The sequence below is a fragment of the Klebsiella sp. 18074 genome (assembly GCF_902705905.1).
In the GTDB taxonomy this organism is placed as follows: Bacteria; Pseudomonadota; Gammaproteobacteria; order Enterobacterales; family Enterobacteriaceae; genus Klebsiella; species Klebsiella terrigena.
Genome location: NZ_CACSIS010000001.1, coordinates 1 through 56,208, shown reverse-complemented (window position 1 = coordinate 56,208; position 56,208 = coordinate 1). Strand labels below are relative to the sequence as shown.

51 protein-coding genes, 1 tRNA gene and 3 pseudogenes (1 of these 55 only partly in view) are annotated in these 56,208 nt (G+C 59.0%); 30 read left to right on the top strand and 25 right to left on the bottom strand.

Annotated elements, in window-relative coordinates; genetic code table 11:
- Together glpX and fpr are read left to right on the top strand one after the other, a co-directional pair.
- Window positions 1-981, top strand: partial view of a class II fructose-bisphosphatase gene (gene glpX, locus GVK32_RS00275; protein ID WP_041143238.1) — the 3' portion only. It extends 30 nt beyond the left edge of the window; only the last 981 of its 1,011 coding nucleotides appear in the window; its start codon lies beyond the left edge, outside the window; its stop codon occupies window positions 979-981.
- Window positions 982-1,120: 139 nt separating this feature from the next.
- Window positions 1,121-1,867, top strand: coding sequence for a ferredoxin--NADP(+) reductase (gene fpr, locus GVK32_RS00270; protein WP_159864017.1), 747 nt, complete (start codon window positions 1,121-1,123; stop codon window positions 1,865-1,867).
- Here fpr and GVK32_RS00265 read toward each other — a convergent pair whose 3' ends face one another.
- Window positions 1,868-2,296 carry a DUF805 domain-containing protein gene (locus tag GVK32_RS00265; protein ID WP_159864014.1) on the bottom strand — a complete coding sequence of 143 codons (429 nt, stop codon included), beginning with the start codon at window positions 2,294-2,296 and terminating at the stop codon, window positions 1,868-1,870.
- Between the two features lie 112 nt (window positions 2,297-2,408).
- On the opposite strand from GVK32_RS00265, the gene GVK32_RS00260 reads away from it, so the two are divergent.
- Both GVK32_RS00260 and tpiA read left to right on the top strand, forming a co-directional pair.
- Window positions 2,409-3,008 (top strand): DUF1454 family protein, encoded by a 600-nt coding sequence (locus GVK32_RS00260; protein WP_159864011.1) that lies wholly within the window; start codon window positions 2,409-2,411, stop codon window positions 3,006-3,008.
- A gap of 107 nt (window positions 3,009-3,115) precedes the next feature.
- Window positions 3,116-3,883: a triose-phosphate isomerase gene (tpiA, locus tag GVK32_RS00255; RefSeq protein WP_041143242.1), complete on the top strand. Its 768-nt coding sequence runs from the start codon at window positions 3,116-3,118 to the stop codon at window positions 3,881-3,883.
- 68 nt (window positions 3,884-3,951) lie between these two features.
- Here the strand turns inward: tpiA and GVK32_RS00250 are convergent, their stop codons facing one another.
- The 8 genes from GVK32_RS00250 to zapB form a co-directional block, all read right to left on the bottom strand.
- Window positions 3,952-5,256 (bottom strand): SLC13 family permease, encoded by a 1,305-nt coding sequence (locus tag GVK32_RS00250; protein ID WP_159864008.1) that lies wholly within the window; start codon window positions 5,254-5,256, stop codon window positions 3,952-3,954.
- A 125-nt stretch (window positions 5,257-5,381) separates the two neighbouring features.
- Window positions 5,382-6,104, bottom strand: a complete 723-nt coding sequence (locus tag GVK32_RS00245; protein ID WP_132512554.1) for a GntR family transcriptional regulator — start codon at window positions 6,102-6,104, stop codon at window positions 5,382-5,384.
- A gap of 62 nt (window positions 6,105-6,166) precedes the next feature.
- Window positions 6,167-7,207, bottom strand: coding sequence for an ADP-ribosylglycohydrolase family protein (locus tag GVK32_RS00240; RefSeq protein WP_041143245.1), 1,041 nt, complete (start codon window positions 7,205-7,207; stop codon window positions 6,167-6,169).
- A gap of 9 nt (window positions 7,208-7,216) precedes the next feature.
- Complete coding sequence (locus GVK32_RS00235; protein WP_159864005.1) at window positions 7,217-8,176, bottom strand: aminoimidazole riboside kinase; 960 nt, start codon at window positions 8,174-8,176, stop codon at window positions 7,217-7,219.
- Between the two features lie 10 nt (window positions 8,177-8,186).
- A complete protein-coding gene (locus tag GVK32_RS00230) occupies window positions 8,187-9,521 on the bottom strand; it encodes an MFS transporter (protein ID WP_159864002.1) in 1,335 nt (444 codons plus the stop codon).
- 259 nt (window positions 9,522-9,780) lie between these two features.
- On the bottom strand, window positions 9,781-10,542 hold the full coding sequence (locus GVK32_RS00225) for a CDP-diacylglycerol diphosphatase (protein ID WP_159863999.1): 762 nt from the start codon (window positions 10,540-10,542) through the stop codon (window positions 9,781-9,783).
- A gap of 96 nt (window positions 10,543-10,638) precedes the next feature.
- Window positions 10,639-11,628: a sulfate ABC transporter substrate-binding protein gene (locus GVK32_RS00220; protein ID WP_159863996.1), complete on the bottom strand. Its 990-nt coding sequence runs from the start codon at window positions 11,626-11,628 to the stop codon at window positions 10,639-10,641.
- 156 nt (window positions 11,629-11,784) lie between these two features.
- Entirely contained in the window at window positions 11,785-12,030 is a 246-nt protein-coding gene (zapB, locus tag GVK32_RS00215) for a septal ring assembly protein ZapB (protein WP_095102595.1), read from the bottom strand.
- 444 nt (window positions 12,031-12,474) lie between these two features.
- On the opposite strand from zapB, the gene GVK32_RS00210 reads away from it, so the two are divergent.
- On the top strand, window positions 12,475-13,326 hold the full coding sequence (locus GVK32_RS00210) for an MIP/aquaporin family protein (protein WP_159863993.1): 852 nt from the start codon (window positions 12,475-12,477) through the stop codon (window positions 13,324-13,326).
- 21 nt (window positions 13,327-13,347) lie between these two features.
- Complete coding sequence (gene glpK, locus GVK32_RS00205; protein WP_041143251.1) at window positions 13,348-14,856, top strand: glycerol kinase GlpK; 1,509 nt, start codon at window positions 13,348-13,350, stop codon at window positions 14,854-14,856.
- Window positions 14,857-15,051: 195 nt separating this feature from the next.
- Here the strand turns inward: glpK and gltS are convergent, their stop codons facing one another.
- Window positions 15,052-16,254, bottom strand: coding sequence for a sodium/glutamate symporter (gene gltS, locus GVK32_RS00200; RefSeq protein ID WP_159863990.1), 1,203 nt, complete (start codon window positions 16,252-16,254; stop codon window positions 15,052-15,054).
- Window positions 16,255-16,540: 286 nt separating this feature from the next.
- Between gltS and GVK32_RS00195 the strand changes: the two genes are divergently transcribed.
- From GVK32_RS00195 to GVK32_RS00180, 4 genes are all read left to right on the top strand, one after another.
- Window positions 16,541-17,932, top strand: a complete 1,392-nt coding sequence (locus GVK32_RS00195; protein ID WP_159863987.1) for an NCS2 family protein — start codon at window positions 16,541-16,543, stop codon at window positions 17,930-17,932.
- A gap of 156 nt (window positions 17,933-18,088) precedes the next feature.
- The gene (locus GVK32_RS00190) at window positions 18,089-19,792 is read left to right on the top strand and encodes an AsmA family protein (protein WP_159863984.1); all 1,704 of its coding nucleotides are present in this window, start codon (window positions 18,089-18,091) and stop codon (window positions 19,790-19,792) included.
- Between the two features lie 202 nt (window positions 19,793-19,994).
- Window positions 19,995-21,554 carry a PTS transporter subunit EIIC gene (locus tag GVK32_RS00185; RefSeq protein ID WP_159863982.1) on the top strand — a complete coding sequence of 520 codons (1,560 nt, stop codon included), beginning with the start codon at window positions 19,995-19,997 and terminating at the stop codon, window positions 21,552-21,554.
- A gap of 13 nt (window positions 21,555-21,567) precedes the next feature.
- Entirely contained in the window at window positions 21,568-22,947 is a 1,380-nt protein-coding gene (locus GVK32_RS00180) for a glycoside hydrolase (protein ID WP_159863979.1), read from the top strand.
- Between the two features lie 79 nt (window positions 22,948-23,026).
- Here the strand turns inward: GVK32_RS00180 and GVK32_RS00175 are convergent, their stop codons facing one another.
- Both GVK32_RS00175 and GVK32_RS00170 read right to left on the bottom strand, forming a co-directional pair.
- Window positions 23,027-23,758, bottom strand: a complete 732-nt coding sequence (locus GVK32_RS00175; protein WP_159863976.1) for a MurR/RpiR family transcriptional regulator — start codon at window positions 23,756-23,758, stop codon at window positions 23,027-23,029.
- A gap of 63 nt (window positions 23,759-23,821) precedes the next feature.
- A complete protein-coding gene (locus tag GVK32_RS00170) occupies window positions 23,822-23,977 on the bottom strand; it encodes a hypothetical protein (RefSeq protein WP_159863973.1) in 156 nt (51 codons plus the stop codon).
- A gap of 231 nt (window positions 23,978-24,208) precedes the next feature.
- Between GVK32_RS00170 and GVK32_RS00165 the strand changes: the two genes are divergently transcribed.
- A tRNA-Sec gene (locus GVK32_RS00165) sits at window positions 24,209-24,303 on the top strand.
- 260 nt (window positions 24,304-24,563) lie between these two features.
- On the opposite strand, the gene GVK32_RS00160 is transcribed toward GVK32_RS00165, so the two are convergent.
- Window positions 24,564-25,760, bottom strand: coding sequence for a hypothetical protein (locus GVK32_RS00160; RefSeq protein ID WP_159863970.1), 1,197 nt, complete (start codon window positions 25,758-25,760; stop codon window positions 24,564-24,566).
- A gap of 438 nt (window positions 25,761-26,198) precedes the next feature.
- On the opposite strand from GVK32_RS00160, the gene GVK32_RS00155 reads away from it, so the two are divergent.
- From GVK32_RS00155 to GVK32_RS00145, 3 genes are all read left to right on the top strand, one after another.
- Entirely contained in the window at window positions 26,199-27,206 is a 1,008-nt protein-coding gene (locus tag GVK32_RS00155; protein WP_159863967.1) for a zinc-binding alcohol dehydrogenase family protein, read from the top strand.
- A 1-nt stretch (window position 27,207) separates the two neighbouring features.
- Window positions 27,208-27,510 carry a putative quinol monooxygenase gene (locus GVK32_RS00150; RefSeq protein WP_159863964.1) on the top strand — a complete coding sequence of 101 codons (303 nt, stop codon included), beginning with the start codon at window positions 27,208-27,210 and terminating at the stop codon, window positions 27,508-27,510.
- Between the two features lie 169 nt (window positions 27,511-27,679).
- Complete coding sequence (locus GVK32_RS00145; protein WP_159863961.1) at window positions 27,680-28,729, top strand: NAD(P)-dependent alcohol dehydrogenase; 1,050 nt, start codon at window positions 27,680-27,682, stop codon at window positions 28,727-28,729.
- On the opposite strand, the gene GVK32_RS00140 is transcribed toward GVK32_RS00145, so the two are convergent.
- Together GVK32_RS00140 and GVK32_RS00135 are read right to left on the bottom strand one after the other, a co-directional pair.
- Window positions 28,726-29,679, bottom strand: coding sequence for a GlxA family transcriptional regulator (locus GVK32_RS00140; protein WP_159863958.1), 954 nt, complete (start codon window positions 29,677-29,679; stop codon window positions 28,726-28,728). The two genes, GVK32_RS00145 and GVK32_RS00140, sit on opposite strands and share 4 nt — an antisense overlap.
- 26 nt (window positions 29,680-29,705) lie before the next feature.
- Entirely contained in the window at window positions 29,706-30,485 is a 780-nt protein-coding gene (locus GVK32_RS00135) for an MBL fold metallo-hydrolase (protein WP_159863955.1), read from the bottom strand.
- A gap of 169 nt (window positions 30,486-30,654) precedes the next feature.
- Here GVK32_RS00135 and GVK32_RS00130 point away from each other — a divergent pair, with 169 nt between their 5' ends.
- Window positions 30,655-31,209: an NUDIX hydrolase gene (locus tag GVK32_RS00130; protein ID WP_159863952.1), complete on the top strand. Its 555-nt coding sequence runs from the start codon at window positions 30,655-30,657 to the stop codon at window positions 31,207-31,209.
- Here the strand turns inward: GVK32_RS00130 and GVK32_RS00125 are convergent.
- The 5 genes from GVK32_RS00125 to GVK32_RS00105 form a co-directional block, all read right to left on the bottom strand.
- Window positions 31,201-32,061 (bottom strand): DMT family transporter, encoded by an 861-nt coding sequence (locus GVK32_RS00125; protein WP_159863949.1) that lies wholly within the window; start codon window positions 32,059-32,061, stop codon window positions 31,201-31,203. The genes GVK32_RS00130 and GVK32_RS00125 overlap by 9 nt on opposite strands.
- A gap of 24 nt (window positions 32,062-32,085) precedes the next feature.
- On the bottom strand, window positions 32,086-32,895 hold the full coding sequence (gene nlpA, locus GVK32_RS00120) for a lipoprotein NlpA (protein ID WP_159863946.1): 810 nt from the start codon (window positions 32,893-32,895) through the stop codon (window positions 32,086-32,088).
- Window positions 32,896-33,002: 107 nt separating this feature from the next.
- Entirely contained in the window at window positions 33,003-34,052 is a 1,050-nt protein-coding gene (locus GVK32_RS00115; RefSeq protein WP_159863943.1) for a bifunctional transcriptional activator/DNA repair enzyme AdaA, read from the bottom strand.
- Window positions 34,039-34,812, bottom strand: coding sequence for an isocitrate lyase/phosphoenolpyruvate mutase family protein (locus GVK32_RS00110; RefSeq protein WP_159863941.1), 774 nt, complete (start codon window positions 34,810-34,812; stop codon window positions 34,039-34,041). The genes GVK32_RS00115 and GVK32_RS00110 overlap by 14 nt, the downstream gene beginning before the upstream one ends.
- A gap of 123 nt (window positions 34,813-34,935) precedes the next feature.
- Window positions 34,936-35,841 (bottom strand): AraC family transcriptional regulator, encoded by a 906-nt coding sequence (locus GVK32_RS00105; protein ID WP_159863938.1) that lies wholly within the window; start codon window positions 35,839-35,841, stop codon window positions 34,936-34,938.
- 117 nt (window positions 35,842-35,958) lie between these two features.
- Between GVK32_RS00105 and GVK32_RS00100 the strand changes: the two genes are divergently transcribed.
- Complete coding sequence (locus GVK32_RS00100) at window positions 35,959-36,495, top strand: carboxymuconolactone decarboxylase family protein (protein ID WP_159863935.1); 537 nt, start codon at window positions 35,959-35,961, stop codon at window positions 36,493-36,495.
- A gap of 20 nt (window positions 36,496-36,515) precedes the next feature.
- Here the strand turns inward: GVK32_RS00100 and GVK32_RS00095 are convergent.
- Together GVK32_RS00095 and GVK32_RS00090 are read right to left on the bottom strand one after the other, a co-directional pair.
- Window positions 36,516-36,986: pseudogene (locus tag GVK32_RS00095) on the bottom strand (DUF1348 family protein).
- The gene (locus GVK32_RS00090; RefSeq protein ID WP_159863932.1) at window positions 36,979-37,611 is read right to left on the bottom strand and encodes a pyridoxamine 5'-phosphate oxidase family protein; all 633 of its coding nucleotides are present in this window, start codon (window positions 37,609-37,611) and stop codon (window positions 36,979-36,981) included. Before GVK32_RS00090 ends, GVK32_RS00095 begins: the two are co-directional and overlap by 8 nt.
- Before the next feature lie 102 nt (window positions 37,612-37,713).
- Between GVK32_RS00090 and GVK32_RS00085 the strand changes: the two genes are divergently transcribed.
- Window positions 37,714-38,628: a LysR substrate-binding domain-containing protein gene (locus GVK32_RS00085; protein ID WP_159863929.1), complete on the top strand. Its 915-nt coding sequence runs from the start codon at window positions 37,714-37,716 to the stop codon at window positions 38,626-38,628.
- On the opposite strand, the gene GVK32_RS00080 is transcribed toward GVK32_RS00085, so the two are convergent.
- On the bottom strand, window positions 38,625-40,118 hold the full coding sequence (locus GVK32_RS00080) for an MDR family MFS transporter (protein ID WP_159863927.1): 1,494 nt from the start codon (window positions 40,116-40,118) through the stop codon (window positions 38,625-38,627). The genes GVK32_RS00085 and GVK32_RS00080 overlap by 4 nt on opposite strands.
- Window positions 40,119-40,198: 80 nt before the next feature.
- Between GVK32_RS00080 and GVK32_RS00075 the strand changes: the two genes are divergently transcribed.
- Window positions 40,199-40,846, top strand: a complete 648-nt coding sequence (locus GVK32_RS00075; RefSeq protein ID WP_123709523.1) for a TetR/AcrR family transcriptional regulator — start codon at window positions 40,199-40,201, stop codon at window positions 40,844-40,846.
- A gap of 20 nt (window positions 40,847-40,866) precedes the next feature.
- On the opposite strand, the pseudogene GVK32_RS00070 reads toward GVK32_RS00075, so the two are convergent.
- Window positions 40,867-41,062: pseudogene (locus tag GVK32_RS00070) on the bottom strand (hypothetical protein).
- 577 nt (window positions 41,063-41,639) lie between these two features.
- On the opposite strand from GVK32_RS00070, the gene GVK32_RS00065 reads away from it, so the two are divergent.
- From GVK32_RS00065 to GVK32_RS00030, 8 genes are all read left to right on the top strand, one after another.
- The gene (locus tag GVK32_RS00065; protein WP_159863924.1) at window positions 41,640-42,764 is read left to right on the top strand and encodes an efflux RND transporter periplasmic adaptor subunit; all 1,125 of its coding nucleotides are present in this window, start codon (window positions 41,640-41,642) and stop codon (window positions 42,762-42,764) included.
- Window positions 42,764-45,871, top strand: coding sequence for an efflux RND transporter permease subunit (locus GVK32_RS00060; protein ID WP_159863921.1), 3,108 nt, complete (start codon window positions 42,764-42,766; stop codon window positions 45,869-45,871). Before GVK32_RS00065 ends, GVK32_RS00060 begins: the two co-directional genes overlap by 1 nt.
- 3 nt (window positions 45,872-45,874) lie before the next feature.
- Entirely contained in the window at window positions 45,875-47,239 is a 1,365-nt protein-coding gene (locus GVK32_RS00055; protein ID WP_159863918.1) for an efflux transporter outer membrane subunit, read from the top strand.
- 48 nt (window positions 47,240-47,287) lie between these two features.
- Complete coding sequence (locus tag GVK32_RS00050) at window positions 47,288-48,451, top strand: multidrug effflux MFS transporter (RefSeq protein WP_159863915.1); 1,164 nt, start codon at window positions 47,288-47,290, stop codon at window positions 48,449-48,451.
- Window positions 48,452-48,614: 163 nt separating this feature from the next.
- The gene (gene murQ / locus GVK32_RS00045) at window positions 48,615-49,517 is read left to right on the top strand and encodes an N-acetylmuramic acid 6-phosphate etherase (RefSeq protein WP_159863912.1); all 903 of its coding nucleotides are present in this window, start codon (window positions 48,615-48,617) and stop codon (window positions 49,515-49,517) included.
- 24 nt (window positions 49,518-49,541) lie between these two features.
- The gene (gene murP, locus GVK32_RS00040; RefSeq protein WP_159863909.1) at window positions 49,542-50,975 is read left to right on the top strand and encodes a PTS N-acetylmuramic acid transporter subunit IIBC; all 1,434 of its coding nucleotides are present in this window, start codon (window positions 49,542-49,544) and stop codon (window positions 50,973-50,975) included.
- 180 nt (window positions 50,976-51,155) lie between these two features.
- Window positions 51,156-52,058 carry an EamA family transporter gene (locus GVK32_RS00035; protein ID WP_041143291.1) on the top strand — a complete coding sequence of 301 codons (903 nt, stop codon included), beginning with the start codon at window positions 51,156-51,158 and terminating at the stop codon, window positions 52,056-52,058.
- Between the two features lie 100 nt (window positions 52,059-52,158).
- A complete protein-coding gene (locus tag GVK32_RS00030) occupies window positions 52,159-52,449 on the top strand; it encodes a YicS family protein (RefSeq protein WP_041143292.1) in 291 nt (96 codons plus the stop codon).
- A gap of 129 nt (window positions 52,450-52,578) precedes the next feature.
- Here the strand turns inward: GVK32_RS00030 and GVK32_RS00025 are convergent, their stop codons facing one another.
- Window positions 52,579-53,520 (bottom strand): LacI family DNA-binding transcriptional regulator, encoded by a 942-nt coding sequence (locus tag GVK32_RS00025; protein WP_159863906.1) that lies wholly within the window; start codon window positions 53,518-53,520, stop codon window positions 52,579-52,581.
- Between the two features lie 294 nt (window positions 53,521-53,814).
- Here GVK32_RS00025 and GVK32_RS00020 point away from each other — a divergent pair, with 294 nt between their 5' ends.
- The 4 genes and pseudogenes from GVK32_RS00020 to GVK32_RS00005 form a co-directional block, all read left to right on the top strand.
- Window positions 53,815-54,129 carry a PTS sugar transporter subunit IIB gene (locus tag GVK32_RS00020; protein WP_041143294.1) on the top strand — a complete coding sequence of 105 codons (315 nt, stop codon included), beginning with the start codon at window positions 53,815-53,817 and terminating at the stop codon, window positions 54,127-54,129.
- An 11-nt stretch (window positions 54,130-54,140) separates the two neighbouring features.
- Window positions 54,141-55,466: a PTS sugar transporter subunit IIC gene (locus GVK32_RS00015; protein ID WP_159863903.1), complete on the top strand. Its 1,326-nt coding sequence runs from the start codon at window positions 54,141-54,143 to the stop codon at window positions 55,464-55,466.
- Between the two features lie 133 nt (window positions 55,467-55,599).
- Window positions 55,600-55,902, top strand: coding sequence for a PTS lactose/cellobiose transporter subunit IIA (locus tag GVK32_RS00010; protein WP_041143296.1), 303 nt, complete (start codon window positions 55,600-55,602; stop codon window positions 55,900-55,902).
- Between the two features lie 92 nt (window positions 55,903-55,994).
- Window positions 55,995-56,208, top strand: a pseudogene (locus tag GVK32_RS00005) (carbohydrate porin); the annotation flags it as partial.

Here is a 56,208-nt window from a genome sequence, read left to right as displayed (position 1 = left end):
CGTGTTACCGAAGCCGCCGCGCTGGCGGGCTATAAGTGGCTGGGCCGCGGTGATAAAAACACCGCCGACGGCGCCGCGGTTAACGCCATGCGTATTATGCTCAACCTGATTAATATCGACGGCACTATCGTCATCGGCGAAGGTGAAATCGATGAAGCGCCGATGCTCTACATCGGCGAGAAGGTTGGCACCGGCAGCGGCGACGCGGTGGATATCGCCGTCGACCCGATCGAGGGCACGCGGATGACGGCGATGGGCCAGGCGAACGCGCTGGCCGTCATGGCGGTTGGCGACAAGGGTTGCTTCCTGAACGCGCCGGACATGTATATGGAAAAGCTGATTGTCGGTCCGGGGGCAAAAGGGGCGATTGACCTCAATCTGCCGCTGGCCGAAAACCTGCATAACGTGGCAAGCGCGCTGAATAAGCCGCTCAGCGAGCTGACGGTGACCGTACTCGCCAAGCCGCGCCATGACGCGGTGATTGCCGAGCTGCAGCAGCTGGGCGTGCGCGTCTTCGCCATCCCAGACGGCGACGTGGCGGCCTCTATTCTGACCTGCATGCCGGATAGCGAAGTTGACGTCCTGTACGGTATCGGCGGCGCCCCGGAAGGCGTGGTTTCCGCCGCGGTTATCCGGGCGCTGGACGGCGATATGCAGGGCCGCCTGCTGGCCCGCCACCATGTCAAGGGCGACAGCGAAGAGAACCGCCGTATCGGCGAGAACGAGCTGGCGCGCTGTAAAGAGATGGGCATTGAGGCCGGTATCGTGCTGCGCCTCGACGAGATGGCGCGCAGCGATAACGTGGTCTTTTCCGCCACCGGGATCACCAAAGGCGACCTGCTGGACGGCATCACCCGCAAGGGCAATATGGCCACCACCGAGACGCTGCTGATCCGCGGCAAATCGCGCACCATTCGCCGCATCCAGTCCATTCACTATCTCGATCGCAAAGATCCGGATATCCAGCTGCACATCCTGTAAGCCGTTCGGCCTGCGGTCGCGCGCGGCAGGCTGAAGCTGGCGCTATTATTTGATCAATAGAGCTTTCCGGCCCCGTTGGGCTGGAAATCTTTGTCGTCTGCAACGAAGATAAGGCAACGCTTCGCAACGGGAGAAGATCATGGCGGACTGGGTTAGCGGCAAAGTAACAAAAGTGGAATTCTGGACCGACGCGCTGTTTAGTTTACACGTGCGGGCCCCTGTTCATCCGTTTACCGCCGGGCAGTTTGCCAAACTGGGCCTCGACGTTGACGGCGAGCGCGTCCAGCGCGCCTACTCCTACGTTAACGCCCCGAGCAATCCCGATCTTGAATTCTACCTGGTGACGGTTCCTGAGGGTAAACTCAGCCCGCGGCTGGCAGCGCTGAAGCCGGGCGATGACGTGCAGATCGTCAGCGAAGCCGCCGGCTTCTTTGTGCTGGAAGAGCTCCCGGATTGCAACACCCTGTGGATGCTGGCCACCGGCACCGCCATTGGCCCCTACCTGTCGATTCTCGAAGAAGGCAGAGACCTCGAGCGCTTTAACAACCTGGTGCTGGTCCACGCCGCGCGCTATGCCGCCGATCTTAGCTATCTGCCGCAAATGCAGGCGCTGGAGGAACGATATAAGGGCAAGCTGCGCATCCAGTCGGTAGTCAGTCGGGAAACCGTACCGGGCATGCTAACGGGGCGTATTCCGTTCCTGATCGAAACCGGTGCTCTGGAAGAGGCGGTTGGCCTGCCGATGAGCGCTGACAATAGCCACGTGATGCTCTGCGGCAACCCGCAGATGGTGCGGGATACCCAGCAGCTGCTGAAGGAGACCCGGCAGATGAGCAAGCATCTGCGCCGCCGGCCGGGCCATATGACAGCCGAACACTACTGGTGATCAGGACTCCGCCTTCCAGCGAACGTCCTGCGTCTCTTTACCAAATTTATTTTCGCCCTGGGTGCCGACGAACGCTCCCAGGTCGATCAGCATCATCACCATAATCAGCGTCGGCACAAACCGGCCGACAACCCACTGCCAGGCCCCCGGCAGCACCGCCCAGTTCCCGGCCAGCAGCATCCACGCCAGAACCATCAGCAGCGCCCAGAGACCCGACCTGCCGCGATCGTGCAGCCGTTTGATGGTGACCGCAGCCGTTGGCCAGAGCAGGCACACCAGCATAAAGGCCGCGGTCTGTAGATTCAGCAAATTTGACCCGGCGAGGGTGAACAGCGCGCTCATGGTCAATATCCAGATAACGATCCAAATCCAGAAATCCCGGCGTCCAATACGCCCTTTAATTGAGAACATCCACTGCTGTAGGGTCATGTTTTATTCCTTATCATCATCATTGGCGTAGTTTACCCTGAAGCGGTGACTTTTTGACAAGCGCGACGGTTCCCGTTTTAATCGTCAGCAGACAAAAAAAGGAAGGACGGGTATGAAGAAGTGGGCAACCGTATGTTTGATTGGGCTGACAGCGTTATCTGTCGGCCATAAAGCGCTGTCCGCCAAGCCAGAAGTCTCCTCCGCAGCACCCTATCTGCTCTCCGGCGCGCCGGTATTTGATATCTCTATCAGCGAGTTTCGCGAGAAATTCAACGCCGATAACCCCAAACTGCAGCTCAACGAATTTCACGCGATTAGCTCCAGCCGCGATCGGGCTAACCTGACCCGGGCGGCAAGCAAGATTAACGAAAACCTGTACGCCTCCACCGCCCTGGAGCGCGGCACGCTCAAAATCAAATCGATGCAGATTACCTGGCTCCCCGTTCAGGGGCCGGAGCAGAAGGCGGCAAAGGCGAAAGCGCAAGAGTATATGAGCGCCGTTCTGCGCGCCTTCGTCCCGATATTAAGCCCGGCGCAAAGCGGGCAAAAGCTGCAAAAACTGCTCGCCGCGGGCAAAGGGAAACGCTACTTCACCGAAACCGAAGGCGCCATCCGCTATGTAGTAGCAGACAACGGAGAAAAGGGGCTTACCTTCGCTATTGAACCGATTAAGCTAGCGCTATCTGAAACGCTGGAGAGCAATAATAAATGACAAAAAGCAAAGCCTTTCCAACGACGAAACTCTATACTGTTTGACAGACCATGCTGCCCCCAGGGGCGGCTATATTCCTTAATTCGCTTATAGCGTGGAGAATTAAAATGCGACATCCTTTAGTGATGGGTAACTGGAAACTGAACGGCAGCCGCCACATGGTAAACGAGCTGGTGGCTAACCTGCGTACCGAGCTGGCTGGCGTGACCGGCTGTGCTGTTGCTATCGCTCCGCCGGAAATGTATATCGACCTGGCTAAGCATGCGGCAGAAGGCAGCCATATTCACCTGGGCGCGCAGAACGTTGACCTGAACCAGTCCGGCGCATTCACCGGTGAAACCTCTGCCCAGATGCTGAAAGATGTCGGCGCTGAATACATCATCATCGGCCACTCTGAGCGTCGTACTTACCACAAAGAGTCTGACGAATTTATCGCGAAGAAATTCGCCGTCCTGAAAGAGCAGGGTCTGATCCCGGTTCTGTGCATCGGTGAAACTGAAGCGGAAAACGAAGCGGGTAAAACGGAAGAAGTTTGCGCACGTCAGATTGATGCCGTGCTGAAAACTCAGGGCGCAGCGGCATTCGAAGGCGTGGTTATCGCTTATGAGCCAGTATGGGCTATCGGTACCGGCAAATCCGCTACTCCGGCTCAGGCTCAGGCCGTGCACAAATTTATCCGTGACCACATTGCTAAAGCGGACGCTAAAGTGGCCGAGCAGGTCATCATTCAGTACGGCGGTTCCGTTAATGCATCTAACGCCGCAGAGCTGTTCACCCAGCCGGATATCGACGGCGCGCTGGTTGGCGGCGCATCGCTGAAAGCTGACGCTTTCGCGGTCATCGTTAAAGCAGCAGAAGCAGCGAAAAAAGCGTAATTCACTACGCCGGTCACCCGGCGAGACGGATCCGCAGCCCGGCTTAGCGTAGCGCTAGCCGGGTTTTTTTATAGTTTCCCCAGCAGCTGATACCACCCGTAGTTCAACGGCAGCAGCAGCAGATAGCTGACCGCCGCCAGCGCAATACACAGCAGCATCCCCGACCGCGCCGGAACTTTGCCCAGCGCCATCGCCACCACGATAGGCGATGCCTGATACGGCAGCAGCGGCGTTGAATAGCCCAGGACCTGAATCATAATCACGCTCAGCAGCGGAAAGCCGGTGGCGTCAGCAAAGCTCTGCGCAAAGGTGGTGTACAGCGCGGGTACGCCGTTGGCGGTCATAATAAAGTTCAGGGCGCTGGTGATCCCGGTGAGGGCGAGGAAGCTGGTAAAAGGGCTCTCTTTATCGAGCGGCATAACGTGCAGCAGGGCGTTGCCAACCACGCCGCCAATCCCGGTCTGCGTGACGGTAATCGCCAGCCCGAGGATCCCGGCGACGTAAATACAGGTGCGAATATTCACCCCGGTGGAGAACTCTTCCCCGTTGATAAACCCCACCCGCGGCAGCAGCGTAATCACCGCCGCCGCCAGCCCCGTCCAGGCGGGACCAATCCCGTGCCAGCTCTCGCTCACCCAGAGGCTCAATACCACCGCCAGCAGCCAGGAGAGGCGCTTCTCATCCTGGCTCATCGGCGGCAGCGGCGTCCGCTCCCGCGGCGGATGTGGCCTGCCGGGGAACAGCCAGCAAATCAGCACAACCAGCGCCGCACCCTTCAGCCAGCCCAGCACCGGCGTGTGCAGCAGCAAATACGGCAGATAGTTGAGGTGAATACCGTACGATCCTTCCGCCGCGCCGCTCATCACTAAATTTGGCACGTTGGCGGGTAGGATCGTCGCCGAAAGCTGGAAGGTGCCGAAGCCGACCGCCAGCGCCAGTCCGTACCAGGCGCGGGTGCCGTCCTCAATCCCGGCACGCTTCGCCATCGCCGCGACGATCGGCATCAGCAGCGCGATGCGCCCCATATTAGAGGGCATAACGAAGGCCAGGGCATAGCTGAACAGCACCACGCTGCCCACCATCAGCGGCCAGGAGTCCGTCAGCCTGGCCGATAGCGCCTGCGCCACCCTGTCCGCCAGGCCGGTTTTACGAATCGCGATACCGAGGACAAAGCCGCTGAACACCAGCCAGAACGCCGATGACGCGAAGCCGCCAAAGATAACCTCCGGCGGCGCTATTTTTGCCATCATCGCCGCGGCAAAAAACAGCAGCGCGGTAATAAATTCCGGCAGCAGGGAGGTCGCCCACAGCAGGATGGTAATGCCGACAATCAGGGAGGGAAGGAACAGAGGGTGAGAAAGCCAGAGCGACATACCTGTCTCCTGTCGTTTTTTTCAGCAAGAATACGACGCCGGGCCAGGCAGGTAAATGCCCGATATGGTGGGGTTATCGGCCGGCTGCCGGCCCTGGAGTTTATCGCGCTGCACCGGGCGCGCGGCTAGTGGTAGTGAATTTCGCCGAAATATTCCGACAGCACGTAATAGCGGCAGTATTCGAAGGGGATATCCCGCCCGGCCTGAAACGTCTGACGCGCCACGGAAAGCAGCGGCTTGTTGGCGGCAACCTGCAGCTTCTCGCACAGCTCCGCAGAGGGCAAAATGGCGTCCACTTTTTCAATCGCCGAGTCGCTGGTGACGTTGAGCAGCGAATACAGCGAGGTGTGTTCCAACGCCTCTGCCGTGAGTTCGAGACCGGGAAAGAAGCTCAGATCGAGATAAATCTTCTCATGGTTAAACGGGCGATTATTCAGGTAACGAATGCGCGAGATAAAAAGATAGTGCTGATGCGCGGGCAGGCTCAGACCATCGGCCTGGGCGTCGCGCGCCCGACGCGGCGCAATGTCGAGGATTCGGTTTTCAACGGCGACGCTGGCATCCTGTAAATCACGGGTAATTCCGCGAAAGGTATGGCCGTAGTTGACCCCTTCCGGCATGGCGCAAACCACCGAACCGCTCCCGCGCTGCGAGGAGATAATCCCCGCGTTGATAAGCTCGCTCCAGGCCTGCTTCACCACGATCAGCGAGACGTGATACTCCCGGGCCAGCTCCTTTTGCGTCGGCAGCTGGCTGCCTAAAGGCAAAGAGCCGTTCTGGATCCGCTGACAGATGATAAAAAATAGTTGCTTATAAAGCGGGGTAAAGCTCGTTTTATCAACCTGCAAACTACGCACCTCACGTCTTCGCCAGCAGGGGACGCGTTACCGTCCCCGGCAGGGTGAATTCGCTACCCTGCGATCTGTCTGGCCAGTTCTGCCAAATCGAAATGATTCATACGATCCACGGTCGTTAAATAATCGGCGGGAAGAGCGTCCACGCCATGGAATGCGCCGGAGATCGCCCCAACCATGGTGGCGACGGTATCAGTATCATTGCCGATATTAACGCCGGAGATAATAGCATCTACGGCAGAATTCGGACAACACGCGAACAGGCCGAAAGCGGCCGGTACGGCTTCGCTGACGTGCAGCCCGCTGCCGATGATGTCGGCAAGCTCTACCACCGCCGTTTCCCAATGGCGATGCCGCTTACCGATCGCTACGGCCAGCTCAATGCGCCGGGCAACGGACGGCCCGGCGACCATCATCGCGCCCCGCTCCTCCGCCAGCAGATAGCCCCTCTGCGCGCCGTAAACCCCTGCCGCGATAATGCTGTCGGCATCGGTCTGCGCCCTTAGCGCCTCGCTGGTGGCCGCGGCCATTGCCGCCGCGCCGGACATCGCCAGCACGTTGTTGTGCGTAAAGCGACAAATCTGCAGCGCGCAGTCAATCGCCGCGTCAAGATTGCCGGGATGCAGCACTGCTGCGGGCCAAATCTTCATTGCCGCACCGTTCGTCGCCTCGGCGTTGCCCTTATTAATAATCTGTACGGACTGCTTTTCGCCCTCCAGCTCGCCCTGCAAAGAGGCGCGGTTATCGTTAAATATCGCCTTCATCGCCGCCCGGGTGGTGGGGCCGGTAAAGTTGGCGTAGTAGGGGTAAGCCAGCCACTGCTGGAACGCCTCGCGCATCGCCTCGTCGCTGACCTCCCGCCGATGGCGCAGCAGCGCGTCCATGATGTACTTCGCCTGGATAAAATCATCGGTACACATCCCGGCCTCGTTGCAGCGGCCAAAGGTGTCGGCGGGCGGCTTTTGAAAGGTGGTGACCCAGCCGCCAAAATAGTCCTTTATTTGCTGCTGAGTGCGCACTTCCGTCGCCGCGCCCATTGCGTCCGCCGCGGCGGCGCCCACCAGGCATCCCAGTATTTTGTTTTGCTCAACGTGCATGATGACTCCTTATTTCACGGTCATGGCTTGTTCCAGCGCGTGGCTGGAGAGAAAAGTGTTTAGCTGGTCGGGGAACGGCAGCGCGGTCATCGCCCCTTTGGCCGTTACCGCCATCGCGCCGCAGGCGTTAGCCTGCCGAATAGCGGTGGCCAGCAGCGCGGCGTCCCAGCGCTCGGCCTGCGAGAGGGTATAGAGCAGGCCGCCGACAAAAGCGTCGCCGGCGCCGGTGGTATCGACAACCTCGACACGGGGAGCGGGAAACCACTGCTCGCCCTCGGGGCTCACCAGCAGCGCGCCCTCGGCGCCTAATGAGATAACGGTGGTTTCGCAGCCCAGATCGCGCAGGTAGTAGCGGGCGTCCTGCCAGCGGCCGGCGCCGCTCAGCTGGCAGAGTTCGTCGGCGGAGATCTTGCAGATTGAGGCGAGCGCGGCGGAGCGGGCGATCAGCGCGGGGATTTCGCCGGCATCGCGCCACATCTTGCTGCGTAAATTGACGTCGAACAGCACGTAGCCGCCGGCCTCACGCGCTCTTTTAGCCCCTTCCAGGCACGCCTCCCGCGCCGGCTGGTCCGTTAGCCCTATCGAGCTGAAGTAAAACCACTCGTGCGGGCGGAACGCCGGCAGATCCGCCGGCGACACGAAGGTATCGGCCCCAGGGTGCACCAGATAGGTGAAGCTGCGCTCCCCGTCGGATGCCAGATTGACAATCAGTACCGCGCTGGTGAGCGCCGCATCGTGCCTCAGGAAGGAGACATCCACAGCGTTATCCTGAAAAACCAGGCGCAGGAAATGCCCCGCATCATCGTCCCCGAGGCAGCCGATAAAGCCGCACCGTCCTCCCAGCCTGGCGACGCAGACGCTAACGTTCGCCGAGGCGCCGCCGGGACACTTCAGGTAGCTGTCCTGCTTTTCGGCAACCAGATCGACGGAAGCATCGCCGATAACCCACACCTTATTCATCGCGTTCATCTGCGCCTCCTTATGCCTGCCGCTGCGCCAGCTGGTGCTGAATGTCGCGGTAGTAGTGGTTATTGATCAGATATTTTTTCATCAGCAGACCCACCGCCAGATGGAACAGCGCCGGGATTAACGTCATCATCAGCGCAATGCCGGTAAGCGAACGGGCGCTCTGCTCAACGTCGGCCTGATAGCCAAAATGGCTCAGCAGGAAGCCCAGCACGCCACCCGCCACCCCCATGCCGAACTTCTGGAAGAAGAGAATGCCGCCAAACGCGAGGCCGGAGACGCGCAGTCCGGTTTTCTTTTCCCCGTAATCCACCGCCTCGGCGATAGATGACCAGAACACCGGCATTTGCATGTCGCAGAAGAAGTTGATGAGGAAATAGAAGGCAAACGCCAGCACGAGGTTTTCACGTCCGACGAAGAAATACATCAGCGCGCTGAGGACAAAGGTGACAAGCTGGGTATAGCGGAACATCTTGATTTTGTCCCAGAAGCGGGTGACCCAGGTGGTGGCGATCATCGCCAGAATCGAGGCGACCACGCCGGTGGTCAGGAAGGGCGAAATCAGGCTATCGCCGCCGTTCAGGAAGTATTTCGCGTAGTAGGCGGCGACCGAGCCGCGGATCACGTAGCCGCACATCAGGAGTAAAATCACCACGCCGAGGATAATCCACTGATCGTTACGCAGCAGATACTTAAACTGCTTGCCGACCGGGAGAGAGGTAATTTCCGGGACGCTGCGTTCACGGGTGGTGAGGAAGCAAAAGATAAACAGTAGCGTGCCCATGGCGCCCATCAGCCCCATCGAAAACTGGTAGCCCAGCGCCTTGTTGCCCTGCCCCAGCCAGACGGCGAGCATCGGCACCACAATGGTCACCAAAAACGCGGCAATCTTGGTCATGACAAAGCGATAGCCGTTGGCGCTCAGGCGTTCAACGGGGTCATCGGTGATCACACCAATCATCGAAATGTAGGGAATGGTGATGGCGGTATAGACCAGCGTCATCAGAATATAGGTACCGTAGGCCCACGCCAGCTTGGCCATATACGCCATATCCGGGGTGATAAACATCAAATAGACGGCAAAGCCAAAAGGAACGGCAAACCACAGCAGCCACGGACGATAGCGTCCCCAGCGGGTATTGAACTTATCGGTCAGGATCCCCATTGCCGGATCGATAATGGCATCGATCAACCGTACGACCACAAACAGGACGCCGACATCCGCGGCGCTCAGGCCATAGATGTCGGTATAGAAATAAGCGAGGAGCAGCTGCATAGCAATAATGACAACGTTTATCGCCATATCCCCTGCACCGAAGCCGATTTTTTCCACGATAGAAAGTTTCATGTTGAAATTCCTTTACGCTCAAAAGCGCAAATCTGTCGAACAATTGATGATGTCACTACGTGAAATAAAAACGTTTTTATGGATAAGCCATCCAATAAGATGACTATGAGAAGAGTGTAACGATCCGCAAAAAGATATAAAGGTATACCTTTATATCTTTTGATCGAATTCACATAAATTTTACGTATCGCTCCGCACCCCGGCGGCAACCGGGATGAGAATCAATAAGATACCGGCAGGGGCGCCGGCGGGGAGAAAACTACCGGGAGGTCAGGATCGCGCAGCTATGGTCCTGAATCTCTTCCGCAGAGGCGCGGTTGAGGGTCAGCAAATTGCGCTCGGTGGCCAGCAGCACCAGCGAGCCGTCGCTCTGTTCAGCCATCGCCAGCGCGAAGCGTCCCATATGTTGACGCGCCTCGGGCACCTCTTCTGCCAGCATCAGGAAGGGGCTGCGCTGGGCAAGTTCCGCTTCGGTCACCCGGCGCGCCAGATATTCATGGCCGAGCAAACCGCCCGGCAGCGGCAGCCAGCGGCTGCTAATCACCGAGGCTTCGCGGTCCAGCTGGGCGCGAACGTCCTGGCGCAGGCAGGAAATATGAATATGGAGATGGTTCTGCGTGCGCCCGCTGCGGGAGTTAATCGTCAGCGCAACCGCGTTATCGGGTATCGGCGAGCCGCGGCGTTCGCTCATAATTTCCCGGCCTTGCCAGGCCTGCCAGAAGAAGTTTGCCGTCTGCGGGTTGAGCAGGAGCGGGCTCTCGGTGCCGTTAATCCGGTACGTCGGCATCAGCAGATACTGCAGCGGCCCGTTGCGGTCTTTAAACAGGACGTAGCCGCCTTTCAGATTGACCTCGGCGCAGGGGGACGGGTTTTGCTGCTGCTGCTGATTGACCACGCACTGTTGCAAAACGATGTGCCGCAGCGCGTCCGGGTTGCCGGAGTGCAGCCAGTACCAGCCGCCTGCCGCAATCGCCGCAAGCACCACCAGCAGCCCCAATAAAAGGTATCGTACTCTTCGCATTATGTTTTCCTGTCTCAGCCAGAAACGGAAGAGTAGCGTAATTTGATGACTAAATGAAAACGCCCGGTTATTTAACCGGGCGTTGAGGGGAAGAGATTAACGCTGACTAATCTGGTCGAAGGTGCCGCCGTTAGAGAAGTGCTCCTTCTGGGCTTTGGTCCAGCCGCCGAACTCCTGGTCGATAGTAAACAGCTTCAGCTTCGGGAACTCGCTGGCATATTTACTGGCGACGGCCGGGTCGCGTGGGCGATAGTAGTTCTTCGCCGCGATCTCCTGACCTTCCGGAGAGTAGAGATACTTCAGGTAGGCTTCTGCCACCTGGCGGGTGCCTTTTTTATCGACCACCTTATCCACTACTGAAACGGTCGGCTCGGCCAGAATCGATTCGCTCGGGGTGACGATTTCAAACTTGTCTTTACCCAGCTCGTTTGCCGCCAGCAGCGCTTCGTTTTCCCAGGCAATCAGCACATCGCCGATCCCACGTTCAACGAAGGTATTCGTTGAGCCACGGGCGCCGGAATCCAGCACTTCAACGTTTTTAAACAGCGCCTTCACGAACTCCTGGGCTTTCACCTGGTCGCCGTGGTTCTGGTGCAGGGCGTAGCCCCAGGCCGCCAGGTAGTTCCAGCGCGCGCCGCCAGAGCTTTTCGGATTCGGCGTAATGACCGACACGCCCGGTTTAATCAGGTCGTTCCAGTCATGAATTTGCTTCGGGTTGCCTTTGCGCACGAGGAACACGATGGTTGAAGTATAAGGAGCGGAGTTATCCGGCAGGCGTTTCAGCCAGTTTTTATCAATGCGGCCACGCTGGGCAATCGCATCGACGTCATAGGCCAGCGCCAGGGTGACGACATCGGCTTCAATGCCGTTAATGACCGACGTTGCCTGCTTACCGGAACCGCCGTGGGACTGACGAATCACCACGTTGTCGCCGGTTTCCTGCTTCCAGTGCGCGCTGAACGCTTTGTTGTACTGTTCGTACAGCTCGCGCGTCGGATCGTAAGATACGTTTAATAGCTGAATGTCTTTTGCCAGAACGCTGGCGGATGCCAGCAACAGAGTTAACCCCACGCCCCACTTATTCATCGCACCGCTCTCTATATGTCGTGTTGTGATGAACTAAGCGTGCCAGAAAGCGAACCAATGATTAAAGAATAAAAAAAGATTGGCTATAACTTGAGAGAATATACGAAGAGGTAAAGCTAACCCCCTCCCGAGCAGGAGAGGGTGAGGACGCGAGGGCTACACTTCTTCCATGCGGCCCAGCAGCGCCTGCAGACGATCCTGCCAGCCCTGCTGCTGCTCTCTCAGCTGGCCGTTTTCACGCTCCAGCTCTTCGCGGCTGTGCTGCGCGCCCTGAACTTCCTGCGCCAGCGTGTTGTTCTTTTCTTTCAGCTCTTCGATTTCCATCTGCAACAGCGTGATGGTATCAATCGCCTGCTGTACTTTTGACTCTAACTTCTCAAACACTTCTAATGACATCGTCATACCTCTCCTGAACTTGCAAGGCGTTGATAGAAACCGTCCGTTTCGTATACGCGTTGACGCCTTAACGAAAATAAGCGCACTACAGTGGTCATGCTGTCGATTGTATGAATCCCCGCCTTCCCTGTCCAGCGACAACCCGCGCAGATTGCGGTTTGCAACACTTTTCAGTCTTTACCTGGCGTATTCGGCGCTAATCCCCGGCACTTCTGCGGAAATTGTTAATCATTGGGTTAACGCTGCGCGTCCGTAAACGCTCTTTAATGTGCTACAACACGCGTTTATGGCGCGAAAACGCTCATTTTTTTGACCTGGAACACACATTTAGAGTTCGATATTTCTCGTTTGTGTTCGTTAACGATAAATTAACACTATGCCTACATGGCAGCGTGGTCGACGACGACCTTCATACTTACAATTATCACTACTTTGTTTCAGGATTCGATTATGAGCCAAACATCAACACTAAAAGGCCAGTGCATCGCAGAGTTCCTCGGTACCGGGTTGTTGATCTTTTTCGGCGTTGGGTGCGTCGCTGCGCTCAAGGTCGCGGGAGCCAGCTTCGGTCAATGGGAAATCAGCATCATCTGGGGTCTGGGCGTCGCGATGGCGATTTACCTGACCGCGGGCGTGTCCGGTGCTCACCTTAACCCGGCGGTTACCATCGCGCTGTGGCTGTTCGCCTGCTTTGACGGACGTAAAGTTGTACCTTTTATCGTTGCGCAATTCGCTGGCGCCTTTTGCGCTGCGGCATTAGTTTACGGGCTTTATTACAATCTTTTCCTCGATTTCGAACACTCGCATAATATGGTGCGCGGTAGCGTCGAAAGTCTTGACCTCGCAGGAATTTTCTCCACTTATCCGAACCCGCATATCAATTTCGTGCAGGCCTTCGCGGTAGAGATGGTGATTACCGCTATCCTGATGGGCGTGATTCTGGCGCTGACCGACGACGGCAACGGCATCCCGCGCGGCCCGATGGCGCCGCTGCTGATTGGCCTGTTAATCGCCGTGATCGGCGCATCGATGGGCCCGCTGACCGGCTTTGCGATGAACCCGGCGCGCGATCTTGGGCCGAAAACGTTCGCCTGGCTTGCCGGCTGGGGCGACGTCGCCTTCACCGGCGGCAAAGATATTCCCTATTTCCTGGTGCCGCTGTGCGCACCGGTGGTCGGTGCCGCTCTGGGCGCGTTCGGCTATCGCAAGCTGATTGGCCGCCACCTGCCTTGCGACATCTGCGAAGTCGAGGAGAAGGAGACAACCTCCGCCTCTACGACGCAACACAAAGCTTCGCTGTAATCTGACTACGAGACTCATACTATGACCGACAAAAAATATATCGTTGCGCTCGACCAGGGCACCACCAGCTCCCGGGCCGTAGTGATGGATCACAATGCCAATATCGTCAGCGTTTCTCAGCGTGAATTTGAACAAATTTATCCTAAGCCAGGCTGGGTTGAACACGACCCGATGGAGATTTGGGCCTCGCAAAGCTCGACGCTGGTTGAAGTGCTGGCAAAAGCGGATATCAGCTCCGACGAGATCGCCGGTATCGGGATCACCAACCAGCGTGAAACCGCCATCGTCTGGGAACGTGAAACCGGCAAGCCGATTTATAACGCTATTGTCTGGCAGTGCCGCCGTACCGCCGAGATCTGCGAGCAGCTCAAGCGTGACGGTATGGAAGAGTACATCCGTAAGGCCACCGGCCTGGTCGTTGACCCGTACTTCTCCGGCACCAAAGTGAAGTGGATCCTCGATCACGTTGAGGGTGCGCGCGAACGCGCTAAGCGCGGCGAGCTGCTGTTCGGGACCGTTGATACCTGGCTGGTGTGGAAAATGACCCAGGGCCGCGTGCACGTGACCGACTACACCAACGCCTCACGGACCATGCTGTTCAACATCCATGAGCTGGACTGGGACGACAAAATGCTCGACGCGCTGGATATTCCGCGCGCCATGCTGCCAGAAGTGCGTAAGTCCTCCGAGATATACGGCCAGACTAACATCGGCGGTAAAGGCGGCACGCGTATTCCTATCGCGGGTATCGCGGGCGACCAGCAGGCGGCGCTGTTCGGCCAGCTGTGCGTCAAAGAGGGGATGGCGAAAAATACCTACGGCACCGGCTGCTTTATGCTGATGAATACCGGTGAGAAGGCGGTGGCCTCCACCCACGGCCTGCTGACCACCATCGCCTGCGGCCCGCGCGGAGAAGTTAACTATGCCCTGGAGGGCGCGGTATTTATGGCCGGCGCCTCTATTCAGTGGCTGCGCGACGAGATGAAGCTTATCAACGACGCGCTGGATTCTGAATATTTCGCCACCAAGGTGAAGGATACCAACGGCGTGTACGTGGTCCCGGCGTTTACCGGCCTCGGCGCACCGTACTGGGACCCGTACGCTCGCGGCGCGATCTTTGGCCTGACCCGCGGGGTCAATGCCAACCACATCATCCGCGCCACTCTGGAGTCTATCGCCTATCAGACCCGCGATGTGCTGGAAGCGATGCAGGCCGACTCCGGCATCCGTCTGCACGCGCTGCGCGTCGACGGCGGCGCGGTCGCCAACAACTTCCTGATGCAGTTCCAGTCCGATATTCTCGGCACTCGCGTAGAACGCCCGGAAGTTCGTGAAGTGACTGCGCTGGGGGCGGCTTACCTGGCCGGTCTGGCGGTTGGCTTCTGGCAGAACCTGGACGAGCTGCAGGAGAAAGCGGTTATCGAGCGCGAGTTCCGTCCGGGGATCGAAACCACCGAACGTAACTTCCGCTACAGCGGCTGGAAAAAAGCGGTGAAACGCGCCCTGGCGTGGGAAGAGCACGAAGAGTAATCCCGCCAGCGTACTCCCCGGCGGCGCGACGCTGACCGGGCTACAGGCTGGCACGGATCTTTACCTGGCAACTCCCTATGGATTTCGGGTCACAGGAAGGTGACAAGTGCGCGCATCCCCGGGAACATAGATAACTATGCGACCGGGGTAAGCAAACGCAGTCAACGCACCTGTGGCCTGAAAGACGACGGGGATTTAGCCAAAGATCGGCAACAGCAGATACAGCTTAATGACTAACGCATTAACAATATCAATAAAGAATGCTCCGACCATCGGCACCACCAGGAAGGCCATATGCGACGGCCCAAAGCGGTCGGTAATCGCCTGCATATTGGCAATCGCCGTTGGCGTCGCGCCGAGCCCAAATCCGCAGTGCCCCGCAGCCAACACCGCGGCATCATAGTTTTTCCCCATCATTCGATAGGTCACGAAAACCGAATACAGCGCCATCGCCACCGCCTGTACCACCAGAATAGCCAGCATCGGCAGCGCCAGCGATGCCAGCTCCCACAGCTTCAGGCTCATCAGCGCCATCGCAAGGAACAGCGACAGGCTAACGTTGCCCAGCACCGATACCGCGCGCTCAAACACGCGATAAAAGCCCAGCAGCGCCAGACCGTTGCTGAGGATCACGCCGATAAACAGGACGCACACGAAGGTTGGCAGCTCAAACACGCTTCCCGCCAGCAGTTGCGCAACCACCCTCCCGACCGTGAGACAGATTGCGATCAGGGCAATACTTTCAATCAGCACCAGCGAGGTGATCACCCGTCCGACGTCCGGCTTTTCAAAAGCGGTAGGCGTCATCTGATCGTCCGGAGAGCCCTCCGGGGACGAGGAGTGTTTGACCAGGTAGCGCGCCACCGGGCCGCCAATTAGCCCACCGAGCACCAGGCCGAAGGTTGCGCACGCCATCGCCACTTCGGTGGCGTTGGCAAAGCCGTAGCGTTCGACAAACAGCTTGCTCCACGCCGCGCCGGTCCCATGGCCGCCGGAGAGCGTGATTGAGCCGGCCAGTAGGCCCATCAGCGGGTCGAGGCCCAGCAGCCTGGCCATCCCGATGCCGAGGGCATTTTGCAGCAGCAGCAGCCCCACCACCACGATCAGGAACGTCCCCACAACTTTACCGCCCGTCCGCAGGCTGGCGAGGTTGGCATTCAGGCCAATGGTCGCAAAAAAGGCCAGCATCAGCGGGTCTTTCAGGCTCATATCGAAATCAATTTCCCAGCCCATGCTTTTTTTCAGCACCAGCAGCGCAAGCGCCACCAGCAGGCCGCCGGCAACGGGCTCAGGGATAGTATATTTTTTCAGGAAGGGGACGGTGTGGACGAGCTTTCTGCCCAGCAGCAGCACCAGCGTGGCGGCAACGAGCGTCGATAAGGTATCGAGATGAAACATAAAAAGAGCTCCTTAAAGGCGCATGATTCATTCACACGCAACGATATTCCCGGTGTCGATGGCTTCTCATCATGAGTAATCGGAGACAGATTTTAAGCAGAAGTACGCATAAAAAAACAGGAAAACATATTTTGTAGTGCTTGTGATGCGATTTAGCATACAAAATGTTAATAACATTTTAGCACCCGTTTTGGGCAGAAATATTTTGCATCAAACGCTGGCAAACGTTTGCTTTTGCACTACAGTCCGATAAAATTCCCGCTTTGCCACCTTGGGATTGCTTGTGATGTCCGTGAATACCGCCGAGCCCGAAAATGCGCAACCGGTTGCGCATAAACAAACCAGCGAATTAATCTACCGCCTCGAAGACCGCCCCCCGCTTCCACAAACGCTGTTCGCCGCCTTCCAGCACCTGCTGGCGATGTTTGTTGCGGTGATCACGCCGGCGCTATTAATTTGTCAGGCTCTGGGTCTTCCCGCTCAGGATACGCAGCACGTTATCAGCATGTCGCTGTTCGCTTCCGGTGTGGCATCCATTATTCAGATTAAGGCCTGGGGACCGGTAGGCTCCGGACTGCTCTCTATTCAAGGCACCAGCTTTAACTTCGTCGCCCCGCTGATTATGGGCGGTACCGCGCTAAAAACCGGCGGTGCCGACGTGCCGACGATGATGGCCGCGCTGTTCGGCACCCTGATGCTGGCCAGCTGCACGGAAATGGTGCTCTCCCGCGTACTGCACCTTGCGCGACGCGTCATTACCCCGCTGGTCTCCGGCGTGGTGGTAATGATTATCGGCCTGTCGCTGATTCAGGTTGGCCTGACCTCCATCGGCGGCGGCTATTCGGCGATGGCCGACCACACCTTCGGCGCGCCAAAAAACCTGCTGCTGGCGGGTATCGTGCTGGGGCTAATCATTATTCTTAATCGACAGCGCAACCCGTACCTGCGCATCGCTTCGCTGGTTATCGCGATGGCGGCCGGCTACCTGGCGGCATGGCTGCTCGATATGCTCCCTGCCAACACCGCGCCAACCGACAGCAGCCTGATTATGGTGCCCACCCCGCTCTATTACGGCCTGGGGATCGACTGGAACCTGCTGCTGCCGCTGATGCTGGTGTTTATGATCACCTCCCTGGAGACGATCGGCGATATCACCGCCACTTCTGACGTCTCCGAGCAGCCGGTTTCCGGTCCGCTGTATATGAAGCGTCTCAAGGGTGGGGTTTTAGCCAACGGCCTGAACTCGTTCGTCTCGGCGGTATTTAATACCTTCCCGAACTCCTGCTTCGGTCAGAATAACGGCGTGATCCAGCTCACCGGCGTGGCCAGCCGCTACGTCGGTTTTGTGGTGGCGCTGATGCTTATCGTGCTCGGGCTGTTCCCGGCGGTGAGCGGCTTTGTGCAGCATATCCCTGAGCCGGTGCTCGGCGGCGCGACGCTGGTGATGTTCGGCACCATCGCCGCATCCGGCGTGAGGATCGTCTCCCGCGAGCCGCTGAACCGCCGGGCGATCCTGATTATCGCCCTGTCGCTGGCGGTCGGTCTCGGCGTCTCCCAGCAGCCGCTGATCCTGCAGTTCGCCCCGGACTGGCTGAAGAACCTGCTCTCCTCCGGTATCGCCGCCGGCGGTATTACGGCGATTGTGCTGAACCTGGTCTTCCCGCCAGAGAAAAACTGATCCCACCTTGCTCCCCGGCCGCGCACGGCGGCCGGGGCAGCCTGAAGTCTGACCTCCTTAGCGCCTTCGCATCATCTGATTACACAATTCCTGCCTTGAGGATTGCGCATAATTCGGGCATAACAGCCTTATGTGCCTCGCTCAGGATGTAAGACCATGAAATTGCCTGGAAAGTTGATTATCTGGCTGCTGACCGCTCTGCTGGTCGCGATCGTAGCCGCCTGGTTCCTGCTACAGACTCACTGGGGCTCGCGTCAGGCCAGCGCCTGGCTGAGCGACGGCACCGGCTGGCAGGTCTCCTTCGATGCGATGGATCACGACTTCTCTTCGCCTCTCCATCTGCAGCTGCAAAACGTGACGTTCGGTCGCGACGGCAAGCCGCCGACGCTGGTGGCCAAAACGGTGGATATCGGCTTCAGCACCCGCCAGTTCAGCGATCCGCTGCATGCCGATGAGATTGTGCTCAGCGACGGGACGTTAAACCTCTCCCCCTCTTCCGCCTCTCTGCCTTTTGCCGCCGACCGCCTACAGCTGCACAATATGGCGTTTAACAGCCCGGAGACCGGCTGGGACCTGAGCGCTCAGCGGGTAACCGGCGGCGTCAGCCCGTGGGCACCGGAAGCGGGCAACGTGCTGGGGAAAAAAACGCAGATTCAGATGAGCGCGGGCTCGCTGACTCTTAACGGGGTTGAGGCCAGCAACGTCCTGATTCAGGGAAGTATTGATCATGGCGAAGTCACGCTCTCCACCCTCGGGGCCGATGTCGCCCGCGGAACGCTCACCGGCAACGCCAAACGCAGCGCCGACGGCAGCTGGCTGGTTGATAACCTGCAGTTGAATGAAACCCGCCTGCAGAGCGATAAGGCGCTGGCTGACTTCTTCACCCCGCTGACCACCGTCCCTTCGCTGCAGATTGGCCGCCTCGATGTGACCGATGCCAGCCTGCAGGGCACCGACTGGGCGGTCACCGGCCTGAACCTCAGCCTGCGCAACCTGACCCTGAGCCACGGCGACTGGCAGAGCGAGGACGGAACCCTGTCGATGAACGCCAGCGAATTCATTAACGGCTCGCTGCACTTCCTCGATCCTATCCTTAATGCCGAGTTCTCACCGCAGGGTATCGCCCTGCGTCAGTTTACCTCCCGCTGGGAAGGCGGGATGGTACGCACCTCCGGCCGCTGGCTGCGCGACGGGAAGGCGCTGGTGCTGGATGACGCCGCCTTTGCCGGGCTGGAATATACCCTACCGGAAAACTGGAAACAGCTGTGGATGGAGCCGCTGCCAACGTGGTTGCAGAGCCTGACGCTGAAGAAATTCGGCGCCAGCCGCAATCTGATTATCGATATCGACCCGCAGTTCCCGTGGCAGGTCACCGCCCTCGACGGTTACGGCGGCGAGCTGCAGCTGGTGAAGGATCGGCGCTGGGGCGTATGGAACGGCAGCGCGACGCTGAATGCCGCTGCCGCCACCTTTAACCGCGTTGACGTCCGGCGCCCGTCGCTCAAGCTCAGCGCCAACGCCTCAACGGTCAATATCAACGAGCTTAGCGCCTTTACCGAGCGCGGTATTCTGCAGGCCACCGCCGCGGTGTCGCAGCTTCCCCAGCGCCAGGTTAACCTCAGCCTGAACGGACGCGGCGTACCGCTAAGCGTCCTGCAGGCGTGGGGCTGGCCCGCGCTGCCGGTTACCGGTGACGGTAACTTTCAGCTAACCGCCAGCGGCAGCGTGCTGGCCGACGCGCCGCTGAGGCCGACGGTGAACGGCCAGCTCAGCGCGACCAATATGGATAAACAGCAGGTTGCGCAGGTGATGCGCAGCGGTGAGGTGAGCGGCGCCCAGCCCGCACCAGTCGCGCCTTAATTTCCTCATCCTCCAGCCTTCTCCCTGCGGGGAGAAGGTCTCCCGATATTTCCCGCCCCCGAAACCTGTTGCCATTTTGCGGCTGTTTGTACCTATTTCCCGCAACCTGTTCCTTTCAAATAGCAGAATTGCTATAACCAAAACACTGGAAGTCAAAAAAATAATTAAAGTCCCTGTACCTACAAAAATAAAAGGAACAACTATGTCCGCAATACGTCAACATGCTCTGGAGAATATGCAAAAATTCTCCAGAGCGATGATCGGTGCAGTATTGTTCTTGCCGGTCATCGGTTTAATTCTGGCACTCAGTTCTGTCTTAACTAATCCAACATTAATTGCTGAAACCAGTTTTTTACACCAGCTTGGACAACTGCTCGGCGATACCTTCTGGCCATTATTCGGCAATCTCGGATTACTGTTTTGCGTTGGTATTAGCTACGGTCTGGCAAAAGATAAAAAAACGGAAGTGGCGCTGGTTTCGGTCATGTGTTTTATCATGTTTCTGGGGGCCAACCACTCGTGGCTGGAGCATACTCACGGGATTGCCGAAAAAATTAACGGCGAATATTACGGTACCGGCCAGACGCAGATCTTAGGGTTCGTGGTGGTCGATATGGGGGTATTCCTCGGCATTATTCTCGGCTGCACCATCGCCTGGGTACATAATAAAGTCTCCGCTATTGAGCTGCCCGGCGCGCTGTCGATGTACGGCGGCGCGAAGCTGACCCTGGTGGCAATGACGCCCGTTATCATCTTCTATGCGATCGCCTTCACCTGGATCTGGCCGTTTATGACCCACGGCATCGCGGCGTTAACCGGGTTTATGAAAAACGCCGGCGTCGCGGGCGTCTTCGTCTACGGCTTCTTTGAAAAATTCCTTATCCCCACCGGCCTGCATCATTTCGTGTGGTCGCCGTTCCAGCTGACGCAGATCGGCGGCACGCTGAACGTTGACGGTCAGGTCGTTTCCGGCACCCAGGCGATTTTCCTCGCCTATATGCGCCATCCGGACCTCACCCCTGTGATGAACGAAGCCCTGCGCTTCTCCCAGCAGGGAATGACCACGATTTTCGGCCTGGCCGGCGCCTCGCTGGCGTTTTACCACACCGCGAAGCCTGAGAAGAAAATGCTGGCCAAAGCGATTCTGCTGCCCGCCATTATCACCTCGATGCTGACCGGGATTACCGAGCCCATTGAGTTCACCTTCCTGTTTGTTTCGCCGCTGCTGTGGGTGATCCACGCCACGTTAACCGCCGCATCCCAGGCCATTTGCGACATCTTCACCGTTCGTCCGTGGGGCGCATCCGGGCTGATCGAATTCCTGATTTATAACCTGCCGCTGCCGGTTTCGCTCACGCGCTGGCCAGGCTATGTGCTTATCGGTATCGGTCAGTTTGCCGTCTACTACGTTATTTTCCGCACCCTGGTGGTAAAACTGAATTTGAAAACGCCGGGCCGCGAAGACGATGAAAATGTGAAGCTATATAGCAAAGCGGATTATCGCAAAAAGATGAGCGATAAGTCGGCGGTCACCGATGAAATTATTAATGGCTTAGGCGGTAAGGATAATATTATTTCCGTTGATAACTGCTTCACCCGCCTGCGGGTCGCTATTAAAAATATGCAACTGGTTGACGATGATATATTGAAAAGCACCGGCGCCAACGGCGTGGTGCGCAACAGAAATGAAGTACAGGTTATTTATGGCGTCAAGGTGGGACAGGTTCGTTCCCGGGTTGATAGCTGGCTCGCAGAAAATTAATCAGGAGTTATTTATGAAATTAACCGTATTAGGCGGGGGCGGCGTTCGCTCCGCGTTCCTGGCAAAATCACTGGCTTATAACGCGCACCGCATTGGTTTAACGGAAGTGGTATTTCTCGACAGCTCCGCTGATAATCTGGCCATCTTTGGCGAGATCGCCCGCTACGTCTTTCAGGCTATCCGCCCGGATATTGAGTTTAGCGTTACCCGCGATCCGGTTGCGGCGCTGACCCGGACCAACTACGTCATTACCACCCTGCGGGTTGGCGGCGATGAGAGTCGTATTCGCGACGAGCGCATTGCGCTTGAGCATAATACGTTAGGCCAGGAGACCACCGGTGCTGGCGGCTTTGCCATGGCGATGCGCTCAATACCGGCGATTCTGGACTACTGCCGGCTCATCGAAGAGCACGCCGCCGAAGACGCAATCCTGTTTAACTTCACCAACCCGTCGGGGCTGGTGACCGAGGCGATTATTAAGTCGGGCTTTAAGCGCCGGGTGTACGGTATCTGCGATGCGCCGTCGGAGCTGATTCGCGAGCTACCGGAGATCCTCGGCTGCGACGAGCGTGACCTTGGCGTCGAGTGCTACGGCCTGAACCATTTCTCGTGGTTTACCCACTTCACGGTGCGCGGAGAGGACGTGACCGAACGCCTGATCGCCAGCCCGGACCTCTATCGTAAAACGGCGATGCAGTATTTCTCGCCCGAGCTGGTAGAACTGTGCGACAAGCAGCTGCTGAACGAATATCTCTACTATTATTACTACCGCGAGGTGGCGTTAAAAGCGATTCAGGAAGCGCCGGAAACCCGCGGGGAGCAGATCGCCCGCATCAACCGCGATATGCGCGATGAGCTGAATACCGTTGATGTACAGGCCAACCCGGAGGCGGCGTTCAATATCTGGATGAAGCACTACCTGCGCCGGGAAAACAGCTATATGCAGAATGAGTCGCAGCAGGAGAAGTTCCATACCCGCGAGCCGCTCACCCTGCAGCAGTTTATCGAAGAGCCGGATACCGGCGGCTATGCGGGCGTGGCGCTCGATATTCTGGAGGCGGTCAACAGCACCACCACCAAGCGTATCGTGGTGTCGATATCCAACAACGATACCCTCGACTTCCTGCGCCCGGATGACGTGATTGAGATTAGCTGCGATCTGAGCAAAGACGGCCTGAAGCCGGTCACCCCGGCGCACGTGCCGACGGCGCAGAAGAACATGATCGCCAGCGTCAAAGAGTATGAGCGTCTGGCGGTGGCGGCGATCCTACAGCGGGATAAGTCGCTGGTGATACGGGCGCTGATGGCCCATCCGCTGGTCGGCTCCTGGTCGCTGGCGCAGAAGCTGGCTAACGCCTACCTCGACGATAAGCTGTTTGCCGACTGGCAATAACGCCCCCTCCCGGTGGCGCTGCGCTGACCGGGCTACCGGCTCAGCGCGATGTTGTGACCTTGTAGCCCGGACAGGCGCGTTAAGCGCCGCCTCCGGGGATCCCCATCTGCATAAACCACATCTTCAGAAAGCGCTCAAAACCTAATATGCAGTAGCCGAAAAACGGGTTGCTCCAGTAAATATCGTCATCAAACTTCTGCGGGTCGTGGATAATAAATGCGGTATCCGCCGCCTGGGCCAGCGGGCTTTGATAGTCACCGGTAAAGCAGACCAGGTTAATCGCTTTCCCCTCCAGCGCCTTCACCCAATTTAGCGCCGAACTGCTGCGCCCGGATTTAGAAATTATCCAGATCGAGTCAAATTTAGCGGCGTTTTTCTGTTCGAGAATTTCATAATCAGGCCACAGCGCGAGGCTGGCGTTAACGCCGGTCACCAGAAACTTATTATAAATATATTGCGCAATCAGCTGCGAGAAGCCGCTGCCGTGGACCAGGATGCGGTGCTGCTGCAGGCTTTCCAGCAGCGGGGTGACCCGCTCCGCCGGCAGAATGCTCATATAGTCGATGTCATTGGTAACATCGAGCTTAGGCATGGTGATATTGAATTTAATAAAATAGACCAGCTCCAGCCAGCCGCTGAACTTGAGCTTTTTTGCCAGGCGCACCAGTGAAGACGGATTGCTGTAACAGCGCTCGGCGACGGCGCGGATCCCCTCCCGCACGCAGCGTTCAGGATCGTGCTGAATAAAGCGCAGGACGGTCATTTCCGTTTTGCTCAGCTTAACGTCACGAAAGATGTTTTCTAAATCCATTCCGGGCTCCTCTCAGCGGCAGAGTACGCTATCACCGAACGGCAAAACTGTCTGTGGTGTGAGTCACCGCAATGAAACAGATATTACTTTTTTAGAATAAATGGAATAAAAAAACCCTTTACCGCTGCGGCATCGGGCGCGGTCAGCAGAAAACGGCGCCGTCGTCAGCCCATCGGAGCGGCGCTTCAGGCTTTTCTTAACGATAGCGGCATCGTTCACCGCCTCTTTCCGGGCTTTTAAGAGGGGATAATCGACGCGAGAACCCCGGCGAAGGGGAGATTGCGCTAACGCGCGAGAATGTAAAAAAGGGTAAGCCACGGATTTTGAAGGGATTTGACCAGGAGTGTTCTGTAAAGTCCAGTTTTAACAGTAAAAAAGTGCGTTTAGGTATGTGGTAAATGCCTGAAAGTAGCTATAATGCGCCCCGCCTCCATGTAGCAATCGAGGCGCGGAAGATCGTCATCTCCGGTGAGGTGGCTGGACTTCAAATCCAGTTGGGGCCGCCAGCGGTCCCGGGCAGGTTCAACTCCTGTGATCTTCCGCCAGTTGCTCCCTTCTACACCATTTTGATGGTGAATTCTGTGCCAGGCGCGGGTAATCACTCTTTCAATCCGTCATTAAAATCGATTCTGCATTCAGCATATTTTCGACCTTTTCGCTTTCTCCCATCCAGGCGTAGAATTTAACCTTTAGCTTTCAGCGCCATGCATGACCGTTTGGCAAATGGCTCCGGATGTTGCGCGAGGAAAACCAGAGCCTGCCCTGGCCTGTAAAAACAGCAGGAGCCTCCCTGCCCCGCCTCTCATCAGAAGTAGTAGCCAATATTGACGTTAGTGCGGAAATACCATTTGCCGCTGCCCTCGGATTCGGTACTGGTCCAACCCGTGGCGTTCAGCGCGCCGCCCCAGGGGTTGGCGTTCTTCGCCCAGCTGAGGTCGACCCACAGCATCACCGGCAGGGCAAATATCTGCACCCCAACGGTATTCATCTGCGAATCCTGCCAGCCGTTTTTGTCCTTCCACAGCACGCTGTAGTCGTTATAAAAACGCAGCTTTGACACCGATCCCCACTTCACATCAACGTCGCGGGCGAGGTTTAGCGACGCGGTGGTAGCCTTTGCCGGGATGAGATAGGCCGGCGTCAGGCCGTTGCCGCCCATCAGGATCGTATCGTCGCTGACGCCCGCCGGGTTCTTAGGATCGTACTGATAGCGAATCACCTGCGACGTGAGCTGCCACGGTCCGTTGTGCACCATTCCGTGCAGGCCCGCCGCCCAGAAGGTGCCGTCATCGTCCGTTTCGCGATTGTGCAGACGCGCCAGCGCCAGCGAGCCGCCCAGCTCGTTACTCCAGCCTCCGCCGCGAAACTCCCGGGCGATGCGAACGTTCACCTGATCGCGCTTCTCGTTACGCTGCTGGTGCTGGCTGGGATAGAAGGTGTTCTTCAGGCGGCTGTAATCGCCCACCTCCGGCGCATAGCGCAGGTTTTCCGGCTCCATCCACGGGAAATAAGCCACATCCAGCGACCAGTTATTATCGTGATATTGATAGTTCACCCCGCTGCCGGCGTTAACGCCAAAGCCTAAGTAAAAGGGAATGCCGTAGGACCAGCCGAATTGCGGATAGGGTTCAAGGCCAAAGGGTTTACCCGGAATACCGAGCGTAATATTGTTATTATCGTTTAAACGATAGCCCACATAGGCCCGGTCGACGGCATATTTATGATGATCCTGAAACCAGAATCCGGCGTCGAAGAAATAGTTATTATAAAACCCGCTGCTGTCGATACGAAAGGTATCAAAACGCAGATGCGGCGGGTTGCGATAATTACTGCCGTGCCAGTCTTCATAGCGGTAGTTTGCCCGCAGGGCGCCGCCGAAATCCACCCCGGCGAGATTATCGGCGCTGCGCCAGCCAATATGCGGAAACGGCTTTCCACCCTCCGCATGCGCCAGGCCCCCGGCGCACGCGCCCAGCAGCAGCGCGATCGTTATTTTACGCATAGCATATGCCTCACTTTATATTTTAATAAGCAATAGACGACCACCGCCGCTAAATAGCGTCGTTTTAATTAATTTGTCTCAGCAGTGAAACATTCAGCTAAATATTGCGATGATGATATTTTTGTCTCAAATATGAAACTCTGTTTATTATTTGATATAAAGAAAGTCGCACGCAGCGTAGCGCGAGTCAAGGCGTAAACTTTGAGCTATAACGCAATATTATTATTCATCGCCAGAGGAATTAATATTTTTGAAGTTGACGCAAAATTATTCTCAAATATGAAACAGCGGGGCCCATACCGTTCAAGCCTTGTGGTGTGAGCTGATTTTCTCTTTTTGAATATAACTCTTATCGCCGCCGGGCCGTTTTTCCCCGGCCGTGGCCGGTCTATCCTCGACGCATTCAACCGATGAACCCATTTGAAAACCGGAGAGTATATGAAAGCAATCGCCATTACCCGCGCCGCGGCAGAAGGCCGCAATATCCCCTTTTTAAGCGCCATCGAGCTGCCGGTTCCCACCGCTGAGGGCCATGACCTGCTGGTTGAGGTCAAGGCCATTTCCGTTAACCCGGTGGACACCAAGGTGCGCGCCGGATTCTCTGCCGATACGCCGCGCGTGCTGGGCTGGGATGCGGTTGGCACGGTCAAAGCCGTTGGCGATGCGGTCACCCTGTTCGCACCGGGCGATGAAGTCTGGTACGCCGGCGCGCTGGGCCGCCCGGGAAGCAACGCGGAGTTTCAGCTGGTGGACGAACGAATTGTCGCCCTCAAGCCGCGCTCGCTGGATAACGCTTCCGCAGCCGCCCTGCCGCTCACCGCTATTACCGCCTGGGAATTATTATTTGACCGCCTGGGCGTCCAGGAAGGCGGCAACGCCGGCGACACATTGCTGATCGTTGGTGCGGCGGGCGGCGTTGGCTCCATCCTTACCCAGCTGGCTCGCAGGCTGACCGGGATGACGGTGATCGGGACGGCATCGCGCCCGGAAAGCCAGAAATGGGTGCTGGATGCCGGCGCGCATCACGTGATTGACCACAGTAAGCCGCTGAGCGAAGAGCTGGCCCGTATCGGGGTGAAGGAAGTGACCCATGTCGCCAGCCTGAACAATACCGAACAGCACTATCTGCAGCTGATTGCCGCCCTCGCACCGCAGGGCAAGCTGGCGCTGATCGACGATCCGCAAACCCTCGACGCCCGGCCGCTGAAGGCCAAAAGCATCTCGCTGCACTGGGAGTTTATGTTTACCCGCTCGATGTTTGAAACGTCGGATATCGTTGCCCAGCATCAGTTGCTGACCCGCGTCGCCGCGCTGATTGATGATAAAACGATTAAAACCACGCTCGGCGAACACTTCGGCGCGATCACCGCGGAGAATCTGCAGAAAGCCCATGCGCAGCTCGAAACCGGCCGCGCGGTGGGCAAAATCGTGCTGGAAGGGTTTTAAGATGACGGCGAAAGTGATTTCTATCATTGCGGTACTGAAAGCGAAGCCGGGAAAAACCGCGGCGCTGCGCCACGCTCTGCAGGCGCTGCTGCTGCCTACCCGCCAGGAGCCGGGCAACGTCGATTATGCCCTGTTCCAGCTGCGCGATACGCCGGATACCTTCTATATGCGCGAGTCATGGCGCGGCCAGACGGCGCTGGAGGAGCACATCGCCCTGCCGCATTTTCAGGAGTTTATCGCGCAGATGGACGGCCTGCTGGCCGAGCCGCTGCGCCTGGATTATCTAACGGCCGTTGAACCCTGATGTGACCCCTGACTCCCCCGCCAGCCGGGGGATTATCCTCCCCCTTTTTAACCCTTTGAGCTAATCCCCTCCCGCCCGGCGCTGACCAGGCTACGCTTAGCGTTGCCGCGCAAAAAACACGCACCTCCCTCCGCCCCATTCAGCACGTTTATTCAGAAGAGGTTTCGCTATGCAGATCAACGCTATTGGTACCAATTCCGCCAGCCAGCCGCTGGCCGCGATGGCCATCTCCCGTCGCGAGCCGGGGCCGCACGATGTGCAGATCGCCATCGACTACTGCGGCGTCTGTCACTCCGACCTGCACCAGGCCCGCTCCGAATGGGCCGGGACAGTCTATCCCTGTGTGCCGGGGCATGAAATCGTCGGCCGGGTCACCGCCGTCGGCGACCACGTCTCCGGCCACGCGGTGGGCGACCTGGTGGGCGTCGGCTGTATGGTCGACAGCTGTCAGCAGTGCGAAGAGTGCGAGGAAGGGCTGGAAAACTACTGCGACCACATGGTGCTTACCTATAACGGCCCCACTCCGGATGCGCCCGGCCATACGCTGGGCGGCTACTCTCAGCAAATCGTGGTTCACGAGCGTTACGTGCTGCGCGTGCGCCACCCGCAGGAGCAGCTGGCCGCCGTAGCGCCGCTGCTGTGCGCCGGTATCACCACGTACTCGCCGCTGCGCCACTGGAACGTCGGGCCGGGTAAAAAAGTAGGCATCGTCGGCATCGGCGGGCTAGGGCACATGGGGATCAAGTTGGCCCACGCCATGGGCGCTCACGTGGTGGCCTTTACCACCTCGGAATCCAAGCGCGACGCGGCCAAAGAGCTGGGGGCGGACGAAGTAGTCGTATCGCGCAACGAGGCGGAGATGGCCGCGCACGTCAAAAGCTTCGACTTTATTCTTAACACCGTGGCGGCGCCACACAACCTCGATGCCTTCACCACGCTGCTTAAACGCGACGGTACCCTGACCCTGGTGGGCGCGCCGGCGACCCCGCATCCGTCGCCGGAGGTGTTTAACCTGATATTTCGCCGCCGGTCGATTGCCGGGTCGATGATTGGCGGGATCCCGGAAACCCAGGAGATGCTCGATTTCTGCGCCGAACACGGTATCGTCGCCGATATTGAGCTGATCCGCGGGGATCGGATCAACGAAGCGTGGGAAAGGATGGTCAAGGGCGACGTCAAATATCGCTTCGTGATCGACATCGCGACCCTCGCCGGCTAGGCCCCTCGGCGAAAGGTCCGCCGCCACTCCGCCGGGCTGACGCCAAAGCGGGACTTGAACTGCTGGCGCCAGGTGACGGCGGAGCGAAATCCGACCATTTCCGCCACCTGCTCAACGGGCATCTCGCCCGCTTCGAGCAGGATCTGGCTGCGCCGCAGCCGCTCGGCGGTGAGCCAGTCGGCAATGCTCATCCCGGTGGCCTTTGCAAAATGACGGGTCAGGGTGCGGCGACTCATCGCCACCACCTGCGCCAGCGAATCGAGATTGTGCGCTTCGTGAATATGCTGCTGGAGATACTCAAGCAGGCAGTTAATGCGCGCATCGCGGGTGCTTTTCGGCACCGGCTGGGCGATAAACTGCGCCTGGCCGCCTTCGCGATGGGGCGGAACGATCATCCGGCGGGCAATCTGGTTAGCCGCCAGGCTGCCAAAGCGCTGACGAATAATATACAGGCAGCAGTCGAGCGCCGCCGCGGTGCCCGCCGAGGTGATTATCCGCCGGTCATCGACGTACAGCGCGTTGATATCCAGCTGCACCTGCGGGAACAGGCGCTGAAAATCCTGCTCAAACTCCCAGTGGGTCGCCGCTCGCCTGCCGTCCAGCAGCCCGGCGTAGCCCAGCACGAACGCCCCCAGGCAAAGACCGACAATTTCAGCGCCGTTATCGCGCGCCCGCACCAGGCTATCAAGCAGAGCCTGCGGCGGACGCTGGTTCACCGCGCCCCAGTAGGGCACCACCACAATATCCGCCCGCTCAAGGGCGGTAAAATCATCCCGGGCGTGAAGCGCAAAGCCGTCGCGGGCGGCCAGCAGCCCCGGCCGCTCAGCGCACAGGCGCAGGTTAAAACGCTTGGTTTCTGACACGCTATCACCAAACAGCATGCAGGGAACGGAGTAGTGAAACGGGCTAAACCCTTCTACCGCGACAATCGCCACGTCGGTTAACTTCATCGCTGCCTCCCCTCCCCGTCAGGAAGTTAAAATACCATGCTTTCCCCATCCTGCGGGATGCTGACCACCCCGGCAATCTGGTTGTCAGCCACGTACTCGCTCAGCTCCCGGCGGCTCAGCAGGCAGTGGTTCACCGCCTCCATATGGCCCACCACGATCTGCGCTTCCGGCAGAGTAAAGTGCGTTTTCAGCACGTCTTCTTTGCCCATGATGATCGGCCCAAAGCCGATGACGTGGGCATATCCGGCGTTAAGCACCACCACGTCGGGGCGCAGGCGGATCATGTCGGCTTCGATTTCATCGCGCCAGATAGTGTCCCCCACCAGCCACAGCGTTTTCTCCTGCGGATGGCGCAGCACCACGCCGCAGGCTTCACCCAGACGCTCCGCCATCGCCGGCACGGCGTAGGTGCGATCGCTCCCGTGCTGCCCGGAGGTGGTTTTCTGCAGGGTCACACCTTCAAATTCGCTGCTCTCAGACAGCAGGCGAATATCGCTAAATCCCTGACCGCGCAGCAGCCGGGCATCGGCATCATGCTGGACAAAAACCGGCAGCGCCTTGGGGATCGCGGCGATCGCCGCCTCGTCCCAGTGATCCTCATGGGTATGGGTCACAATCACGGCGTCAACGTCAATAATGGCAGAGAGGGGTAAGGGGAGCGCCACCAGCGGGTTACGCAGCTCGCTACGGGCGGTACCGGCAAATCCAGGCCAGGTGGCCTTATCCGCCAGCATCGGATCGATCAGGAATTTTTTACCTGCATATTCAATAATCTGTGTCGCGTTACGGATGTGGGTGATGTTCATGATGCGTATGCCTCTTCGGGGTAATCAGGCGAACATCGTACGTCCCACAAGCCTGGTGCAATATGGGCATTTGGGCAATGATCGATGAGATTGGGCCAACTTTCCGCGCTTGTCAGCCGCCACCGGCTATGGTGTGCTGAACGCTCAATTTTCCGCACAAGTGGCCCCGATGAAAAAGAGACTGACCGCCGACGATATGCACGACGCCGAAGTGATTGCCCATACCCCGTGGTTCAGTATGCGCAAGGTGGCTATCGACGTCACCGCCAGCGAACGCCGCGACTTTTACTCCATCCACTACCCGCACCCGGCGGTAGGCATTGTGGCAATGCAGCATAATAAAGTGCTGCTGATCCGCCACTACCGCTATCTGATTGACCAGGTGGTGTGGGCCATCCCGTCAGGCGGCATCGATGAAGGCGAAGAGCCGCGGGCGGCCGCCCTGCGCGAGCTGCGCGAAGAGACCGGCTGGCAGGCCAAAAACGCCGAAGAGATTATCCGCTACAACCCCTCCTACGGCAGCAGCGACCAGCTGTTCATCACCTGGCTTGCCCGCGATCTGGAGTACGTTGGAATGGACGCCGACCAGGATGAGGTGATGGAAACCGGCTGGTTTACCTTCGAAGAGATCGGGGAGCTGATCGCCCGCGGCGAGATGCCGGACGGGCTATCGCTGGTGCCGCTGCTGCACCTGATGGCGCAGCAGCGCCGCGGTTTAGCGTAGCGGCTTAAGCATACGCCAGCGAAACCACAGCTGGGCGATAAGGATCAGCACGCCGCCGACAATCTTCTGCAGCGGCAGCTGCTCGTGATACCACAGGGCGGCGGCAATCACCGTCAACAGCGGTTCGAGCACCATAATAATCGCCGCGCTGGCAACCGCCGCGTACTTCTGCCCCTTCATCTGCAGGCCGAAGCGCAGGCTGGTAGCGATAACGATACTGGCGAGCAGCCAGCCGAACGTCGGCAGGGTAAACGGCCGATCCCAGCTTTCAAACGCCGCCGAGATCGCCAGCCCCACCAGACCGGTGATCCCCAGCTGCACGGCGGTCAGCGGGATCAGCGGCACCTCACGGGCGCAGCGGCTGGTGTAGCAGAACCAGATTGACTGCACCAGCGCGGTGAGTAGAAACCAGCCCTGGCTGGGGTGGAAGGCAATCGGCATATGCAGGCTCAGCAGGGCAAGGCCGACGATCGCCAGCGGCAGGCACTCCCAGTAAGCGCGCGCCGGGCGCGTTTTCATCATCACCCATGCGGTCAGCGGTACGAAAAGCATCGACAGGCTCATGATAAACGCCCCCTCGCCCAGCGACGGCGTGGTCGATACCGCATAAATCCACAGGCACAGGTTGAGCGCAAACCACAGGCCGCTGATGAGTATCTGCGGCCACTGCCGTTTCTCGACGCGAAAACCGCGGCAGAAAGGCAGCAGCAGCAGCGCGGCAAAAAAGAAGCGCAGGCCGAGGAAGGCAAAAACCGGCATCCCGGCGATGGCTTCACGCGAAAATATCCACCCGCACGCGGCGATGAGCGTGGCGGCGACCAGCAGCATATCCGCCTGACGTTGCCGAATCATATACACCTCTCCCTGCGTGAGTGATTACCAGCCCGGCACCGCGCCGCCGTTGAAGATCGTTTCCGCCGCCTTCGCCACTTCCGGCGACTGGTAGGACTGCATAAACTCCTTCACGTTCTGCGCATCTTTATTGTCTTCGCGGGTGACGATGATGTTCACGTAGGGCGAGTTTTTATCCTCGATAAAAATACCGTTGCGCACCGGAGAGAGCCCGGTTTGCTGGAGGTAGGTGGTGCTGATAATCGCCACATCAACCTTGGGATCGTCGATCACCCGCGGCAGCTGCGCGCCTTCGAGCTCCATGATTTTCAGGCTGTGCGGGTTGGCGGTGATATCAATTGCCGTCGGCAGCAGCCCGGTACCGGCCTTGAGGGTAATCAGCTTTTGCTGCTGCAGCAGAAGCAGCGCGCGGCCGAGGTTGGTCGGATCGTTAGGAATGGCGATGGTCGCCCCGTCTTTCAGGTCCGCGACCGATTTAATCTTGCGCGAGTAGCCCGCCATCGGGAACACGAAGGTGTTGCCGACCGCCACCAGGTGATAGCCGTGGGCTTTATTATCCTGTTCGAGGAACGGCCGGTGCTGGAAGACGTTGGCGTCCAGATCCCCGGCGTTAGTCGATTCGTTCGGCAGCAGCGAGCCGCTAAAGCCAACCAGCTCAACGTCGAGGCCATACTTCTCTTTCGCCACCTTCTTCGCCACTTCCGCCACATCCTGTTCGGCGCCGTTAATAACGCCAACTTTAATGTGTTTTGCATCGCCGTCTTGCCGGTCGCAACCCGCCAGCAGCAGGCCCGCCAGCACCACTACGGCGGCTGTCCGTAAACGCAATTTCATTGTTTTCACCCTGTTAGTCCATTAGAAAGTCATTATTATTTTCGTGCGAAACTATAACGGCTTTATGGTCAGCTTTTAAACATCAAAAGCGGCAACAGGAAATAAAATCATCTGCTGAATTTCGCCTCATGGGCCAGCAGCCACTCTTTGCGCGCCAGGCCGCCGCCGTAGCCGGTGAGTGAGCCATCTTTGCCGATAATCCGGTGGCAGGGAATAACGAGCGCCAGCCGGTTGGCGCCGTTGGCGTTGGCCACCGCGCGCACCGCCCCGGCGTTGCCCATCAGCTCGGCAAGCCCCTGATAATGCTCGGTCGTGCCGTAGGGGACCGCCCGCAGCTGCTGCCAGACCGCCTGCTGAAAATCGCTGCCCGGCGTCTCAAGACTCAGGGAAAAGCGCTGCCGCTGACCGGCAAAATACTCCCCGACCTCCGCCACCGCCTGGCGCGTATGGGCGTTTTCCCCGGCAATAATATTGGCCGCCAGCAGGCGCTGAAGGTCGCGAAATTCGCTCTCCAGCATCCGCCGGTCGACAAACTCCAGCAGGCAAACCCCGCGCTCGGTGGCGCAGACAAACATCGGCCCGATGGGGGTGGTAAAGCGCTGGATCAGGATTACCCGCCCCGCTTTGCTCGGCGCCCGGCCGGTGAGCTTTTTGCAGGTATAGCCGAAGCCGCTGAGCGAGTCGTAGCCGCTATCAAACGCCACGTCGGTCGCGCTGCGCCCGCACTTTAGCTCCTGCAGGGCGGTATTGACCCGCAGCATCCGCTGGAAGGCCTGAAACGTCATGCCGTAGTTCTGGCTAAACCAGCGGCGCATGCGTTCCGGGCTGATGTGCTGCTGGCGCAGCTGGTCGTCGGTGATCCGCACCTTGGGCGCGGCGCGCAGCTGCTGCATCACCTGCTCCACCATCGGCGGCGCGGAGCTGGCGTTTTCCGTCGGCCGGCAAATTTTACACGGGCGAAAGCCGGCGCTGAGCGCGGCTTTAAAATTGCTATAGAACTCCACATTTTCCCGCTTTGGCTTGCGGGCGCGGCAGGTGGCGATGCAGAACACGCCGGTGGTTTTCACGCCAACGTAAAACAGTCCGGCGTACTGGGATGAGCGGGCCACCAGCGCCTCATACCAGGTATCGCATAACCCTTTATCAGTCACCTGCATTGCTGAATATCTCTTTAAACGATTGCTGCTGTCGCACGTTTTGCAGCAGAGAGTGCAGATGCTCCTGCAGGGCGCTATGCAGCGCGTTGCCCATAGAAATCCGCTTCACTCCGAGACGAGTCAGCTGGTCAATATCGGGCAGCGCGGGCATCGCCATGACGTTCAGCGGCAGCGCAACCGCCGCCGCTATCGCCGCGATATCCGTCGCCTCGGTAACGCAAGGAACAAACAGACCGTCCGCCCCATTTCGCGCATACAGCTGACCTCGGGCAACCGTCTCCGCCAGCGCCTGCGGTCGGTTAAGCAAAAACGGATCGGTGCGAATATTAAGAAACAACGCGACACCCGCCTGCTCCAGCCCCGTTTTAACCGCCCGCAGGCGGCGGGCATAGGTTTCAGCATCCACCAGACGCCGTTCGCCGTCGGTCACCACGCTGTCCTCGAGATTAACGCCTGCCACGCCGGCTTGCGCCAGCGCGCGCAGATTATCGACAACCTCGGCGACGCTGGCGCCATATCCGGATTCCATATCCACGCTCAGCGGTAGCGTAACCCGCGCGCGGATACGCGTGACGAGCAATAGCAGCTCAGCAAACGCGAGCTCTTCACCATCGTTATAGCCATAGGCGTCGGCAATAGCGGCGCTGGAAGTACCTACCGCCGAATAGCCCACGGCAGCCGCGGCTCTGGCGCTGGGGACGTCCCAGACGTTAGCCAGCAGCACTGGCGTGGCCTGATGATGTTGTTGTGCGAAATCCATATGTCCTCCGGTTTTGTTGTTATGCGCAGGATTCTGGCGCTTCGGCCCTGGAGACGACAACCGAAAACCGGACGACTATTTTCGCCTGAACCGGCGTCTTGCCGGGCGCAACATCACCTTGCCCTACCGGCGTCGCCACTCGCCGGGCGTCATCGTGTAGAGCTTCCTGAAAGCCTTCGAGAAGGAGGCCAGCGACTGAAAGCCGCAGCGGTCGGCGATAACATCCAGATTGGCCTGCCGCTCCAGGCGCAGCAGGCGAGCGGCCATCGCCATGCGCAGCTGGGTAAGCCACGCCTGAGGAGTGAGATGATAGACGCGGGCGAAATGGCGGGCAAAGGTCGCCCGCGACAGGAACGCCCGCGCGGCCATGGTTTCCAGCGTCCACGGCTGCTCCGGCGCCGCCAGTACCGCGAATACCGCCGGCATCAGACGCTCGTCGCTCATCAGCCGCAGCAGACCGCCCGGCGGCTGCTCCGTGCCGAGCAGCGTCCGCAGCAGCAGCACCAATAGCGTATCGCCAAGGCTGCGAACGATGGCCCCGCTGCCGGGGCGATCGGCGAGGCTTTCCCGCACCAGCACGTTGAGCAGGATCTCCAGCTCCGGGCACTCCCGGCGCTCGTCGGTATGCAGATGCACAAGCTCGGCCTCTTCGGCAAACAGCCAGTTGACGTGCGGGCCAAAGTAAAACTCGCCGCACAGCATCTCCAGCGCGTCGCTGTCGCTGCCGGTTCGCATCTCGGTCAGCGTGCCGTTAAAGCGGTGAGCAACCGGCAAAACCTGCCCCCATTCGAGCAGGCTTTCCATCAGGTGCGGCGAGCCGTGCGGCAGCAAAATGACGTCTCCCGCCCGCATATGTCGGGTTTGCTGACCAACGGTCACCCGCCCTTCGCCGCGCAGGACAAAATGCCACGGCACCACGCCGCCGGGCATCTGGTCATGGCCGGCCTGCCAGCGGCCGCCAAAACGGCAGTGCAGATTGACTTCGCAGCGCGGGGCCAGCAGCGCCAGCAGATGGCTGAGACTATCCATACCTCTCCTGAGACGATAAGACAAAAAGGTGAGACGCAGAGCGCGAGTCTAGCACGCCGCCGGCGCCTAAGATGTCCCCACTGCCACGACATACCCTCAAATACACAGGAGTTAACCATGAGCCGTTTAGCTGAAATTCGTGAACAAGATGCCACAGGTAAAGCCGCAGAAATTTTTGGCGGGATTAAAAAAGCGATGGGTAAGGTGCCGAATGCCTTTCTGACCATCGGCGGCCACTCTCCGGCGGCGCTGCAGCAGGCGCTGGCGCATAACGCCATGCTGAGTAAGGGCAGCCTGAATGCAAAAGAGCTGGAAGCTATCAACCTGGCGGTGAGCGAAGCCACCGGCTGTGATTACTGTCTGGCGGCGCACACCATGATGGCCAAAAGAGCCGGCTACAGCAGCGAGCAGATCCACGCCCTGCGCCGCGGCGAGTATCCGCAGGATGCGCACCTCGATGCGCTGGCAAAATTCGTTCAGACCCTGGTGAGCACCACCGGCACCCTGCCGGAAGCCGACGTCAGCGCCCTGCGCAGCGCCGGATTCAGCGACCAGCAGACTATCGAGATTATCAGCGCGGTCAGCGCCATTCTGTTCACCAACATGGTGAACCGGGTTAACGATACGGTTGTCGATTTCCCGAAAGCCGATTAACCCGCAAGTTAGCGCCTGCTTTACAGCCCCAGAGCACTGAGCCCCGGATGGTCATCAGGGCGACGGCCCTGGGGCCAGTGGAACAGGCGTTCGCTTTCGGCGATCGGCAGATCGTTGATGCCGGCGTAGCGCGTGTGCATCAGGCCGTGCTCATCGAACTCCCAGTTTTCATTGCCGTACGAGCGGAACCAGTTGCCGCTATCGTCACGCCACTCGTAGGCAAAGCGCACCGCAATGCGGTTATCGCTCCACGCCCATAGCTCCTTAATCAGCCGGTACTCCTGCTCTTTGCGCCATTTGCGCTGCAGGAAGCCGACGATCTCCGCCCGCCCCTGCACAAACTAGCTGCGGTTGCGCCATTCGCTATCGGGGGTATAGGCCAGCGCCACCTTCTGCGCATCGCGGCTGTTCCAGCCGTCTTCGGCGGCACGTACCTTTTGCGCCGCGCTTTCGCGGGTAAACGGCGGCAGCGGCGGGCGTTGTTCAGTCATGATCTTCTCCTGTGCGGGTTAACTGCTGCAGGCGCTGATTCTCCTGCTCAAGGTCGTGAATATGCTGCTGCAGCGTCTGGCTATATTCCGCCACCTGCTGCGCGCTGTAGCGCGGCGTAATGTGCTGCGGACAGTTCCAGTCGAACGCCTGCAGATGAAAGCGAAAAATACGCTCAACGCTGCCGCGGTAATTTTCCGGCGTCACCCGGGCCAGCAGCGCGGGATCCCCATCCGCTGCCAGCACCTCAACGGTGGCGTAGATTTTCAGCCTGGCACGGCGCGGGTAATCCATCAAAAACAGGCACGCCCTGGCGCTTCCCCGCAGGTTGCCGGTGCTGATGTACTGCCGGTTACCGCTAAAATCAGCCATTGCCAGGGTGGTCTCATCCAGCAGATGCAGAAAGCCGGGCGGCCCGCCACGATGCTGGATATAGGGCCAGCCGGTTTGCGAAACCGTCGCCAGATAAAAGCTGTCCCTGCTGGTAATCATCGCTTCCTCGCTGGCGGTAAAGCAGTTCGCCTGACGGTGGCTGCGCGGCGATTGCCACAGCCCGTCGCTGCCCATTTCATGCTGGACGTCCATCACATCCGGGGTGATGGCAATACCAAGAAAGTCACCGGTCATACATCCTCCGCGCCTTGTATCACTGCCCACAGCATGGACTCTACTGCGACAAATGATAATACTGGGGGTCTGGCAATCATCTTTCCGTAAGGCGGGATAATAATGGACCGATTAAGCGCGATGGCGCTGCTGGTGAAGGTTACCGAGCTGGGCAGTATGTCGGCGGCGGCGCGGGCGCTGCATACGCCGCTGACCACCGTCAGCCGCAATATTGCCGAGCTGGAAAGCGCGCTCGGCGCACGCCTGCTGACCCGCACCACCCGCCGGCTTACGCTGACCGATGCCGGCGTAGAGTATGTTGCCGCCGCGCGGCGGATCCTTGAAGAGGTGGAGAACGCCGAGCGGCAGGCGGCGGGCGAGTATCTGCAGCCCAAGGGCGAGCTGGTGATCGCCGCGCCAACGATGTTCGGTCGCGTGCACGTTTTGCCGGTGGTGAGCGATTTTCTCGCCCGTTATCCGCAAATTAACGTTCGTTTGCTGCTCAGCGACCGTAACGTTGACCTGATAGACGACCACGTCGACCTGGCGGTGCGCATCGGCCCCCTGCCGGATAGCGGCATGGTGGCTACCCGCCTCGGGGAGATGCGCATTGTCACCTGCGCCCAGCCGCTGCTGCTGGCAAAGCATGGCGTGCCGCAGCGCCCCCGTGAGCTGGCCGGGCTGCCGATTATTGCTATTGAATCGCCGATGCCCTATAGCGGCTGGCGGTTTCGCGCCGCCGAAGCGGCAGACCAGCTGGTGACCCTGCGCGCCGTGCTGTCGGTCACCACCCCGGAAAGCGCCGCTGACGCCGCCCGGCTCGGGGTTGGCGTGGCGCGGCTGCTGCACTATCAGGCCATCGACGGCCTGACCCGCGGCGAGCTGCAGCTCATTCTGGAATCGGTAGAACCCGAGCCGACGCCGGTCCACCTGCTGTATACCAGCCGGGATCTGGCCCCGCTCAAGCTGCGCAAGTTCCTCAGCTTCGCCGCGCCGGCGCTGCGCCGGGCGCTGCTGCGCATCGCCGGAACCGCCTAGCGTGCAGCCTTTTTCAGCGGCACCTCTTTCAGCAGCCACGAGAGCACAAAGGCGACGGCCATAATGCAGGCGGCCATCAGGAAGGCGGCGTGAATGGCCGCGCCGAAGGCGTCGAGATAATCAAGGCGGATCGCCGTCGGCAGGTTTTGTACCGCCGCCGGGTTCAGCGCCCTGGGCAGCTCGGCGCCCTCCGGCAGCAGGCGCTGGAGGTTATTTTGCAGCACGTGGGTAAAGACGGCGCCGAACAGCGCCACGCCTATCGATCCGCCAATCGAGCGAAACAGCGTCACCCCCGAGGTGGCCACGCCATACATCTGCGCCGGCATTGCGTTCTGCACCGCCAGCACCAGCACCTGCATCACCAGCCCCAGTCCCGCCCCCAGCACGCCGGTAAACAGATACAGCTGCCACATCGGCGAATGGATCGTAATGCGGGTCAGCAGCACCATCCCCACTACGCCCAGCAGGGTGCCAAGGATCGGGAACAGGCGGTATTTGCCGGTACGGCTGATAATCCGCCCGCTGACGATCGACGTCAGCAGCAGGCCGCCCATCAGCGGGATCAGCTGCAGCCCGGCTTCGGTCGGGGTCGCCGCCTTCACCACCTGCAGATAGAGCGGCAGGAAGGTCACCGAGCCAAATAGCGCCATGCCGATCACGAAACCAATCATGCTGCACAGCAGAAAGCTGCGGTTACGGAACAGCGAGAGCGGAATAATCGGCTCCACGGCCACCCGTTCCTCATAAATAAAGCCAATAATGCCCACCACGCCAAAGGCCAGAATGCACCACAGCTGCGGGTCATTCCACGGCCGCACGCTGCCGCCTTCGGAGGTGAAGAGGATAATGCACAGCAGCGCCATGCTCAGGTAAAACGCCCCCAGCCAGTCGATCTGGTGCGCGCTGCGCTTATTGCTGCTGTGGAACACCGCCCCGATCACCAGCAGAGCAAACAGCCCCAGCGGCAGGTTGATATAAAAAATCCAGCGCCAGGAGGCGTGCTGCACCAGAAAACCGCCGATAAGCGGCCCGATGACCGTCGCCAGACCAAACACGCCGCCGAAGAGGCCCTGATAGCGGCCGCGGTTTGCCGGAGGGATCACATCGGCGACCGCCGCCATGCTGATCACCATCAGGCCGCCGCCGCCCAGCCCCTGCAGCGCGCGCATCAGCACCAGCTGCGTCATATTCTGCGCCAGGCCGCACAGCGCCGAGCCGACGAGGAACAGCACAATCGCCACCTGGAGCACGATTTTTCGCCCAAACAGATCGCCGAATTTACCGTACAGCGGCACCACGATGGTTGAGCTCAGGATATAGGCGGTAACCACCCACGAGAGCTTATCCAGCCCGCCGAGTTCGCCGACAATGGTCGGCAGCGCGGTCGACACGATGGTCTGATCCAACGCCGACAGCAGCATCACCAGCAGCAGCGCACTGAACAGCAGGCGGATCGACGGCGCCGGCCGGGCGGCGATTTCAGAAGTCATAGCAACACTCGCTTGAAATTAATTAAATGCATAATTAATATTTAGGGAAATGATGAATCAGGTCAAGAGACAGTGAAGAAATGACAGCACAAAAAGACCATGATGCGCCGCGCCGCCCGGGCCGTCCGCGCGGCAAAAAGCCGGGTACCGCCAACCGTGAACAGCTGATGGATATTGCGCTGGCGCTGTTTGCCCGCCAGGGCATCGCCCGAACGTCGCTGAACGCCATCGCCAAAGAGGCCGGAGTCACGCCGGCGATGCTGCATTACTATTTCAACTCGCGGGAGATATTAGTCGACCAGCTGCTGGAAGAGCGCTTTATGCCGCTGCGCAACGAAATCAGCAAAATTTTTATCGCCCATCCGCAGGATCCGCTGACCGCGTTTACCCTGTTGATTGAGGCGCTCGCCGCGCTGGCGGAGCAAAACGACTGGTTTGCGCCGCTGTGGATGCAGGAGATGATTGGCGAAATGCCGGTGCTGCGCCAGCATATGCACGCCCGCTTTGGCGACGATAAGTATCACCGGATGCTGGAGACGATAGGCCGCTGGCAGCAGGAGGGAAAACTCAACCCGGCCCTGTCGCCGGAGCTGCTGTTCACCAGCCTGATTAGCCTGGTGCTGGTGCCCTATTCGCGCATTCGCACCGATCCGCGCTTAAAAACGATGTCCCGGCAAACCATCGTCAGCCACGCGCTGGCGATGATCCAGCAGGGGATTGGCGGCTGATATCCGCGCCGGCAGCAGCCTTACAGCGCCTTCGAGAGATAATGGCGTTCCATGCCAGGGTGCGGGAAATCAGGCAGCGACATCTGCAGCAGGTAGCCGACTTTTTTGCCATCACCCGCCCCGTATCGCGCCCAATTCACCCCGGGCATAGACGCCCGCATCGCCAAACTCCGCCGGGTCCAGGTAGCGTCGGTTGTTTTCCCGCAGTCCCGTCAGTAACTCCTCCCGATCCCTGGCATGAAGAGCCTATCCCATCAGGCGTTATTGGTGCAGGCAGTTTGAACACGGTCAGCGCGGAGAAACTGAAGCGTACACGTAGTACGTGAGGATTTCGAGCACTGCCCAGGTTCAAAATGACAAATAAAATAGTCCTGATGGGATAGGCTCTAATGCTTGTTGTCATTATTAGGGCCATTAACGTTCTCCAGATTAAATCCTGTAAGGGTATTAACGGTTCTTACTTTCACAAAAAATTCTTATTTCCTCCATTATTTTTTGCCTTAATTTTCACGATTCAAATTTAGACAAAAAAACCTTTTCATTGGTTGATTGAGACGTATAATGAGCAAAAATGAGAATGATCATTCTCACAAAGAAACCCAGGAGTGGAGCCATCTCATCTGCAGAGAAGTCAGAAAGTGACCGCTCCGGCGGCCGTCGTCGAATAACAGCATACAGGAACGTCTGAGTTCCTTTTTAGCCATTTTCGTTTACCCGAAGATGCCTCAGCGCCCAACCCATCACCTCACTATTTAATTAGCGGGGCGGACGTCGTTTATCCTGAGAAAATATAATGAAATACACCACCATACCCATCGCAATAGCATTATTTCTGCTGGTCGGATGCGATAATTCGCAAACATCTGCCGCGCCGCAAATGACGCCGGAAGTCGGCGTTGTCACCCTGAAAGGCCAGCCCGTTTCCGTTATCAGCGAGCTGACCGGCCGCACCACCGCGTCGCTCAGCGCCGAAGTACGCCCGCAGGTGGGCGGCATCATTCAAAAGCGTCTGTTTACCGAAGGCGACAGGGTGAAAGCCGGCCAGGCGCTGTATCAAATTGACCCGGCCAGCTATCGCGCCGCCTATAACGAAGCCGCGGCCGCCCTGAAGCAGGCGCAATCGCTGACGGTTGCCGACTGCCAGAAGGCCCGCCGCTATACGCAGCTGGTCAAAGACAACGGCGTGTCGCTGCAGGATGCCGATGACGCGCAGTCCACCTGTAACCAGGATAAGGCCAGCGTCGAGTCGAAAAAAGCCGCGCTGGAGAGCGCCCGCATCAACCTGAACTGGACCACCGTCAGCGCGCCGATTGCCGGGCGGATCGGCATCTCCTCCGTCACCCCGGGGGCGCTGGTTTCGGCCGATCAGGATACGGCCCTGGCGACGATCCGCGGGCTGGAGACGATTTACGTCGATCTCACGCGCTCGAGCGTTGATCTGCTGCGCCTGCGCCAGCAAACGCTGGCAACCAACGCCGATACCCTCAGCGTCACCCTGATCCTCGAAGACGGTAGCACCTATGCCGAGAAGGGCCGCCTGGCGCTGACCGAAGTGGCGGTGGACGAATCAACCGGCTCGGTCACGCTGCGGGCGGTGTTCCCCAACCCACAGCATGTCCTGCTGCCGGGAATGTTCGTCCGTGCCCGCGTCGATGAGGGCGTGATGGACAACGCGATCCTCGCCCCGCAGCAGGGGATCACCCGCGATGCCAAAGGTAACGCCACCGCGCTGGTGGTCGATGCCGACGGCAAAGTCGCCCAGCGCGAGGTCGCAACCGGCGAAGCCTACGGCGATAAGTGGCTGGTGGAGAGCGGACTGAAGAACGGCGACAGGCTGATCGTTGAAGGAACCAGCAAGGTTGCCGCCGGGCAGCAGGTAAAAGCCGTAGAGATGAAAAACAGCGGAGGCAACGCCTGATGTTCTCCCGCTTTTTCGTCCGGCGCCCGGTGTTCGCCTGGGTTATCGCCATCCTGATTATGCTCGCCGGGATCCTCGCCATCCGCACGCTGCCGGTTGCCCAGTACCCGGACGTCGCGCCGCCGTCGGTGAGAATTTCCGCCACCTACACCGGCGCCTCTGCCGAAACCCTGGAAAACAGCGTGACCCAGGTTATCGAGCAGCAGCTTACCGGGCTGGATAACCTGCTCTATTTCACCTCCACCAGCAGCTCCGACGGCTCGGTTAGCATTAGCGTGACCTTCGAGCAGGGGACCGATCCGGACACTGCGCAGGTGCAGGTGCAAAACAAGGTCCAGCAGGCCGAATCGCGGCTGCCCAGCGAAGTGCAGCAGTCCGGCGTGACGGTGGTGAAATCGCAGAGTAGCTTCCTGCTGATCCTCGCGGTGTACGATAAAACCGACAAGGCCACCAGCTCCGATATCGCCGACTGGCTGGTGAGCAACATGCAGGATCCGCTGGCGCGCGTGGAAGGCGTCGGCAGCCTGCAGGTATTTGGCGCTGAATACGCGATGCGCATCTGGATGGACCCGACCAAACTGGCCTCCTATGCGCTGATGCCTTCCGATGTCGAAACGGCAATCGAAGCGCAGAACGTGCAGATCTCGGCGGGTAAAATCGGCGCGCTGCCGTCCTCTAACGCCCAGCAGCTTACCGCTACCGTGCGCGCTCAGTCGCGCCTGCAAACCGTCGATCAGTTCAAAAATATCATTGTGAAGAGCAAGAGCGACGGCTCGGTCGTCCGCCTGAGCGACGTCGCCCGGGTTGAAATGGGCAGCGAAGATTACACCGCCTCGGCGAACCTCAACGGCCACCCTGGCGCCGGCATCGCCGTCATGATGGCGCCGGGCGCCAACGCGCTGGATACCGCGACGCGGGTGAAGGATAAGATTGCCGAGTATCAGCGCCAGATGCCGCAGGGCTACGATATCGCCTATCCGAAGGACAGCACCGAGTTTATTAAAATATCGGTTGAGGATGTGATTCAAACGCTGTTTGAAGCCATCGCGCTGGTGGTCTGCGTGATGTATCTGTTCCTGCAGAACTTCCGCGCCACGCTGATCCCGGCGGTGGCGGTGCCGGTGGTGCTGCTTGGCACCTTCGGCGTGCTGGCGCTGTTTGGCTACTCCATCAATACCCTGACGCTGTTTGCGATGGTGCTGGCGATCGGCCTGCTGGTGGATGACGCCATCGTGGTGGTGGAAAACGTTGAGCGAATTATGCGCGATGAGGGGCTTCCCGCCCGGGAAGCCACCGAAAAATCGATGGGCGAAATTTCCGGGGCGCTGATCGCCATTGCCCTGGTGCTATCGGCGGTGTTCCTGCCGATGGCCTTCTTCGGCGGCTCAACCGGCGTTATCTATCGCCAGTTCTCGATAACCATCATCTCGGCGATGATGCTCTCCGTGGTGGTGGCGCTGACCTTAACCCCGGCGCTGTGCGGCGCGCTGCTGAGCCACTCTAAGCCCCATACCACGGGCTTCTTCGGGGCGTTTAACCGCCTGTGGGGGCGCACGGAGCAGGGCTATCAGCGCCGCGTGCTCGGCGGCCTGCGCCGTTCGGCGACGATGATGGGCGCCTTCGCGCTGATTTGCGCCGTCATGGCGCTGGCGATGTGGAAGCTGCCGGGCAGCTTCCTGCCGGCAGAGGATCAGGGCGAAATCATGGTCCAGTACACCCTGCCGGCAGGCGCGACCGCCGTGCGCACCGCCGAGGTTCGCCGCCAGGTGACCGACTGGTTCCTGACCAAAGAGAAGGCCAATACCAGCGTTATCTTTACCGTCGATGGCTTCAGCTTCAGCGGCAGCGGGCAGAACGCCGGGATGGCTTTCGTGTCGTTGAAAAACTGGTCCCAGCGCAAGGGCGAAGCCAACACCGCGCAGGCCATTGCCCTGCGCGCTACCAAAGAGCTCGGCAGCATCCGCGACGCCTCGCTGTTTGCCATGACGCCTCCTTCAGTGGACGGCCTCGGGCAGAGCAACGGCTTTACCTTTGAGCTAATGGCCAGCGGCGGCACCGATCGCGACAGCCTGATGAAAATGCGCAGCCAGCTGCTGGCTGCGGCCAATCAGAGCCCGCAGCTGCAGTCGGTGCGCGCCAACGACCTGCCGCAGATGCCGCAGCTGCAGGTGGATATCGACAACAACAAAGCGGTGGCGCTGGGGCTATCGCTGAGCGACGTCACCGCCACCCTCTCCAGCGCCTGGGGCGGCACCTACGTCAACGACTTTATCGATCGCGGGCGGGTGAAAAAGGTCTATATCCAGGGCGATAGCGATTCTCGCGCCGTCCCCGCCGATCTCGGGAAATGGTTCGTGCGCGGCAGCGATGACGCCATGACGCCGTTCTCCGCCTTTGCCACCACCCGCTGGCAGTACGGCCCGGAAAGCCTGGTGCGCTACAACGGCTCCGCCGCCTTTGAAATCCAGGGCGAAAACGCCGCCGGCTCCAGCTCCGGCGCGGCGCTGGATAAGATGGAAGCCCTCGCCAACAACCTGCCGGCGGGCACCACCTGGGCGTGGAGCGGCATGTCGTTGCAGGAAAAACTGGCCAGCGGCCAGGCCATGAGCCTGTACGCCATCTCCATTCTGGTGGTGTTCCTGTGCCTCGCGGCGCTGTATGAGAGCTGGTCGGTACCGTTCTCGGTGATCATGGTTATCCCGCTCGGCCTGCTCGGCGCGGCGCTGGCGGCCTGGCTGCGCGATCTGAATAACGACGTCTACTTCCAGGTTGCGCTGTTGACCACCATCGGCCTGTCGTCGAAGAACGCCATTCTGATCGTTGAGTTTGCCGAATCGGCGGTGGATGAAGGCTATTCACTTTCGCGGGCGGCAATCCGCGCCGCGCAAACCCGTCTGCGCCCTATCGTGATGACTTCGCTGGCGTTTATCGCCGGGGTGCTGCCGCTGGCAGTGGCGACCGGCGCGGGGGCCAACAGCCGCGTGGCGATCGGCAGCGGGATCATCGGCGGCACGCTGACCGCCACGCTGCTGGCGGTGTTCTTCGTTCCTCTGTTCTTTGTGCTGGTGAAGCGGTTCTTCACCCGCCAGCGTCCTTCTCAGGAGTAGGTTATGTTTCGTTTTACGTTAGTTTTTATCGCGCTCCTGAGCGCGGGCTGCGTCTCCCTTGACCCGCACTATGAGCGCCCGGCGGCGCCGGTGCCCGCCACGCTGCCCGGCGCCCACGGCGAAGCGACGACGGTCGTCAGCCAGTGGCAGCAGGTGGTGAACGACGCGCGGCTCAAAAAGGTGGTGACCATCGCGCTGAACAGCAACCGCGACGTGCAAAAAGCGCTGGCCGATATCGAAGCCGCCCGCGCCCAGTTTGGCGAAACCCGCGCTTCGCTGTTCCCCTCCGTTGATGCCGAGCTGAGCCATACCCGCAGCAAAACGGTGGCCAGCGGCCTCACCTCATCGGCGGAGGCCGACGGGGCAGTCTCCAGCTTCGAACTGGACCTGTTCGGCAAGAACCAGAGCCTGACCCGCGCGGCGCGGGAAACCTGGCTTGCCAGCGAATTCACCGCCCAGAATACGCGGCTGACGATGATAGCCGACCTGACTACCGCGTGGATCACCCTCGCGGCGGACAACAGCAGCCTGGCGCTGGCCGAAGAAACCATGGCCAGCGCCGACAGCTCGCGCAAAATCGTCGCCCGCCAGATGGCGGTCGGTACCGCTGCGGCCAGCGATCTGAGCGATGCCGAAGCGGTTTACCAGCAGGCGCGCGCCAGCGTCGCCAGCTATCGTACCCAGGTCGCGCAGGATAAAAATGCGCTCAACCTGCTGGCCGGCGAAAGCGTCCCTGAGAGCCTGCTGCCCGGCACGCTGCAAAGCCTCGGTGATAGCAGCATCGCCCTGATCCCCGCCGGCGTCTCTTCGTCAGTCCTGCTGCGCCGCCCGGATATTCAGGAGGCCGAGCACAACCTCAAGAGCGCCAACGCCGATATTGGCGCAGCGCGCGCCAACTTCTTCCCGAGCATTTCGCTCACCGCCAGCGCCGGGGTCGGCAGCGATTCGCTCTCTTCGCTGTTCAGCCACGGCATGCAGGTATGGTCGTTCGCGCCGTCGATCAGCCTGCCGCTGTTTACCGGCGGCAGCAACCTGGCGCAGCTTCGCTATGCCGAAGCGGAGAAAAAGGGGCTGATCGCCACCTACGAGAAAAGTATTCAGAGCGCGTTCAAAGACGTCGCCGACGCCCTGGCGCGCCGGGAAACGCTGGGCGAGCAGCTGGATGCCCAGCAGCAGTACGTCGCCGCCGAGCAGAAATCGCTGGATATCGCCACCCGCAGCTATCAGGCAGGGATCGGCAACTATCTGTCGGTGCTAACCGCGCAGCGTACGCTGTGGTCGGCGCAGGCCACGCTGATTACCCTCCAGCAAACCGATCTGCAAAACCGTATTACGCTCTGGCAGTCGCTGGGAGGCGGCGCCAGCTGATCTGCTCCCGCCGGGCCGCAGGGCCCGGCATCCTCATAAGGACCCGCTATGCCGCGTATTTCTCTCTCCTGGGTTATTATTCTCGGGCTGCTCTCGGGCATCGGCCCGCTCTGTACCGACTTCTACCTGCCGGCGCTGCCGGATATCACCCGCCAGCTGAACGCCACCAGCACGCAAACCCAGCTCTCGCTGACCGCCGCGCTGCTCGGGCTGGGCCTCGGCCAGCTGTTTTTTGGCCCGCTCAGCGACCGCATCGGCCGCCGCAGGCCGCTAATCCTCTCGCTGCTGCTGTTTATCGTCTCCTCGGCGATGTGCGCCCTGACCCAGGATATCCATCTGCTGATTCTCTGGCGCTTTTTGCAGGGCTTTGCCGGCGCGGGCGGCTCGGTGCTGTCGCGTTCGATTGCCCGCGACCGCTACCAGGGCGCGCTGCTGACGCAGTTCTTTGCCCTGCTGATGACCGTCAACGGCATTGCGCCGGTTCTGTCGCCGGTGCTTGGCGGCTACGTCATCACCGCCTTCGACTGGCGCACTCTGTTCTGGATAATGGCGGCGATCGGCGGCGTACTGCTGCTGTTAAGCCTGGCGATCCTCCACGAAACCCTGCCGCCGAAAAGCGCCGCGACCTCGCGTAAAGCGGGCGGCTCGCCGGTGCTGAAAAATCGCCGCTTTATGCGCTACTGCCTGATTCAGGCCTTTATGATGGCCGGCCTGTTCTCCTATATCGGCTCATCGTCCTTCGTGATGCAGAGCGAATTTGCCATGAGCGCCATGCAGTTCAGCCTGCTGTTCGGCCTGAACGGGATCGGGCTGATTATTGCCGCGCTTATCTTCTCCCGCCTGACGCGCCGCTTTTCGGCAGAGACCCTGCTGCGCACAGGGCTGATGCTGGCGGTGCTTTGCGCCGCCGGCATGCTGCTGTTCGCCTGGCTGAAGCTGCCGCTGCCGGCGCTGATCGGCCTGTTTTTCACCGTGTCGTTTATGAGCGGCATCAGCACCGTGGCCGGGGCCGAAGCGATGAATGCCGTTGATGCCGGGCAGTCGGGCACCGCGTCCGCGCTGTTAGGTACGCTGATGTTTGTCTTTGGCGGCATCGCCGCGCCGCTTGCCGGTCTCGGCGGTGAAACCATGCTGAAAATGAGCCTGGCCATGGCGATAAGCTATTTTCTGGCCCTGCTGCTGAGCCTGAAAAACCCCGCCGTGCTACGCTAGCCCAGCCTGCGGTAATAAAATATTCCAGTTTTATTGCCGCACAATCCCCCGCCATACCTACAAATATCTTATTATCTGCCGTGCGCCAATCGTGATAACCTTCACATGAATGGAATAATTAATTCCTTAGAATACCCGCCACCGTGAATAATGAGGTTTTGTTATGAGTATCGACCTGAGCAAACTGCTGACCGAACGGCGCAACGCCAATAGCGCCAATATTGACACCCTGTCTACCGTTGAAATGCTGACGGTGATTAACCAGGAAGACAGGCTGGTGGCCGAGGCAATTACCCCCTATTTGCCGCAGATCGCTCAGGTTGTCGATAAGGTCGCCACCGCGCTGCAGGCGGGCGGACGCCTGATTTACATCGGCGCGGGCACCTCCGGTCGCCTGGGGATCCTCGACGCCAGCGAATGTCCGCCAACCTTCGGCACGCGTCCGGAGCAGGTGGTCGGGATTATCGCCGGCGGGCATAAAGCCATTCTCAGCGCGGTGGAAAACGTCGAAGACAATAAGGCGCAGGGCGCAATGGACCTGCAGAACCTCAATTTCAGCAACCGCGACGTGCTGGTTGGCCTCGCCGCCAGCGGACGGACGCCGTACGTCATCGGCGCAATGGAGTATGCCCACGGCCAGAACGCGTTTGTCGCTATCGTCAGCTGCAATCCGCACGGCGAGATGGCCCGGCTGGCGGACGTCGCCATCACCCCGGTCGTCGGCCCGGAAGTGGTGACCGGCTCAACCCGCCTGAAAGCAGGCACCGCGCAAAAGCTGGTGCTGAATATGATTTCGACCGGGGCAATGATCCGCGTCGGCAAGGTGTACAGCAACCTGATGGTTGACGTTGAAGCCACCAACGCGAAGCTTATCGAGCGTCAGGTCTCCATCGTCATGGAGGCGACCGAGTGCGATCGCGACACCGCCCAGCGCGCGCTGGACGCCTGCGGCCGTCACTGCAAAACGGCCATTGTGATGGTGCTTGCCGATCTTGACGCCGAAGAAGCGCAGTCGCTGCTGGCCAAAAATAGCGGCTATATCCGCAAAGCGCTGGGTAACGCCTGAGCGCCAACAGACAGGTAAACTGCAATGGCAAAAATAAATAAAGAGATGATAGCGCGGATCCTTGCCCACGTCGGCGGAGCCGGAAACGTGGCGCAGGCCGGTAACTGCATGACCCGCCTGCGCCTGACGCTGCGCGACGCAGCGCTGGCCGATAGCACCGCAATCCGTCAGGTTGAAGGCGTGATGGGGGTTATCGTCAGCGATGAGCAGTTTCAGGTCGTACTTGGCCCGGGCAAAGCGCAAACCGCGGCGGAAATGATGAACGCCATGCTGGAGGATGCGCCGCAGGACGCCCCGTCGCTGGCGGACGTCGCCGCCGAGAAGAAACAGGCGCTGAAGAGCAAGCAGACCAGCGGGGTACAGAAGTTTCTCGCAAAATTCGCCACCATTTTTACCCCGCTGATCCCCGGCTTTATCGCCGTCGGCCTGCTGCTTGGTTTCGCCACTCTGGCAGAGCAAATCTTCGTCCTGGAGAATGCGCACCCTAACGCCAGCCTGGTGGCGCTGATCGGCTATATGAAGATCTTCAGCAAAGGGATGTTTACCTTCCTGAGTATCTTAATCGGCTATAACGCCCAGAAGGCGTTTGGCGGCTCCGGGGTCAACGGGGCGATTATCGCCTCGCTGTTCGTTCTCGGCTACAACCCCGAAGCGACCAGCGGATTTTACGCCGGGATCACCACCTTCTTCGGCCACGGCATCGACCCGCGCGGCAATATTATCGGCGTGCTGATCGCCTCGATTATCGGCGCATGGGTGGAAAGACAGGTGCGGCGTATCATGCCGGCCAACCTCGATATGATCCTCACCTCGGCGGTCACGCTGCTGATTATGGGCGCGGTGACCTTTACGGTGATCATGCCGATTGGCGGCTGGTTGTTTACCGGAATGTCGTGGCTGTTCCTGCACCTCAACGGTAACCCGTTCGGTTCGGCGGTGCTGGCGGGGCTGTTCCTGCTGGCGGTGATGTTTGGCGTCCATCAGGGCTTTGTCCCGGTCTATTTCGCGCTGGTGGATGCGCAGGGCTTTAACTCGCTGTTCCCGATCCTGGCGATGGCCGGCGCCGGGCAGGTGGGCGCGGCGCTGGCTCTCTACTGGCGGGCGAAGAACGGCTCGCTGCTGCGCACCCAGATCAAAGGGGCTATTATCCCCGGCTTTCTGGGCATCGGCGAACCGCTGATCTATGGCGTCACCCTGCCGCGGATGAAGCCGTTTATCACCGCCTGCATCGGCGGCGCCTGCGGCGGCTTCTTCCTCGGCCTGATCGCGTGGCTGGGCCTGCCGGTGGGGCTGAATACGGTCTTTGGGCCCTCCGGCCTGGTGGCGCTGCCGCTGATGACCTCCGGCAGCGGCATTTACGCCGGGATGGCGGTCTACGCGGCGGGGCTGGCCGTCTCTTACCTGTGCGGCTTTGCGCTGACCTGGCTGTTCGGCAGTAAGAACGTTGATTTGAGTTAAGGCTTAGGCCTGCGTAATAAGCACTGTACGAATTTTAACCCGCCTGATGGCGGGTTAATTTTTCCCGGTGTCATCTACACGTGTCACTAACACCTGTGACTCGACTACCATTTCCTGCCCGTTGCTCCTCGCTGGCTCATGCTATGATGCCCGCTTTTCGCTATTTCATTCGAGGGAAAGATGGGATCCAGTAAAAAAGGGATGCTGAATGTACTTATCGCCGCCGTGCTATGGGGAAGTTCCGGCGTCTGCGCGCAGTACATTATGCAGCAAAGCCAGATGTCATCGCCGTTTCTGACCATGACGCGCCTGCTGTTCGCCGGACTGATTCTGCTGATGCTCTCTTTCGTCCACGGCGATAAAATTTTCCGCGTCCTGCAAAACCGCAAAGATGCCGTCAGCCTGCTGATTTTCTCGCTGTTTGGTGCGCTGACCGTGCAGTACACCTTCCTGATGACCATCGAAAAATCAAACGCCGCGACCGCGACGGTGCTGCAGTTCCTGTCGCCGACGATTATCGTCGCCTGGTTCGCGCTGGCCCGCAAAACGCGTCCTCGCCCGCTGGTGCTGGCAGCGATCGGCACTTCGCTGGCTGGAACGTTTCTGCTGGTGACCCACGGCAACCCGACAACGCTCTCTATTTCACCCGCGGCGCTATTCTGGGGGGTGGCTTCGGCCTTTGCCGCCGCCTTCTACACCACCTATCCATCAACGCTTATCGCCCGCTACGGCACCCTGCCGATCGTCGGCTGGAGCATGCTGCTCGGCGGGGCGATGCTGCTACCGTTCTACGGTGGCCAGGGCAGCAACTTTGTGGTCAACGGCCCCCTGCTGCTGGCCTTCTTTTATCTGGTGGTGATCGGCACTTCGCTGACCTTCAGTCTTTATCTCAACGGCGCGCAGATGATTGGCGGCGCGAAGGCGGGGATCCTCAGCTGCGCCGAGCCGCTGAGCAGCGCCCTGCTCTCTTTGCTGCTGCTGGGCATCACCTTTACGCTGCCGGACTGGCTCGGCACGCTGCTGATCCTGTCGTCGGTGGTGCTGATAGCCGTGGATTCACGGCGGCGCGTTCGGGCGGCATAGAAAAGCAATTTACTGATTTTAAACAATTTAAAATCCAGACGATTTGCGTGTTTTGCGCACTACGCATATAGTTTGGTATCAACCTTGAAGGAGAAGCGCCATGAAAGCGTGTTGGATGTTGTGCCTGGTCAGCGCCCTCAGCGCCTCGGCTGCGTGGGCCGAATCACCGCTACAAAGCCTGCAGTTCGAGCAGCAAAAACAGCTGGTATTAAAAGCGGTGAAGGAAAAATGCACCCCGGCGGCAACCCTTAGCGATAACGACTTTGCCAATAAGGTTCTCGCCTCAAAAGAGAATCAAACCTACGTGCGTGAGGCGACCCTGGCAAAAGAGCGTAATAACCAGAAGAACTACCAGGCGGCTATCGACAAGATTACCTGCCCGGCGCAGTGATCGCGCTTGCGACGCGGCCAGCAGGCCGCCCGCCGTGCAAATAAAAATACCTGTCAGTTACGCCACTGGCAGGTATTTTTTTGACTTCATCATGACCCCGCGGCTGTGTGCGCCCACGCGCAGGCCACCTTATATTTTCGGAATAATAAGATCCCCACGCAGCATGCTGCCACCCAGCATTTGCGTCTTTTCCGTCAGCCAGCTGACGATCCGCATCGCCATCACATCCATCGAGTACTCAATCGCCGGAATGGTCGGAATACCCGGCAGCTGTAGCGAACCGGCCAGGCTAAAAACCATCACCTTTTCCGGCACCGCGCGGCTGAACGCCTGCAACTGCGGGACAACCCGCTGCGCCTGCTGCTCGTCGGCAACCAGCAGCGCATTGAAATTTAACGTCGTCGCGTTGCTCACCAGCTCCTGCACCGCTACCGACGGCGAAGTGCTGTCGAGGAATACCAGGTTGCGATTAAACGGCAGGAAATTTTTCTCCAGCGCATGCTTGTAGCCCAGCAGCACCTGGTCGGCAAAGCCGCTCCCCTCGGGATGGATCAGCGCAATCTGGCGTCTACCCTGGCTAATCAAATAGTTACAGGCAGTTTCCGCGGCAAAAGCGTGATCAAACTGAATGCTGTTCTCCCCTTCGCTCTCGAGGCAGTCAATCAGCGCCACGTCCGGCCGGTCAATATTCAGCGGGAAGCGGGCGCCGATAATCAGGATATCGTCACACAGCCCGCAGCTGAGTTCTTCGAGTGAGTTCATCACCCCGTCGCGGGTGTTGGCAAAGCGCAGCAGCAGATGCTTTTGATGCTGACTCAGCTGTTTTTCCAGGGCATACAGATAGCTGGTGGTTTGATTGATATTATCCTGGGCGCAAATCACCCCGATGCAGCCCGTGCTCTGGCTGAACAATGATTGGGCAATCATATTTGGCCGGTAGTTGAGCTCTTCCGCCGCCTGCAGTACCGCCTGACGACTGGCCTCTTTGACGCCGCGAGAGCCGCTCAGCACGCGTGAAACTGTGGCCTTTGAGACGCCAGCTAACCGTGATACATCGTTGATTGTAGACATCTTTCTCCCCTGACAGGGTCGGGCCGATCCCTGTAAACCTTTAGACCTGAATCGCTTCAATAGTAACCAACGGCAGTATATCCGTTTCCTTTTTTATTTGGAAACCGATTTTCCTTTTCATGGAAAATCATCGCAAAAACCACGGAATTATGTGAGCCGAATCTAATTAATCAGCCCCGTACACGGTAGATCTTGACGGTTATCACAGTTCTGTTTTTTATAAATGGAAACCGGTTTCCGTCTGATATCAAATCATCCACGCAATAACATTTTACATATTGAGGATGAGTGCCGATGTACAAGATTATGCTGTGCTGCTCTGCGGGGATGTCCACCAGTCTGCTGGTCAGGAAGATGGTCGATGAGGCGAAGGAACGTAACCTGCCTGTGCAGATAGACGCCTACGGCGTTTCCGAATTTGACATGCAGTTTCCGCAATACCAGGTGGTTCTGCTCGGGCCCCAGGTAAAATACATGCTGAAAACATTATCTGAGAAAGCCGCTTCCCTGAATATTCCGGTCCAGCCGATAAACGCCATGGACTACGGAATGCAGCGGGGAGATAACGTCCTGGATTATGCTCTGTCGCTGATAGCAGCGGCGCATTAAGAGGTGTGCAAATGAGTTCTCTGTATCAGTCCATGATTGCCGTGATCGAGCAATCTATTACTCCGCTGGCAGGACGCCTTGGGCAGCAGAAATACGTTATCGCCATCCGCGATGGCTTCACTGCCGCATTGCCGTTTATGATCATCGGCTCTTTCATGCTGGTATTTATCTTTCCGCCTTTTTCACCCGACACCACCAACGGTTTTGCCCGCGGCTGGCTGGATTTCTCACAACAGTATCGTGAGCAGCTGATGCTGCCGTTTAACCTGAGCATGGGGGTCATGACCTTCTTTATTTCCATCGGCATTGGCGCCAGCCTCGGCCGCCAGTTTCAGCTCGACCCGGTGATGTCCGGCCTGCTGGCCTTTATGGCCTTCCTGCTGGTCGCGGCACCCTACGCCGACGGCAAAATTTCCACCCAGTATCTGTCAGGCCAGGGGATCTTCACCGCCTTAATCACCGCTATCTACTCCACACGCATTTACGCCTGGCTGAAGCAGAATAATATTACGATCCGCCTGCCGAAAGAGGTGCCCACCGGCGTCGCGCGCTCGTTCGAAATCCTGATCCCGGTACTGGTGGTGATCGGTACGCTGCATCCGCTGAACCTGTTTATCGAAGCGCAGACCGGGATGATCCTGCCGCAGGCGATCATGCACCTGCTGGAACCGCTGGTGTCGGCCTCCGACTCCCTGCCGGCGATTTTGCTCTCCGTACTGATGTGCCAGATTTTCTGGTTCGCCGGGATCCACGGCTCGCTGATTGTGACCGGGATTATGAACCCGTTCTGGATGGCCAACCTGTCAGCAAACCAGGCGGCACTGGCCGCTGGCGCTGCGCTGCCGCACGTTTACCTGCAGGGCTTCTGGGACCACTATCTGCTGATTGGCGGCGTGGGCTCGACGCTTCCGCTGGCATTCCTGCTGCTGCGCAGCCGCGTAGCGCACCTGCGGACCATCGGCAAAATGGGCATCGTGCCAAGCTTCTTCAACATTAACGAACCGATTCTGTTCGGGGCGCCGATTATCATGAACCCGATGATGTTTATCCCGTTCGTGTTCGTGCCGATGATCAACGCGGTGCTGGCCTACGGCGCAACGCGTCTCGGCTGGCTGACTCAGGTCGTTTCGCTGACGCCGTGGACCACGCCAGCCCCTATCGGCGCCTCCTGGGCCGCCAACTGGACCCTGAGCCCGGTGGTAATGTGCGTCATTTGCATGGTGATGTCAGCCGTCATTTACCTGCCATTCCTCCGCGCCTATGAACGCTCATTAATGAAAACTGAAGTCGAAAAAGCCAAAGCCGCCGTTCCGGTTGCTGAAACAGTCAGTCAGTAATAGTCGGGAAATACGCTCTTAGCTGTATTTCCCGGAGCGTCCGATAACAATAACACCGTCATCAGGAATTATGCGGAAAAGGGATTTTCGCCGTACGCCTTAAATAATAAAATTAATGATCTCAGGAACTATTATGATTGAATTAGAAGATGCGGTAATGGAAATTATCGTGAATGCGGGACAGTCACGCTCATTATGTTTCGAAGCGATTCACGCTGCCCGCCACGGTAATATTGATGAAGCCAAACTGCTCCTAAATGAAGCCGACGGCTACGCCCGCCGGGCGCACCAGATGCAGACCCAGCTTATCGAGCAGGATGCCGGCGAGGCGCGCCAGCCGATGACGCTGATTATGGTCCACGCTCAGGACCATCTGATGAATTCGCTGCTGGCTCGCGAGTTTTCACAGGAAATTATTCACTTATACCAACGTTAATATATAAACGTCATCCCCTGGCTTTCCCTGCATATTAACCAGGGCGGGATGGTTATTATCTTAATATATAAATTATTACAAGCGAGATAATCATGAATAATGTAAAAATGCTGCCATTAGCCATGGCGGTAGTTGCCGCACTGTGCCCAATTTCTGTATTAGCGCAAGATTTTACTCAACAACAAATAGATGCCATTGTGGCGAAAGCCGTGGATAAAGCGCTGGCCGACCGTCAGACCAAAATCGATGCCGCCGCCGATAAAAAGGTGGACGTCATTACTAACCCCCAGACCACCGCAGCCACGC

What these genes read in the sequence shown, in the direction of transcription:
- fpr (WP_159864017.1), top strand. Translation starts at nt 1,121, where the DNA reads ATGGCGGACTGGGTTAGCGGCAAAGTAACAAAAGTGGAATTCTGGACC.
- GVK32_RS00265 (WP_159864014.1), bottom strand. Translation starts at nt 2,296, where the DNA reads ATGACCCTACAGCAGTGGATGTTCTCAATTAAAGGGCGTATTGGACGC.
- GVK32_RS00260 (WP_159864011.1), top strand. Translation starts at nt 2,409, where the DNA reads ATGAAGAAGTGGGCAACCGTATGTTTGATTGGGCTGACAGCGTTATCT.
- tpiA (WP_041143242.1), top strand. Translation starts at nt 3,116, where the DNA reads ATGCGACATCCTTTAGTGATGGGTAACTGGAAACTGAACGGCAGCCGC.
- GVK32_RS00250 (WP_159864008.1), bottom strand. Translation starts at nt 5,256, where the DNA reads ATGTCGCTCTGGCTTTCTCACCCTCTGTTCCTTCCCTCCCTGATTGTC.
- GVK32_RS00240 (WP_041143245.1), bottom strand. Translation starts at nt 7,207, where the DNA reads ATGCACGTTGAGCAAAACAAAATACTGGGATGCCTGGTGGGCGCCGCC.
- GVK32_RS00235 (WP_159864005.1), bottom strand. Translation starts at nt 8,176, where the DNA reads ATGAACGCGATGAATAAGGTGTGGGTTATCGGCGATGCTTCCGTCGAT.
- GVK32_RS00230 (WP_159864002.1), bottom strand. Translation starts at nt 9,521, where the DNA reads ATGAAACTTTCTATCGTGGAAAAAATCGGCTTCGGTGCAGGGGATATG.
- GVK32_RS00225 (WP_159863999.1), bottom strand. Translation starts at nt 10,542, where the DNA reads ATGCGAAGAGTACGATACCTTTTATTGGGGCTGCTGGTGGTGCTTGCG.
- GVK32_RS00220 (WP_159863996.1), bottom strand. Translation starts at nt 11,628, where the DNA reads ATGAATAAGTGGGGCGTGGGGTTAACTCTGTTGCTGGCATCCGCCAGC.
- zapB (WP_095102595.1), bottom strand. Translation starts at nt 12,030, where the DNA reads ATGACGATGTCATTAGAAGTGTTTGAGAAGTTAGAGTCAAAAGTACAG.
- GVK32_RS00210 (WP_159863993.1), top strand. Translation starts at nt 12,475, where the DNA reads ATGAGCCAAACATCAACACTAAAAGGCCAGTGCATCGCAGAGTTCCTC.
- glpK (WP_041143251.1), top strand. Translation starts at nt 13,348, where the DNA reads ATGACCGACAAAAAATATATCGTTGCGCTCGACCAGGGCACCACCAGC.
- gltS (WP_159863990.1), bottom strand. Translation starts at nt 16,254, where the DNA reads ATGTTTCATCTCGATACCTTATCGACGCTCGTTGCCGCCACGCTGGTG.
- GVK32_RS00195 (WP_159863987.1), top strand. Translation starts at nt 16,541, where the DNA reads ATGTCCGTGAATACCGCCGAGCCCGAAAATGCGCAACCGGTTGCGCAT.
- GVK32_RS00190 (WP_159863984.1), top strand. Translation starts at nt 18,089, where the DNA reads ATGAAATTGCCTGGAAAGTTGATTATCTGGCTGCTGACCGCTCTGCTG.
- GVK32_RS00185 (WP_159863982.1), top strand. Translation starts at nt 19,995, where the DNA reads ATGTCCGCAATACGTCAACATGCTCTGGAGAATATGCAAAAATTCTCC.
- GVK32_RS00180 (WP_159863979.1), top strand. Translation starts at nt 21,568, where the DNA reads ATGAAATTAACCGTATTAGGCGGGGGCGGCGTTCGCTCCGCGTTCCTG.
- GVK32_RS00175 (WP_159863976.1), bottom strand. Translation starts at nt 23,758, where the DNA reads ATGGATTTAGAAAACATCTTTCGTGACGTTAAGCTGAGCAAAACGGAA.
- GVK32_RS00160 (WP_159863970.1), bottom strand. Translation starts at nt 25,760, where the DNA reads ATGCGTAAAATAACGATCGCGCTGCTGCTGGGCGCGTGCGCCGGGGGC.
- GVK32_RS00155 (WP_159863967.1), top strand. Translation starts at nt 26,199, where the DNA reads ATGAAAGCAATCGCCATTACCCGCGCCGCGGCAGAAGGCCGCAATATC.
- GVK32_RS00150 (WP_159863964.1), top strand. Translation starts at nt 27,208, where the DNA reads ATGACGGCGAAAGTGATTTCTATCATTGCGGTACTGAAAGCGAAGCCG.
- GVK32_RS00145 (WP_159863961.1), top strand. Translation starts at nt 27,680, where the DNA reads ATGCAGATCAACGCTATTGGTACCAATTCCGCCAGCCAGCCGCTGGCC.
- GVK32_RS00140 (WP_159863958.1), bottom strand. Translation starts at nt 29,679, where the DNA reads ATGAAGTTAACCGACGTGGCGATTGTCGCGGTAGAAGGGTTTAGCCCG.
- GVK32_RS00135 (WP_159863955.1), bottom strand. Translation starts at nt 30,485, where the DNA reads ATGAACATCACCCACATCCGTAACGCGACACAGATTATTGAATATGCA.
- GVK32_RS00130 (WP_159863952.1), top strand. Translation starts at nt 30,655, where the DNA reads ATGAAAAAGAGACTGACCGCCGACGATATGCACGACGCCGAAGTGATT.
- GVK32_RS00125 (WP_159863949.1), bottom strand. Translation starts at nt 32,061, where the DNA reads ATGATTCGGCAACGTCAGGCGGATATGCTGCTGGTCGCCGCCACGCTC.
- nlpA (WP_159863946.1), bottom strand. Translation starts at nt 32,895, where the DNA reads ATGAAATTGCGTTTACGGACAGCCGCCGTAGTGGTGCTGGCGGGCCTG.
- GVK32_RS00115 (WP_159863943.1), bottom strand. Translation starts at nt 34,052, where the DNA reads ATGCAGGTGACTGATAAAGGGTTATGCGATACCTGGTATGAGGCGCTG.
- GVK32_RS00110 (WP_159863941.1), bottom strand. Translation starts at nt 34,812, where the DNA reads ATGGATTTCGCACAACAACATCATCAGGCCACGCCAGTGCTGCTGGCT.
- GVK32_RS00105 (WP_159863938.1), bottom strand. Translation starts at nt 35,841, where the DNA reads ATGGATAGTCTCAGCCATCTGCTGGCGCTGCTGGCCCCGCGCTGCGAA.
- GVK32_RS00100 (WP_159863935.1), top strand. Translation starts at nt 35,959, where the DNA reads ATGAGCCGTTTAGCTGAAATTCGTGAACAAGATGCCACAGGTAAAGCC.
- GVK32_RS00090 (WP_159863932.1), bottom strand. Translation starts at nt 37,611, where the DNA reads ATGACCGGTGACTTTCTTGGTATTGCCATCACCCCGGATGTGATGGAC.
- GVK32_RS00085 (WP_159863929.1), top strand. Translation starts at nt 37,714, where the DNA reads ATGGACCGATTAAGCGCGATGGCGCTGCTGGTGAAGGTTACCGAGCTG.
- GVK32_RS00080 (WP_159863927.1), bottom strand. Translation starts at nt 40,118, where the DNA reads ATGACTTCTGAAATCGCCGCCCGGCCGGCGCCGTCGATCCGCCTGCTG.
- GVK32_RS00075 (WP_123709523.1), top strand. Translation starts at nt 40,199, where the DNA reads ATGACAGCACAAAAAGACCATGATGCGCCGCGCCGCCCGGGCCGTCCG.
- GVK32_RS00065 (WP_159863924.1), top strand. Translation starts at nt 41,640, where the DNA reads ATGAAATACACCACCATACCCATCGCAATAGCATTATTTCTGCTGGTC.
- GVK32_RS00060 (WP_159863921.1), top strand. Translation starts at nt 42,764, where the DNA reads ATGTTCTCCCGCTTTTTCGTCCGGCGCCCGGTGTTCGCCTGGGTTATC.
- GVK32_RS00055 (WP_159863918.1), top strand. Translation starts at nt 45,875, where the DNA reads ATGTTTCGTTTTACGTTAGTTTTTATCGCGCTCCTGAGCGCGGGCTGC.
- GVK32_RS00050 (WP_159863915.1), top strand. Translation starts at nt 47,288, where the DNA reads ATGCCGCGTATTTCTCTCTCCTGGGTTATTATTCTCGGGCTGCTCTCG.
- murQ (WP_159863912.1), top strand. Translation starts at nt 48,615, where the DNA reads ATGAGTATCGACCTGAGCAAACTGCTGACCGAACGGCGCAACGCCAAT.
- murP (WP_159863909.1), top strand. Translation starts at nt 49,542, where the DNA reads ATGGCAAAAATAAATAAAGAGATGATAGCGCGGATCCTTGCCCACGTC.
- GVK32_RS00035 (WP_041143291.1), top strand. Translation starts at nt 51,156, where the DNA reads ATGGGATCCAGTAAAAAAGGGATGCTGAATGTACTTATCGCCGCCGTG.
- GVK32_RS00030 (WP_041143292.1), top strand. Translation starts at nt 52,159, where the DNA reads ATGAAAGCGTGTTGGATGTTGTGCCTGGTCAGCGCCCTCAGCGCCTCG.
- GVK32_RS00025 (WP_159863906.1), bottom strand. Translation starts at nt 53,520, where the DNA reads ATGTCTACAATCAACGATGTATCACGGTTAGCTGGCGTCTCAAAGGCC.
- GVK32_RS00020 (WP_041143294.1), top strand. Translation starts at nt 53,815, where the DNA reads ATGTACAAGATTATGCTGTGCTGCTCTGCGGGGATGTCCACCAGTCTG.
- GVK32_RS00015 (WP_159863903.1), top strand. Translation starts at nt 54,141, where the DNA reads ATGAGTTCTCTGTATCAGTCCATGATTGCCGTGATCGAGCAATCTATT.
- GVK32_RS00010 (WP_041143296.1), top strand. Translation starts at nt 55,600, where the DNA reads ATGATTGAATTAGAAGATGCGGTAATGGAAATTATCGTGAATGCGGGA.